Raw genomic sequence first — 57671 nt, 5'->3', positions numbered from 1 at the left:
TCTACAATTTGACGGAAGCCATCGAAATCGACGGAGATATACCGATCAATTTTTATTTGCAAAAATTTTTCCAACGACTCTTTCACCATCTTCGGACCACCAAAAGCCATCGCATGGTTCACTTTGTCATATCCTTTGCCTGGGAGCTCCATGTAGCTGTCACGCGGAATCGCCAAAAGATAGACGGATTGCTTCCCGGGATGAATCGCCGCAAGCATCATTGTATCTGAACGTGCACTTTCCCCGTCTCGGCTATCCACGCCGAGAAGCAGGGCGACGAAAGGCTTTAATGGCTCTGTTCCTGTCAAAAGATTACGAGGAGGAAGGGACGCAGCTGCCTGCTTTGCGCTTCCTTTGACTCCATCAATCGGAGCATACCACTGATTTGTCATTTGCTTGTATTGATAGGCACTATAGGCAACCAGCAACAACGCCCCGATCGCCAAACAGGATAAGGTATGAAACGCAATCTGTTTTCCATGTCGTTTGAAAAATAACCATATAAACATGACAAAGCCTCCCCCTTTGCTTCCATTTTTAACAGGGGAGACTTCGTTTAAACCTATGTGCGTTCGACAACCATCGCCATACCCATACCTCCGCCAACACAAAGGGCAGCCAAGCCTCGCTTCAGCTGTCGTCGCTTCATTTCATGCAGCAAGGTTACGACAATTCGGCAGCCGGTAGAACCGACAGGGTGACCCAGCGCGATACCGCTTCCGTTCACATTCGTTATTTCCCGCGGTAGCTCCAGCAATTTTTCCACAGCCAGGTATTGCGCGGCAAAGGCTTCGTTTACTTCGATCAGTTCGATATCCGCGAGCGTCAGACCGGCTTTTGCCAATGCACGCTTCACTGCTGGAACGGGTCCATATCCCATCAAATCAGGCTCTACCCCCGCTACCGCCCACGAGACAATTTTGCCGAGTGGTTCGATCCCGAGCTCTCTCGCTTTTCCTTCTTTCATCAAAACGGCTGCGGACGCTCCATCGTTGAGCCCGGAGGCATTGCCTGGCGTCACTGTACCATTGTCCCGGAAGCTGGGTCTAAGTTTCGCGAGACTTTCCAGAGTCACTCCCCTGCGAGGGAATTCGTCTTCCGTAACCATAATTTCTTCGGTCCGTTTTTTAATAGAAACTCCTATGATTTCCTCCGCAAACAAACCGCTGTCTATGGCGCGGATCGCGTTTTGCTGACTGCGCAAGGCAATTTCATCCGACTCCTCACGCGTGATCCCGTAACGATCGACCAGCCGTTCTGCCGTTTCGCCCATCAGGATTTGATGGTGGGGATCTGTCAACAACTCCCACATCGCATCGGTCATTTCCCCATGTGTCAATCGTTTGCCCCAGCGCGCATTTTTCAGGACATACGGGGCGTTGCTCATGCTCTCTACGCCGCCTGCCAAAACGATTTCACTGTCGCCTAAAAGAATTTGGGAAGCGCCGCTCACAATCGCTTGCATGCCGGACGCGCATTGACGTTGAATCGTGAAGCCCGTCACTTCTTTTCCCAATCCTGCGTCCAATGCTGCCACTCGCGCTATGTTTGGCTCGTCTGTGCGCTGAATGCAATTGCCTAAAATGACTTCATTGATCTGAGAAGCTTCCAGGCCAGATCGATCCATAACACCACGAATGACGGTTTCTGCCAGCTTGCGAGCGCTTACATCTCTCAGGACGCCACCAAACGTACCAATAGGCGTACGTCCGGCAGCAGCAATGACAACCTGCTCCATTTGTTTTCCCCTCCATTGAGTAACCTTTTTCTTTATTGTCTCACACGGAAGTTACAGGGCGGTTCTAAACGATGTTTTTCAATACAACGGTGACCCATTCGTCATGTTGGCTTTCTTTCTCCACCTGGAAGCCTGCCTGTTCAAATGTAGCAATGACAGCTTCCCGATTCCATTCGACAATTCCCGAGAGAATCAACGTTCCTCCTGGTGCCATTCGCTCCGTAATCATCGGAAGCATCGCGACATTTTCATCGCCACCGATATTGACCAGAATGACATCTGCTTGGTCAGGCAATTGAGACTTCACTGCGTCCTCGCTCGCATCCCCAATGACGACTTGTACAGCGTGGTCAGGAAGATGATTATTGGTCGCATTGACGAGAACCTGATACTCACTTTGTGGATTAATGTCCACTGCCCATACAGGATGCTTCGCTCCATTCAAGGCGCAGTACAAAGAGAGAATTCCTGAGCCAGCTCCTACATCAATGACTTGCTTACCCTCCAGATCCATTTCTTGCAAAAACAAAAGAATGTCCTGCGTCGTTCCATGATAGCCCGTTCCGAAGGCTGCACCTGGATCGATCCATAGGATATGCCGAGCCGACTCCAGCGCTGCGGGGTCGGTCCACGTTGGTGCCACCCACCAGTCGCCTATTTTGACTTCACGGAACTCCTCTTTCCACGAATCATTTTCCTCCGCTACGAGTTCTACTTCTTTTATAGTGACTTGTCCATTCCACCGCTGAATGTAGGTCTTCAGGCGGGATACATGCTCCTCTTCACGATCGTGCTGGGGTTCAAACAGATAACCAACAAGTGGACCTTCCGTATTTTCTGCGTAATCATATCCGTTTTCCGTTGTCAGTACTTCGATTTGCGGTTCGATCCAGCCAAGTGTGTAGGAGCTGGTCAATACCTCTGCCACAAACAAATCCTCAATCTCTGATTCCACTAGTAATGTGTATTTGAGCCACATGCTTTCCATGATGAAAAATGCTCCTTCCCTTTTGCTGTCATTCGCCCCTATTCTTGCGGACATCTATTCACTCATCTGTGGATGGCAAGGATGATAGAGAACATGGTATGATAGTAGAATGGACTATCACCACCACAGGGAGGCTTACCATGTTTGACGAATTTTTTTACCGTCGCCGCAAAAACAAGGGACTTTTCATCGTCATGATTGCCCTCATCGTTCTTGGCATCGGAATGTTCGGTATGGGTTTCCTCTATATGTTCTCGTAAGTCGGAACAACATCATTATACCCTACGAACCTCGCTACACCCACTGTATCTGTCCAAACAATTGGGGCGTGAAGTTTTCTACTGTGGTTGCTTTACTTCCCCTTGTTTACTCGATTATACTTGAGAATGTATTTTTCCTGTACGTTTGATATAGAAAGAAGGTTCACTCCATGTCGCGAATTCTCATCTCCGGGTACTACGGCTTTAATAATGCCGGAGACGATGTGGTCCTGTACGGCATCATCAGCTCTCTTAAGCGGGAACAACCAAATATCTCTCTCGCCGTCTTGTCCAATCAGCCTGATCGGACTGCGGAACTGTTCGGGATTGAAGCCTATAACCGCTGGAGCTTTGGAACCATCGTCCGCGAGCTTTCGCGAAGTGACATGCTGGTGATGGGCGGCGGTACACTGATGCAGGATGTAACCAGTCCGCGCAGTGTCCTCTACTATTTGGGCATCGTCACCATTGCCAAGCTTTTAGGTAAACCCGTGGTCTTTTACGCGCAAGGGTTTGGACCCATCCTCAAATCGCTCAGTCGCACGATGATTAAACGCGTGGTGAATCACGTCAACATTATCACGGTTCGCGACTACGAATCAGGAGAGGACTTCAAAGCCTGCGGCGTAAAAAAAGCCCCTATCTATATAACAGCTGACCCTGCTCTGACGATATCCCCAGACGATATTGCAGATCAACGGGGAAAAGAGCTGCTCCATGGTATGTTTGATGATCCTTCCAAGCCTTTGGTCGCCATCTCTGTCCGGGACTGGAAGCAGGAACAGCAATTCAAACAGAAGATAGCCCGGGCAGCAGATTGGTTTATCATGCGCGGATGGAATGTTCTCTTCCTCCCGATGCATGTCCCTAGTGATTTGGCACCGTCCCAGGAAATCATGGACCAGATGAGCCAACCAGGAGCACGTCTTCTCGATGCACCTGTGACTTTTCATGACATCATGTCGGTACTGAAGCAATGCAACTACGTCGTAGGAATGCGGCTTCACTCTCTCATTCTTGCTTGCATGCTGCGAATTCCTTTTATCGGTATCTCCTACGATCCGAAAATCGATCGATTCGTTGAACGCGCTGGAATGCCCAATGCTGGTCATATTACTCAACTCGATGAAACTACACTTTTGACCTTGCTCGCTGAAAAACTGGACAACCTCGATCACGAAATTGATGTAGTAACGAAGCATTCCCATCTGTTAGCGATCGAAGCATCCAAAAGCAGTGAACTTGTTTTGCAGGCGCTGCGTAAATAAGGCTGACCTGGAAAGGAGGACATCATGTCCTTTTCTTCACAAGTGTTACTTCGTTTAAATCGATTATTTCCTCTCCCCGTTCACCCTTTCAACCTGGCAAACAACGGGGAAATGAGCTATACCGAATGGCAATTTCAAAAAGGGGATCAAACCATTCAGTTTTTCCTCCCCTTCCATTCACAGGAGCAAATGTTCCGTGACAAAACAGTTTTGGACATCGGCTGTGGCGGCGGGGGCAAAACCTGCTATTACGCCACCTATGGACCGAAAAAAATGATCGGCATCGATATCGTCCCCCACTACGCGGAGGAAGGAAATGCATTCGCGAAGAAAAAGGGACTGGATCATCTCGTCTCCTTCATGACTGGTGATGCCGCAAGAATGGACTTCCCGGACAACACGTTCGATACGATCATCATGAATGATGCGATGGAGCACGTTGGCGAACCGGAAAAGACGCTGGAGGAATGCTTTCGGGTCTTGAAGCCTGGCGGGCATCTCTACATCAATTTTCCGCCGTATTATCATCCATACGGTGCTCATTTGTCAGATGCGATCGGCATTCCTTGGGTACATGCCCTCTTTTCGGAGCAGGCCTTGATTGACGCCTATAAAAAGCTAGTTAGCGACTTGCCAGACGGTTCTGACCGGATTGCATTTCGCTTCGACAAGCTCCCTGATGGCAGAGACACGATCTCGTACATCAATCGCATGACGATCAAACGGTTTCGAAAAATTCAACAAGGCGTGGTACAGCCTGCGGTTTACCAGCGAGAGATTCCGTTGCGCAATCAGTTGCAGGCCTTGGCGAAATTGCCTGCTACCCGTGAATTTTTCGTAAAAATGGTCGTATGTGTTTATCAAAAAGCGAAATAAGAAAGATCACATAAAACCCCTTCCTCCGTTTGTGGAGAAAGGGGTTTTTCGATTGGATTAATCGTTATTCGTATTGGACTTTAACGAGGAGGCCTGCTTCCTCCGTATGAATTGGATAAAGGCGCGCAGTTTGTTTCCACCTGGCAGCCAGTCTAGCTCCTTGTCTTCAATAAGTGGAATGAGGATGAGCAGTCCCAGGTAGATGATGAGCCCTACACCGACTCCAGCGACGGTCTCTATCGCTCCCAAAATGCGCACTGGCTCTCTTCCCCTGAACAGGAAATCAATTGCCTCTGTCGCTCCCCAAGCCAGAATGAGCATGAGGTTAGCCACCAGTAACGGATAAATGGTATCGAAGCGCCAGTTAATCGGAATCGATACGTAACGGTTGATGACTCGCATATTCAGTACGCAGACAAATGCAGTAGCAACCAGCCAAGACAGGGACAATCCATCCATACCGAACATCGAGGTAAACACGAGTGTTGCCAGTACTTTTACAATGACACCATAAAGCAGATGACGCGCAGGGATTTTTTCTTTGCCGATCCCTTGCAAAATGCCGTTTGTAGCAAGCAACAAGGAAAGCGGGATCGCTGTGATTCCTAAAATCGCCATTGCACGCGTGCCTTCCATATCACCATACAACGCCAAATTCGCCCCTTCAGCTACAGCTGTCAGTCCCAGCCCGGCAGGCAGACCGATTAGCCAAGCAAAGCGCAGTGAGAGCTTGGTCAAGGTCGTAATCCGTTCCTGATCCTTTTGTCTGATTGCTTCGGCAATGGCAGGGACGATCGAGAGAGCAATCGACGATCCGAACAAGCTCGCCATTTGCAGAAGTGGTCCTCCCCTGCTGTAAATGCCAAACCACGTATCCGCCGTCAAGCCGTCCACATTCCATATGTAGCGGAAGATGTTAATCGCCAGAAAGGAATCCGTCAGGCTGAAAATCGGGATAACTAAGGCGCTGATACAAATTGGCCAGGCAATTCGCCACATCGAGGCGAAGAAGGCACGATCATACCACCAAGTAAGGCGCCCCCACTCTGCCCCGCTAAACACGGAATTTTTCCGGTTGTGGAGCCACATGAGTAATGCTAGAAACCCGAGACTCAAAAACGTACTGATCATCGTACCGAAGTTGACTCCGGTAATCACAGTATCCGTATCTTCACCGAGTGACACGAGATACAGGGAAGCTACCAAAATAAATACGACACGCAAGGTCTGCTCCACAATTTGCGAGAGTCCGACAAACAACATTTTTTGATGGCCGTAGAAAAAGCCGCGAATAACCGCAATCAAAGGAACGAACAGCAGCGACATGGAAATCGCTCGAATCGGTTCAATCAAATGCGGATTCCCCATGAGCTTTGCGATAAGTGGGGAGCTGACGTACAGGAGCGCAAACAAGATAAGTCCGATGGCGCCCATCATAACCATGCTACGGGCCAAAATTTGTCCAATAGAGCCTTGTTTTCCTTCAGCTAATGCCTCTGCAATCACTCTCGACAATGCTACTGGCACACCTGCTGTCGCCAATATGAGAAAGGTCAGGTAGAGAGGATATACTTCCTGATAGAGTCCGAGACCTCTGTCGCCTACTATCTCTTGAAGCGGAATTCGGTAAAACATCCCGATAACTTTTGACAAAATCCCCGCTATGGCTAAGATCAACGCTCCCGCGAGAAAATGACTTTTTTTCAACATGGGTAACTCCTTTATTCGTCTCTTTGACTGGATACCCGTAAGGCAGCACCAATCGACATGAACCCACTCTCTATCCTACTATCATTTCCCTCTTCCAGCAAACAGGTATATCGATGGAATTTCGCAGGAATACTGGTGAAAAACAGATTGCATTGATTTTTTTTAATCGTCTGCCTGTGTGATCAGTGAGTAGGAGGGGAAATTATGCCCACAACCGGATTTTTGATCCGCCATGTACAGTGGCCGTTAATGGAGGCCTTGAAAGGAAATCGCATCCGTCCTTACATGAAAGAATTGCAAGCAACTCAGCGTCTATCTGCCGAAGCGCTTAACGTGCAGCAGCGAGAAAAGCTGGTGAAGCTACTCGATCATGCGATACAAAACGTACCAGCTTACACTGCCTTCGCCCCAGACTGGAGCAAAATGCGCGAGATGCCTGAACGTTTTTTGCAGCGTATTCCTGTTCTGACCAAAGCACACTTTCGGCAAAACGCTGATCAATATTTGAGCCAGGGCCTCCAAACATGCAGACTCGTTGGAAATCGTACGGGAGGCTCCACAGGTGAACCTACCCATTTTTATCTTGATCGTCAAACGGTCGAGCGGTATGAAGCTGCGCGCTGGTTGGGGCTATCCTGGTACGGCATTCGCATTGGAGACCCATGTGTGATGATCTGGGGCTCTCCTCTCGAATTAAACGCCCAGCAAGCTCGCCGCTACCGCTGGAAGGAACGCTGGTTGAAAAACCGCATGATGATTTCTGCCTATGAATTGGACGAAAGTCATTTGGAAGCAAACCTGCGCCTCATCCGGGAATTCCGTCCAGCCTATTTATACGGGTACGCCTCCGCGTTGCATACCCTCGCCATGATGATGCTACGACGGGGCATGACGCTCGGAATCCCGCTCAAAGCCGTGGTCTCTACAGCAGAAAGCCTGCACGAGCACCAGCGGCAAACAATTGCCCAGGCTTTTGATGCGCCTGTTGTGAATGAGTACGGCGCTCGTGACGGCGGAATTATCGCCTACCAATGCACGGCTGGGAGCATGCATGCCTTTTCCGGGAACTGTTATTTGGAGGTAGTCGATCCTCTTACGCATATTCCCGTCCACAAAGGGCACCCGGGAGCACTGCTCGTCACAGACTTGCACAATACCGTCATGCCTCGCCTGCGCTACCAATTAGGAGATGTCGTCGCGCTTTCCGATTCAACCTGCTCTTGCAATCTCTCTTTTCCACTTCTTGCTTCGATTGATGGCAGAGAAGACGACATGTTCCTATCGCTCAACGGACGGTACGTGCACGGACATTATTTTAATCACATCGTGCGGAATATGGACAGCTTCCGCACCTTTCAGATCGTCCAGCATGATCCGGAGCGACTGAGCCTGCGACTGGTGAAGGAGCCCGAACGTTTTTTGCCTGCTGATGAAGCCAAGCTTTTGGAAGGAATTCGCGCGGCATTAGGCCAGGTCAGCATCCACGTTTCTTACGTGGAAACCATTCCCCCCGCAAGCTCGGGTAAGACCCGCTATGCCATCAGGGAATTCCCGCTTACGAGCGCCCTCCCGCTGGAGTAGACCGCTTGCGTACTTTTTGCAGCAGTTCTGACACAAGTGGCTCGCGAACCAAAATGAGCACGACAAGATATAAAAGAGCTGCACCCATAATTCCTAGCGGCAAGTACAACCAGACAGGCAATACGGATAACCATGGATCGACGAACAAAATAGCACCAGCCATGACTGCGCAGCCCAGAATGGTTTTCCCCGTGGTCATGAGGAAATTCGCTCGTACAGGGCTGCCTACTGCCCTCCATAGCAAAATGAACAGCAGGAGCGCTTGACTGATAGCCGATACCGCATTGGCAAGAGCAATTCCGCCATGACCAAGCAGGGGAATGAGCAACCAGTTGGCAAGGGCATACACACCGATCCCAATCGCCCCGATCATAACGGGTGTCTTCGTGTTTTCCAGTGCATAAAAGGCGCGAGTCAGCAAGTCTCTCGACGCTAAAAAGAAAAGCCCCACGCCGTAAAACGGCAGTGCCCACGCTGTCAAAGCGACAGAATGCTCATCGAACGCACCACGCTCAAAAGCTAGTCGGATGATTGGCTCTGCGTATAGCGCAAGTCCAACCGTCACGGGCAGCAGCAAAATGAGAAGATAGGCAAGTCCCTTTTGCAGGATTTGCTTCATCTCCGTCATTTCCCCCCGCTTGACATGACTAGCCAACAGCGGGAATAACGGCAGCGTAAACGCCCCGACAAAAATAGCCAGAGGCAATTGCATGATCTGGTTCGCATTGGCGAGGGCGGAAACGACACCCGTTCCAAGCCCTTCCGCGAAGCCTCGCTCCAAAAAGGTAGTCGCCTGAGCTACCACCGCACCAATTAAAATCGGAATGACGCGCTCGCCCATGCCTTTGAGAGCTGCGTCCTCACGCCAAGCAAAGGAGAAGCGCTGCTGATAGCCGAATCCGCGCAAGGTAGGGAGAATCGGCAACAGTGCAGCCAAGTAACCGATTGTCGTAGCCATTGCCAATCCAATGGGACCATACATCGGAACGAGCACATACATGCTGACAATCACCAAAGCTCCATTGACTACCGTGCCAAGCGTCGGTGTAAAGAAATGTTGGTGAGCATTGCAAATACTCGACCAAAGCCCCGTTAACCCGATGAAAATAGCTGATGGCCACATCCATTGCAGCATGCTAGCCGTGAGCTCCAGCTTCTCACCCGTCAGTCCAAACATCGCAGCCAGCTGGTAAGAAAAGACAACCCCTAAAGCAGAGAGAGCAACGAATATACCCAAAATGATCGTGAGCATCTTCTGATACAAGTCAGTCGTCCGCTCTCCTTTTTCCATCATGCCCCGCATCGTCGGGATCAGCACTGCATTGACGGCTCCCGGTATGACCAAGAACAGCGTCAGCGGAATCGTTGCCGCGATATTAAACGCATCTGCCTCCATGCCAGTCCCGTACAAGCTGGATACATATACACTGCGAAAAAAGCCCAGAAGCCTTCCAACGAGAGTCAGCACGACAATCATGGAAGCAATTTTTAACAAACTCATGTCCACTTTTCTCCTATCCCTATTTGAAACCCTACGTTCCAGGCTTGATTCTAACCCCTCAAACTACCTAGTTATCATATCTTATTTCTACCGTTCCTACCAACCTCTTTCCCCCCGGCTTGCTACCGGGTTGTCAGATTCATTATAATAGGTAGGTTAATCCCTACCTGTAGGAGGACTACAATAAAAATGAGAGAAACCGTGTTGAAGTGGGGAAGCCAATCATCTACGTGGTTGTATTTGCTGTTGGCCTATCCCGTAATCGATTACGTCTTGCGACAGATTCTACCGATTCCAGTCATATCTTCTCTGTGGGATGAAGGACTGCTCATCGTTCTGATGCTGTTTACGTTCGTTGCGTTTTTACAGTCAAATCGGACGATGCCTGGAATCAAACATTGGCTTGGAGCCTTTTTCGTCCTCGGAATTGCCATCATGGTGACTGACATGGCGAACTGGGAAGCGACTGTGGAAGGATTCCGTTCCGTCTACCAGTACATCCTCGCCTTTTTCATGGGCTTCTATTTGCTGAAGTCGATGGAAGACCTGAACAAGTTCATGAAGGTACTTGTGCTGGTTGGTTTCGTAGCGGCACTGTATGGTGTCTTGCAAGTCATCGTAGGCGTCAAAACACCTGAATCATGGGTGCAGGAAGGAGAAGCAGTTACCACGCGTGCATTCTCCTTCGTAACGAGCCCGAACGTATTGGGCAGCTATATGGCGTTGGTTACACCGATTGCCGCTGGTCTGTTCATGACTGCTACTACTCTCAAGCAAAAATTGATTTGGGCCATTGTAGCACTGACCACCGTGCTTGCTTTGCTCTTAACCGGGTCCCGCGGTGCCTGGTTCGCTCTTGCCTTTGCCGTGTTCGTTTGCTTCTACATCTGGAACAAACGAGTAGCAGGATATCTGGTGATCGCAGGGATTATCGGGGTTGTAGCCCTGTTCTTCGTTCCTGATTCAGTTCCGCTTGTCGGAAAAGTAAAAGATCGCATTTTCACGCTGTTTACACCTGAATACTTCGAATCTAGCAGTGAGGGTGGACGCATCGGGCGCTGGGGAAAAGCATACGACAATATGCGTATCGAGCCATTGTTCGGTGTCGGACTCGGTCATCACGGCGGAGCAGTTGCAGCTCGCCATTTCGGTACCATTTATTCAGACAGCTACTTCTTTAAAAGTTTGGCGGAATACGGTCTGATCGGGATCATCCTGTTGATCGGAACCGTGATCACGATGTTCAAATACGGAGCTGGGCTCATACGCAACATCCAAGGCTCGCCACACTTTTTTGCGATACTCGGACTGCTGGGCGGATTAATTGCGGTAGCTACGCATAACCTCGTTGAAAACATTTTCGAGGTGCCGTTCATGGCCCTCTATTTCTGGCTGTTTGGCGGCTTCCTCTGCGCATTATTCGTCGACCAGACACAAAACAAAAGGTGGTGAGCACATGCGCCGGAATCCTATTCTCGAAACGATAAGCTGGGCGCTGTACGCCATTGCCCTGTTTCTGATTTATCATTTGCTCGTGAAACCCGCGTTCCTTGATTTAACGTGGATTGCTGTACTCATTTTCCTGCCACTGCTAGCTTTTTGCTACTTTGTGGTGCATCCGTCGGAGCGACGTCAAGTGCTTGTGTTTACCATCGGCTTCTTGCTCCTGGATCGGGCACTGACACGCGTCGATGTGAAAACGACTGCTGCTCTGTTGATCGGTGGTGCAATCGCAGTCATCGTGATTGCGCTTCTCGTGAAATGGTATGGACGCCTCAACTGGCGTGCAGTCGGCTCGTTGGTTCTGATCGCCCTCTTGGCGAATGTGACGTTCAACAGAGATACGCTGACTGCACTTAGCCACTTTACCGTGACATACGAATCTGACCGTTTGTACAACGGCGATTGGGTGGATTACTTCCCGATCGCGCTGCATGACGTCAATGGCGATGGCAGCATGGAGATCATCACGTACGGCAATGCCGAGGAGCTTCCACTGCCGGAAAAAATTGAAAAGCCAGAGACGGAAGAAGAGAAAAAAGCAATGGCAGAGAAGCTGCGCCATTTGCAGGCGGAACCTGTTTCTCTTTACGTCCTGACCTGGAAAGATGGTCAAATGGTGCGGATGCCGAATGATCAGATTCCGGCAGAAACCATGAAGATCATCCAGGAAAAATTGCCGACCGATTATCCGGGCTTCCCGTATTACACGATGAAAGACGGTCAATTGGTACCGAATGTCCAACGCCAACCATATGCGGAGGGCATGATGCAAATCGGAACGGCACCCTATCGTGCGTTTATGCTTGATATGGAGAACATCGCAAACCAACTGGCAGATAACGCAGGCAGTATGGACGTACGACAAACATTGGGTTCCAAGTACACGGATCTACACATCAAGGATGGTATGCTGACAGGCAACTACGACGGCAAGCCTTTTGGCGGCACGACAAAAGCAACCAAGCTGATGACCACCATGATGCTGCCAGATGGCCGCGAAGGAATCGTTGTCATGGGCGAGCACCTGAGTGTACTGTCTGTAGAGCCAGATGGCACACTGACAGAATCGTACACACTGACACGCAAACAGGCCGAATTGGCAACTGGCGAGTTCATTCCTGCCGATATCGACAACGACAAGGTCGATGAGCTGCTCGTGGCAGGCAAACCTTCGTACATCTTGAAACCAAAAGCAGACGGTACGTGGGAAATTTTGTGGGCAAGCGGTGACCACGATAAGAGCTTCCGCTTCTCCAACTTTGCTACGATTGGTAACAACGCCAAGCCTGAGATCGTAGCCAAAGCAAAAAGCTGGGTAAGTACCACAGATACTCGCTATTTGTCTGGCTATGACTACACGCCAGAGGGCTTGAAACAAAACTGGCGCATATACATGCCGCTGATCAATGTGCAAATCGGCGACATCGATGGAGACAAAGAAAACGAAATCGTGGCCAACATGTACAATACGCATCGTATTCTCGTGTTTAAGCAGCACAACATTCCGGTACTCGGACTCACAATCGCGCTATTCGTGGGACTCTTGGGATACGGGGTCGTAAGGAGGTTTCGCCATGCGTAAAGCGACGAAAGCATGGGCATTGCTCGCTGCCATCTGCACAGCCTCCCTGCTCGGTGGCTGCACGTATGAATCAGGGACGAAGGCTTTTGCCACTACCAATTTTGACCAGAAGCCGGATCAAACGACAACGGTCCAAACCGAGTCAGGAGCCGAGTGGTTGAAAACAGCCCTGGAAAAGGGCAAAACGAATGAAGAGGCACAGACTTACTGGTATAAAGGTTATGTGAAAAACACAATCCTGTCTCGTACCACGACGAGTATGTTCAATGGAGCTGTCATCAACGGGAAAGGCTACAATGTGGATGCACGTATCGCGGCCCAGCCGTATTCGTACTATCGAATTAACGACAAACGCTATATCAAGGCGAATGAGCAGTTCGTGACCGCTCCAGAGGAGCCACTTGCCTTCGACGTATTGAAGGGCTTCGAGGACTGGCTGCCTTTCATGGACAAGGCTGTCCAATTGCCTGAGGAGAAAGCTATCGGTGTAGTCAGCGTTCCGTTCCAATTGAAAATGACAGGAGCAGAATGGCTGAAAAATAGCCAAAGCCCACTGTTTGAACCATTGAAAAAGCAATTGGGAGAACGCCCTGATCTGGATTACATCTTGAAGGAATCCACGATCAAGACAACGTTTTGGTTCGGCAAGGAAGACCGTCTGATCCACCAGTACGAGACCTGGATCATTCTCCCACTGCCTGAAGCCGGAACGATGGACCAGCAAGTGATGTTCAACCTGTTTAAATACGGTGATACTGGTGGCATTCACATTAAGGAACCGGAAGAAATAGAGAAATATTTGCTGTACTAAAAAAGCCTGCTACCTTAGCTTGGCAGCAGACAAATCGGTACGAATCAGGACCTGGCGAACATCGTCAGGTCCTTTTATTTTGAAACAAAAGAAGTATGCCTGCCACACGAAGAAAACCCCGCAGCCTTCATTGGCTCCGGGGCGATGCCGTACTATTTTTTCACCAGTTCATCCATCAATTGCGCCAATTGCTTCGCCTGTTCACGGCGCTCATACGGTTTCACACGCTCTGCAAAATCTGCTCCGCGTTCCTCGCTACCCGTTTGACCTTGCGCTTTCCACTCCTGGTACAGCTTCAGGTATGCTTGCTTGATCTCGTCTTTTTGCTCTGGATCGGCTACTTGTCCGAGACGGAAATCTTCAATAATCTCTGTCGCTTCGCCTCTTTTGTTCAGAGCTAGGATCGGGTTGCCAATCCCCATGTATTCGTAGAGCTTGCCCGGAATATACGCTCCGGCGTCAGCGGACACATCCCCGATCAGCAAGAGGGCATTGGCGCCTTTCATCAGTCCGAGCGCTTCTTTATGCGGCAGGTTCCCCAACACACGAACGATGTCACCCAGCCCCAATGCTTCCACACAATCGCGATTTTCGGAATACCCCGGATAATCGAACACCCCGGCAAAGCTGAGCAAGAGATCATTTCGGTCTACTGCTTTTTCATCGATGAGTTCCCGGATGGCTTGCAGGAGGAGGCGTGGATTGCGCTTTTGATACAAAATACCTGCGTACACCGCATGAAACTTTTCCGGAACAGCATGACTCGGAGCCAACCCTTGAAAATCAGCCTGATCAAACCCATTGTAGATCAGCTCCATTCGCTTGATACGGTTCTGGTGCTTCTCGCGAAAATTATAGGCGAAGGTCGCAGTAACGGTCGTGATCGCATCCGCTTGGGACATCACCGCCTCCTCCATTCGCTCTTCCATGCGCTCTCGCCATTCGATGCCAGAGGTGTGCATATTTTGCGTCCATGGATCACGGAAATCCGCTACCCATTTGCAGCCAAACTCACGGGAAAGCTTTTTCGCAATCAAGTGATTCGTCACCGGTCCCGATGTGGAAAAAATCACGTCGATCTTTTCACGGCGCATTATTTCCCGCCCCAGCTTGAGCGCATTCGGCATCCACAGGATTTGGTCGTCTGGAATCAACAAGTATGGCTTCACTTTTTTCAGCACATGAACGACCTGCTTTTTTACCTTCGCCTTAAATGACGGCTGTAATGGTGCGGACGCTGTATTGGTACTTGCTGATGCGGCTTGTCCCCCTCGATTCGGCAGCAGCTGCCACTCCTTCGCACGGTGAATAGTGACATCACTCGGCAGTTGTGCCAAAAGGGATGGATCAAGCGTCGCATGATAAGCAGGATCTACTGTCAGCACATGGACATTCCAGCCAAACTCCCCCAAATATTTGGCCATTTTCAACGGTCTTGGCACGCCGCCTCCACCAATTGGAGGAAATATGTAGCATATGATCAACACGTTGTGCGTATTCATTTACGTAACCGTCCTTCTCCATTTCAATTTTCCATCATCAACGATACCATAAGTGCTGTCTTATTGCGAATCTAGCAGGCATCTGCTATAGTGAAAATGGCTTTGTTTATAAATGATCGTCCATTTTTCGGTACACCGCCTCTATTCGGTCGTGCCTCCATGTACATACCTCAGCTGAGGTTTTTTAATTACGATTCGGGTGAATTCAGATGAGCAAATTACGAGTCCTCCACGTGATTGGCGGGGGGGAATTTGGCGGTGCTGAACAACATATTCTCAATTTGGTCACTACTTTTCCAGTCGACGAAGTGGAAGTCGCGGTCGTATGCTTCTATGATTCTCTCTTCGCGAGTAAGTTGCGGGAATCAGGCATCCAGGTCATTACACTGAATCAGTTCGGACGTTTTGACTTACGATTGCTGCAGGCTCTGCGGACTGCCTTTTCCACATTCCAACCAGCGATTATTCATACGCATGGGATTAAAGCCAATTTCTTTTCCCGACTGGCAGCTCTCGGTATGAAGGTTCCTTTGCTGACCACCGTTCACAGCTCACTTCGTTATGATTATACAAGCTCTTTGGCCTATGCCATTGTCAGCATAATGGAAATGAGCACGAGACATTGGAACCGTCATTATATCGCGATCAGTGGTGCGATTGCCGATATTTTGCGGGGGCAGGGTGTTCGCTCGTCTGACATTAGCGTGATTTATAACGGAATGGACATGAAGCCTTATCGGCAAAACCATTTACGGGAAAATGACCGCAATCGACTACGTGCGGAATGGAACATACCAGAGGACGCCTTTTTGTTCGGGACAGCCGCTCGCTTTGTTCCCGTAAAAGGTCTCCCGATTCTGCTCGATGCTTTTCATACGCTTGTGGCGGACAAGAAAGAGACTCCTTACCTCGTGTTGATCGGGGACGGCTCTGAACGTGCTGCGCTCGAAGCCAAGGTAAAAGAATTGGGGCTGGAATCACGTGTTCGCTTTGCTGGATTTCGGCAAGATATTCCAGCGTGCTTGCATGCCTTAGATGGCTTTGTCCACTCTTCCTTGTACGAAGGGCTAGGCTATACGATTATCGAGGCGATGGCTTCGGAGGTTCCTGTCGTAGCAAGCAGTGTCGGCGGTGTGAAAGAGTTTGTTTTCGATGGCGAAACGGGGCTGATCGTTGAACCGGGAAATCCCGCATTGTTGGCGCAGGCAATGGAACGGCTTTGGACTTCACCACAATTGCGTGAGATCATGGTGCAAAACGCGCTGAGCAAAGTAGAATCCACTTTTACCATTCAACTCATGACCGAACAAATTGTTGCTCTTTATCGTACGTTACTGAAATGACGAAAGGCACGGTGAAACGCGAACAGCGGGCATCGTGCTTTTTTCATATGATTTGTTTGAAGAATCTGTTTTTATGGTTGCCTACTCATGATCAATCTGGTTACATATGAATTGGAACTATTTTGTATACCAAGCTGCACCAGACAGAAAGGGTGAAAATGAGATGAAACTATTTCTTTCGGTAGACATGGAAGGCATTTCAGGCATTGTGGATACGAGCTATATTAACCCGGCTTCGGGGGTTAACTATCAGCGTGGCCGCCAGTTTATGACAGATGATGCCAATGCAGTTATTGAAGCTGCACTTGAGTCTGGCGTAACGGATATTGTGGTAGCAGACAGCCACAACACCATGAACAACATTCTCTGGGAAAAGCTCCATCCGAAAGCGAGACTGTTGGCAGGTTCTCCACGCGATTCATCCATGATGCAGGGAATCGATGAGAGCTTTGATGCAGCGATGTTTATCGGCTATCATACCCGCCAAGGAATTCCTGGCGTGCTCAGTCATACGATGTCCGGGGTGGTTCACAATATGTATATCAACGGACAAGTAGTGGGTGAGTTCGGCTTTAACGCCGCGATTGCGGGCATGCACAACGTTCCTGTTGTCATGGTGTCTGGTGATAATCTCATTGCCGTCGAAGCACAGGAACTAATTCCGGGCATCCAAACAGCGATCGTGAAGGAAGCGGTATCCCGCACAGCTGCGATCTGTCTCTCGCGTGAAGAAGCGACCGCTGAACTGAAGCGCAAGACGGCCAATGCCTTGCGCAACCGGAACAACATCCAGCCATTCCGTACAGCTGTACCTGTAGAGCTGGCAATGGAATTCTCGCATGCAGGACAAGCCGAGATGGCCGCAATTGTCCCGGGCACGCGCTACGAAACAGCAACAAACACAGTTTATTACAATGCAGCCAATCCGCAAGATATGTACAAAACAATGCGCGCCATGCTGAACCTGGCGTCGGGTGCTGAATTTTTTTAATAAGAGAAGGGAGGAACGGAAGGGCTTGAAATCAGCTCTTCCGTTCTCCATTTTGACGGGAGATTTTTCAAGCGCGCCCATTCTTCCGTTTCCGCGCTACACGTGACCGAAATCCTCTTTTTCCCTTTCTTGCTTTTGCCTTCGCTTTCACCTTTTGCCTGTTGTTCATTCCTCGATTGGACGCCCGAGAGCCTGGCCCGCCTCCAACAGCGTGCTGTTGCTTCGTGTTGGAGCTTTCAATCGCAGCATTTGTGCCACCTGTACTGTATGTGCCACCCCCACCTGCTACTTGTGTGGCGGAAGCATTTGCAAGGCGTCTTGCCAGCTTGACTACCTGGTCGTTTATCACCACAATAGCTTCTTTTCCGTTTTTCTTTTTGCCCTTATGGTGACCACGATACTCCGATTGCTTGCCGGCCATTCCCCGATTTCGCGCAATTCCACCAGCTCCCACGCTCTGTTGTTGCAGTGTGTTGGCTGAATCGATGGCTGCATCATTACCGGCAGCACTACTTCGTCCTGCTCCGCTGGCAATTTGAGTCGTGTTTGGGGCGTTCGTAAACTGCGTATTCAGTACAACAACCACCCTACTGGTTTCGTGCAAAAACGTCTTCACGACCATTCGCTTTTTACCCTTTTGGTAAATGACAGTCAGCTTATCTTTCCGACGAGACATGTGCAGTTCATTCCTTTACATGAGACTACTACATGTAAATGCGAAAGACGGACAAAGCGTGTTGGACAAATGGTGTGGAGTTGCAAAAAATGCACTTTTGTTCGCATTCCGAAGCGGACAGTCCCTCCCTCAGTATGGCGTAGGCTGAAGCGTAGACTGGAAATTCACTTCTTTCCCCCACTGCCACTACTCCTCTTAACCAAATAAAAAAGCAGACCCATCATCTGAGTCTGCTTGTCGTTTCAGCTTTTATAATTTCCGAACGTTCGTCGCTTGAGGACCGCGTTGACCGTTTTCTACGTCAAACTCAACCTCTTGCCCTTCGTCCAAGGATTTGTACCCTTCGCCCTGAATTGCGGAGAAATGGACGAATACGTCATCTCCACCATCACGCTCGATAAAACCGAAACCTTTTTCACTGTTGAACCACTTTACTCTTCCACGTTCCATTTTTGCCTCCTAGCATGTAACCCTTACATGACATTTGAAATATTGTCTTACCTCGGTTACTATTGCCATTTACGAGGCTTATTATACGTGACCGAATTTTTTTCTCCTACTTCGCAGCCTCTGTTGCTTCTTTGGCTTTGCTCTGGTCCACAATAAACTGTCCCTTCCAGTTGCCCTTTGTTTTGCCGATCCGGTTCACATCGATATTTAAGGTGAGTGGTTGTGGTAGCTTGGATTCACGCGAGGTGAAGGCAAGAACGCCCTCTGGCTTGTTATGATCGGCTATTCCCACCTCTAGTTCCTTACCGGATTCATCTGTTAAGTAGAAAGGCATAGTATCCTCTTTGGTCCCGAAAAAGTTTAGGACACTTGGACCTTCCAAGCCTTTATCCTGGTACATGGGATTGCCATTTGCTTCGCCTACCACATCTAAACCTGTCGTATCGAATTCGAAAGGCACCAGTTCTCCATTTTGTTGTTCAATGCGATAGTGCAGCAGAACCTTGCTATCTTCCGCATACACTTCCGTAAAATGAATCGTAATCCCCTGATCGGTAATTTTTTGATCGATCGGAATGGACAACCCTTCTGCCGCTGCTCGCTTAACCTCTTCACCCACCAAACCGTTCAAGTCTTTTGGATTGTCTGCAAAATAAGAGGTTCCATTTAAAGCCGCATATACTCCAGTCGGCAGTATAATAGCAGCAATTAATCCCATCATAACTAATTTTTTCTTCATCGTTACAGTCTCCTTTTTTTCGTGATAGCGATGAAAGGACTGCCTTACGCGCTGATCGAGTTCATCAGGGATCGTGGTCTCGTCTATTTGTTTGGTGAGAGACTGTTTTATGATTTTTTCGATAGACATGTTTGGAGTTCCTCCTCATTCCATTCAACGTCAATCCACTCGCGGATTCGCTTTAATGCCAGATGATTTCTCGATTTTGCTGTCCCCACAGGTATTTGCAGCAGTTCGGCAATCTGGTCGTACGTATAATCGTAGTAATACCGATAAATGACGACGATCCGCAGCTTGAACGGCAGCATTTGGATTGCTTGCTGCATCTCTGTGGCAGACTCCATCGCAAGCATTGGCTCATCCGGCGTTTCGACATGTTTCTCTTCTTCCAAGCTCTGTTTTCGTTCTAACAGACGGAATCTTCTCCAAATCTGTCTTCGCCAGTTTTTCACCTGTCTAATGACAATCCCATTCACCCAGAAAAGAAACGGACGCTTGCGATCATAAGCAGGCAGTGATCTCCATAGCTGATAGTAAATTTCGCTTACAATATCATGAACATCTTCTTTATTCGTGACCATGGCTGCTACGGTACCGTAAATTTTTGTCCGCGTCATGCTGTAGATCACCTCAAAAGCTTCTTGATCTCCATCACGCAAACGGTCCAGCCACAGTTCTAACATTTGATCATTCATCGGAGGGCCCCCTGAAATTGTATACACCTTGTATTGGCTCTCTCGTTCAATATGGTTCACTACTTTATGAAAAAAACCTCTCCAAACGCTTTTACGTGCGTTTAGAGAGGTTTTGGCATTCAAATCAGTGGAACTTGTTCAAGAATTAAATGCGCACCACAGTCGCCTTGCTAACAAGGTCACGCGGGATGCGGTTCTTCGTGTCGAAGAGGATCGGCGCGTCAGCCATCTTTTCGGCAACATGAGCCCAATTCGCCTCAGCAAATTCCTTTTGTACAGCAGTGAGGAACAACGCATCTGCTCCATTCACTGCTTTGTCCAAACTGTCAACCTTGTGATCATACACAGTCGGAACAGCCGGATCGTAGGATCGAACGTCTACTCCTTTTGCCATGAGCAGCTTAATCAGGTCATGAACAGGGCTTACGCGGTCGTCATTGGAAAAGTCTTTCATCGCCATTCCCAATACAGCTACGCGGCTTCCTGCCAATGTCTTGCCATTATTTTTCAAGGCTTGCTCGAGCATTCCGATCAACACATCAGGGACTGCATCATTCGTGTTGCGAGCCAATTGCAGAATCGGCAGGTTTACTTCCAATTCACGTGCCTTAGGCTGCAAGTAGTACAATGCATTCGGCAAGCAGAAGCCGCCTACACCCGGTCCTGGCGATAACAGGTTTACACGCGTGTGCGTATTGGCAACCTTGATCAACTCGAACGTATCGATGCCAAATGCCTCGGAGAAACGAGCAAATTCCTGTACCATCGCAATGTTCACATCACGCTGGATGTTCTCGATGACTTTTGCTGTCTCGACTACACGGATATCCGTGATCGTGATGTCCGTCTCGCTGATGAAGGACAGCAACTCTTTTCCTTTTTCGGCGCTTTGCTCGTTGATGCCTCCCAAAACGAGCGGCATGTGGATGAACTCTTCAAAAGCACGGCCTTCTGCAATTCGCTCCGAGCAATATGTCAGGTAGAAATCGACACCCGCAACAAGACCGCTTGTTTCCTCCAAAATCGGCAGAATCACGTCTTCTGTCGTTCCTGGTACGACAGTACTGCGGATCATGATGGTATCGCCTTTTTTCAGTACACGACCAAGCGATTGCGCACAGCTTTTCAGCGGTCCGAGATCAGGATCACCGTTATGAACAGGCAATCCGACTGTTACAATATAGTTATGGACTTCCGCTGCCGCTTCCTCGTAGGAGGACGTTGCACGGAAGCGTTTTGCTTCAATCTGCTCTTTGAGGATCTCTGGCAACGTTTTCCCCTGATAGGACTCCAGGTGATGGGAATGTGCCGCATTGATCTCATCGACGACATGCGGTAAGACGTCAATACCGATGACGTTTGCTCCTTTCATGGCATAGGTAAGCGCCAACGGCAAGCCTACAAACCCCAATCCCACAACAGCTACGCGTACAGGTTGAGTCATTGCGTATCTCCTCTTTCACATTCTCCAAGTAAGGTCCGTATGACTGTAGAAGTCACGCGGCCAACTTGCGTTATATTTTTAGGACAGGTAGTAAACACCTGCAGCGATAAAAAGCACACACAATCCGATGAGGACCTTGTACAACGTTTCCAAGGCTGTTCCTCCCCCATACAATCTTGGCTTGTCCTCTTTTTCGTAAAAAGGACGTTGATTGGGCAGAATAGTTTGGTACTCTTTCGCCAAATCAAATTATACTCTCGTTTGAAATATCGTTCAACCCGTCTAACGAGGCAAGGATGCCCCTATGATATACGAAAAACCGATGGACAGGACCATCGCGATAAATCCAATGGCCCTGTTATCTTTTGCAATTTCCTGATCAACATTAAACGTAGGGGTCATGAATTCAAATATGAAGTAAGCAGACAACAACAAGAAAAATCCGAAGGTCGCCCAAATCAGCGCTTCGCCCAAAGACAAATGCGCCTGAATGGAATAACGGAAAACGTTCGCGATCCCAAAAATTTTCCCGCCCGTTGCCATTGCTACTGCCATGTTCCCACGCTTCAATTCTTCCCAAACACGATAACGCGTCACCAGTTCAAAAATGGCTAAGAATAAAACCATCGCCAGTCCAGACACAGTAAAATAAGCTGCAGTTGCAAAATATGGATTGTGTAGAAGGCTTTCCATATGTCCCTCCCGACCTCTTATTTTAATTCGGCAATGGTAGCACCTACGCCGCCTTCTCCTTGACCACCTAAGCGGAAGGATTTTACATTACGATGGTTTCTCAAATACTCGTGCACGCCTTTGCGCAGTACCCCTGTCCCGTGTCCGTGAATAATGGAAACCGAGTGCAAGCCTGCCAACAGCGCATCATCTAAAAACTGATCGATTTCCCGAATGCTGTCCTCAACGTTGTAGCCGCGCAAGTCGAGATCCATCTTGATATTGTCACTGCGACGCTTCACAGAGGTATACGGAGCCGCTTGCGGTTTTTGCTGGATCGAGTTTTGTACATGCATATCATCGCGCTTCACTTTCATTTTCATGATTCCGATCTGCACAAGGAATTCTTCATTGTTTACCTTTTCCAGCACGGTTCCTTTTTGTCCGAAGCTCGTCACCATTACTTCGTCGCCCACCTTGATCTGTGTGGCACGAACTGCTTTTGCCGGCTTCTTCACCTTTTCCTTCTCCAGCTCAAGAACGGCATTGCCCAAGCGCTTCTTCGCATCGATGAGACGATGCTCCTTGATTTCCATGCCTTCTGCCATCATTTCGCGCAGCTCGCGAATGATCGTTTCCGCTTCTTCTTTTGCGAGTTGGACGGCAATTCGCGCTTCGTCCTCTGCCCGCTCCATTCGTTTGTTCTTCTCTTCCGCAAATTGCGCGCGCTCTTCTTCCAGCTGTCTACGCAGCACTTCTGCTTCCTCGCGTGCCGCTTTTGCCGCCAACCTGTCTGCTTCCGCCGACTTGCGGTTACGCTCCAGCGAAGCGATCATGCTCTCGACCTGATTGTCTTCCTCACTGATCGAGCCGCGCGCTACATCAATGATGTGTTCCGGCAATCCCAGACGTCTTGCGATAGCAAACGCGTTGGATCGGCCCGGCACCCCGATGAGCAAGCGATAAGTAGGACGCAGCGTCTGTACGTCAAATTCTACGCTGGCGTTGATGACCTCGGGTCTATCGTAGGCATACGCCTTCAATTCACTGTAGTGAGTCGTTGCAACCAATCTCGCACCGGAATCAATCACATGGTCAATGATGGACATGGCCAAAGCAGCACCCTCTGTCGGGTCTGTTCCTGCGCCTAGCTCGTCAAACAACACCAAGCTCTTGTCGTCCATTTTCGCCAAGATTTGAATAATATTGGTCATATGGCTCGAGAATGTAGACAGGCTCTGCTCGATGGATTGCTCATCCCCGATATCGGCAAAAACGGAGGAGAAAACAGTCATCTCGCTCTCTTCCTCTGCCGGAATATGCAAGCCCGCCATCGTCATCAAGGACAGCAGTCCGATTGTTTTGAGGGAAACGGTTTTCCCCCCTGTATTCGGACCTGTCACAACAATCGCCTGATACTCTCCGCCTAGCTCCACATCTACAGGAACGACAACTTCTCGTGGAATAAGTGGATGACGCGCTTTTCGCATGTTTACGTAGCCGCGATCATTGATGCGTGGACAAATCGCCTTCATGCTCCAGGCAAGCTGAGCCTTGGCAAACATAAAATCGAGCTCTGTCAGTGCTTCTGTATTCTCGACCAAAGCCTCTACCGCAAAGGATACTTGCTCCGTCAACACGTACAGAATGCGCTCTACTTCACGTTCCTCTCGCAAGCGAAGCTCGCGAAGCTTGTTGTTCATCTCGACGATCACTTCCGGCTCGATAAAGAGCGTCGCCCCAGATGCCGACTGATCATGAACAATTCCACCAAATACAGAACGATACTCTTGCTTTACCGGAATGACGAAACGATCCCCACGAATTGTAACGATGTTTTCCATCAGCATTTTTTGGTAAGTAGACGAGCGTGTCATTTGATCGAGTTTTTCGCGAATGCGCGACTCGAGTTGTCTAATTTCCTGACGTACCTGTCGCAGTTCAAGACTCGCGCTGTCCAAAATATCGCCGTTTTCATCAATACAGCGGCGAATTTCGGTTTCCAACTCGCGCAGGCCCTCAATACGCTCTGCCTGCTGTTGTAATAATGGCAGTTCGTGATCTTCACACATATCGAGCAAAAACGTTTTGAGTCTGCGTCCGGCCATAACGGTGCTGGCGATATCTAGCAATTCCATTGGGGCGAGCATGGCATTCAATCTGGCGCGCTGTACGGGGCCGCGGATATCGCGAATGCCACCGAGAGGCACGCTGCCCTTTAGGCGTAACACAGTTGCAGCTTGTTCAGTCCCTTGCTGAGCGGTTATGACTTCATCCAAGCGTAAAAAAGGAACCAGCTCTGATGCTTTTTCTTTTCCATATGTGCAAGATGCCTTGTCAATCAACAGGGCGACTATTTTATCGTATTCTAACGTCTTTAAAACCCGTTGTTCCACTGTGCTCCTCCTTCTTTATCCAGCGGCGACCGTTGTACCGTGCGGGCGGGAGCGACGGTCTATACCGGCAATCATTACGATCTCCCCATTATAGCATGGCAGCGAAGCTTAGAAAACTTGGGCTCGGATTGCACCGGAAAGGGACCACGGGCGAAGGATAAATTTACACGTCTTCGCTTGGCATAGTTCCACTCTTTGCGTGAGAGAATGAAAGGTGAAACAACCCTAAAGGAGGAGTACACATGACGATCATGCGCCATATCGTCCGCTTTATCGTCGCTGCCGTAGTCCTGATGTTTGTCGGCTTTCTGGTCCCCGGCTTTTCGGTTAGCAGTTTTTGGACAGCTCTGCTCGCGGCCGTTGTCATTGCACTAATTGGCTGGGCCGTAGAAGCCATTTTCGGAGATCGAATTTCGCCGTACAATCGTGGTATTATCGGCTTCTTGGTCAGTGCCGTCGTGATTTATCTCACTCAGTTCATCGTCTCTGGCTTCCGCGTAACGATTCTTGGCGCGCTTCTGGCTTCCTTGGTGATCGGGATCATCGACTTGTTTATCCCGATCAAAACCCATATGGATTTGCGCAATGGAGATGCCAGGAACAAGCAGGAGACATAGGCAGAATACGCCAAAGAGCCATCCCTTTAAAAACGGGGTGGCTCTTCTCATTTTACCCAAAACGTAAAAAGAGAGGCACTTAAGCCCCTCTTTTCCTTAATCTATCGGTTTAGCCTTTGCCTCTTCCTGAATGATTTTCAGCAGTTCTTCGTACTCCTGACGCAAGCGGAAGTATTCATCCGCAATATTGACTGCAGAAAGTACGGCAATTTTGGCAGTATCCAGTCGATGGTTGCCGTTTGCGATTTCGTTCATCTTGTCATCAACGAAACCGGCCACCATGCGTATGTGATTGACACTTGCCTTGCCACTGAGCCGGTATTGTTGGCCAAAGATGTCCACCGTCAAACGATTTTTCCCATCACCTTGCACGAGAGGTACCTCCCTACTGCGACCTTTGCTCTACATTATCCTTTTTTAGGTTACTGAAAATGTCAGAGTTCGTCAAGCTGTGTTACATGCGCAGTTCAGCACCAGTTTTGTTTTTCAAGGCGTCAATGACAGCAGTAGTCACTTGTTGAATCTCTTCGTCCTGCAAGGTACGCTCGGCGTGACGGAATACCAGGGCAAATGCCATGCTCTTCTTATCTTGAGCAATACGTTCACCCATGTATACATCGAATAGGGTTACGGACTCAAGCAGTTCGCCTGCCGCTTCACGAATCGTTGCTTCCAATACACCAGCAGCTACACTGCGATCGACAACGAGAGCCAAGTCACGCGTTACCGCCGGGGATTTTGGCAGCTGATTGTAATGGCCTACCTCGGCAGCTACATCAATCAAAGCAGCTACATCAAACTGGAATACGTACGTTTCGGACAGATCATAAGCTTTTTCTGTGCCCGGATGAACTTGCCCCAGATAACCCAGACGTTTTTCCCCTACCCATACTTCTGCGGTACGTCCTGGGTGCATACCTGCGATGTCCTGGACAGCTTTGTACTCGGCAGCTTGGATACCCAAACGAGCGAAAAGTGATTCCGCAATCCCTTTTGTTTGGAAGAAATCAACAGGCTGTTTGGCGCCCATCCAGTTTTGTGCGAGCAGTTGTCCAGTCAACGCACCTGCTACATACAGACGCTCTTCTGGAAGCTGTGTGAGCGTTTCTTCTTTTGTCAAGAACACACGGCCCAATTCGAAAATCGCAACATCGTGGTTTTGACGGTTTTTATTGTATGCCACTGTTTCCAAGAGGCTTGGAATCAAGCTCGTGCGCAGAACGCTATGATCTTCACTCATTGGCATCATGAGCGCAATAGGGTTTACTTTTTCCTGATGCAGACCCGCTACTGCCTCGACACGATCTGGATGAACCAGTGCATAGGAAATCGCTTCATTCATACCGGTACCAATCAAATGATGACGGATCGTACGACGCAATTGCTGTTCTTTTGTCAACTGTCCTTGTGTGGTCGAACCAGAAGGCAAGCTGGTCGGAATGTTGTCGTAGCCGTACAGACGTGCAACCTCTTCCACCAAATCCTCTGGCAGCGTAATGTCGCCACGTCTCGTTGGAACGGTTACCGTCCATTTGTCGCCCGCTACTTCATACGGGAATTGCAGACGCTCGAAAATCGGCGATACATCAGAAGCCGATATGTCGGTTCCGAGATGCTGATTAATTTTTGCAAGTGTAACCGAAACGACAGCAGGCGCAGCTTTGCTTACAACAGCAGAGCTGATTCCTTTGGATACTGTTGCGCCGGACAATTGCTGAATCAGCGCAGCAGCGCGCTCTCCCGCTTCCTGCACACGCGCTTGGTCAACGCCTTTTTCCCAACGTACGCAGCCTTCTGTACGCATGCCGAGCATACGAGCTGTGCGGCGCACTGTTTTTGGTGTGAACCAAGCTGCTTCGAGAATGATTTCACTCGTCTCATCAGTGATTTCGGAGTTAGCTCCGCCCATGACCCCTGCGATCGCCAAGCCTTTGGTCTGGTCGGCAATCAGCAAGGTTTGCTCATCCAGCGTGCGCTCTTGATCATCCAATGTCACGAGCTTTTCGCCCTCGTTTGCCAGTCGAACGACAATAGAGCGATCAGCTACCTGTGTCGCATCGAAAGCATGCAGTGGCTGACCGTACTCGAGCAGGACATAGTTGGTCACGTCTACCACGTTGTTGATCGGACGAACTCCCGCTGCCATCAGGCGATTTTTCATCCATTGCGGAGATGTCGCGATTTTGGCGTTGGTGAAGTGACGACCGTGGTATTGATGACTTTCATTCGTCGCTTCGATCTTAACCTGGACCGGGTTGTCGCCACCGTTTTCGGTCAGCTCGATTTGTGGGAATACCACTTCTTTACCCAAAATAGCGGCTACCTCGTAAGCAACCCCCAGCATGCTCAAGCAATCCGAACGGTTCGGCGTCAATCCCAATTCCAGCACATAGTCATCCAAGCCGAGGTACGAAACGGCATCCATACCGATTTCCGCATCCGCTGGCAGAACCATAATGCCCTCTTGCTGATCTTTTGCCAGAAGCTTGTCATTTAAACCCAATTCTTTTGCAGAGCAGATCATCCCTTGGGATTCTACACCGCGCAGCTTGGAACGCTTGATGTTTAGACCTCCAGGGAGCTTCGCACCGATCAGGGCGACGAGAACTTTTTGTCCCTTGTCTACGTTCGCTGCTCCACAAACGATTTGCAGGTCTTCTCCTTGTCCTGCATCAACGACGCATACGTTGAGACGGTCAGCATCCGGATGCTTGCTGCGTTCTTTTACATAACCGATCACAACACCAGATACACCTGCGTTGCGCGATTCAACTGCGTCTACTTCAATCCCGCTGCGAGTCAGCTTTTCAGCCAGCTCCTGGGGCGTCGTTCCACTCAGATCGACGTATTCGGATAACCATTGGTATGATACCTTCATCTTTGCCTCTCCTCTCTAGCCTCGATTGAACTGACGCAGGAAACGAACGTCGTTGGTATAAAAATGGCGGATGTCCTCTACCGCGTATTTGAGCATCGCAATTCGTTCTACACCCATACCGAATGCAAAGCCGCTGACTTCCTCAGGGTTGTAACCGGCCATTTCCAGTACGCGCGGATGTACCATACCAGCACCCAAAATCTCGATCCAGCCTGTTTGCTTACATACACGGCAACCGTGACCACCGCAGTTGAAACATTGCAGGTCTACTTCTACGGAAGGCTCCGTGAACGGGAAGAAGCTTGGGCGCAGACGAATTTGCTGGTTTTCTCCAAACATTTGACGGGCAAAAGTCAAGAGGGTACCTTTCAAGTCACTCATCCCGATTTTTTTATCAATCACGAGACCCTCGATCTGCGTGAATTGGTGGGAGTGTGTCGCATCGTCATCATCGCGGCGATACACTTTACCCGGACAGATCATTTTGAGTGGAGTCTTGCCTTCTTTTTTCAACATCGTACGTGCTTGCACAGGAGATGTCTGCGTACGGAGCAGTAGCTCTTCCGTGACGTAGAACGTATCTTGCATATCGCGTGCCGGGTGATCTTTTGGCAGGTTCAGCATTTCGAAGTTGAAGTGGTCCATTTCTACCTCAGGACCTTCTGCCACCTCAAAGCCCAGACCGATGAAGATGTCTTCGATCTCTTCAATGATCCGAGAAAGCGGGTGCATGGTGCCTGCTGGTACTGGACGTCCTGGCAGTGTCACATCGATCGTTTGTGAAGAAAGCTTGGCATTCAGAGCCGCTTCTTCAAATGCTTTTTGTTTGCCAGAGAACGCCGCCTCCAGCGCTTCCCTTACTTCGTTCACCAGCTGACCGACAACTGGACGCTCTTCTGGGGACAAGCCGCCCATGCCGCGCAGCAGTTCTGTCAACTCACCCTTTTTCCCCAGGTATTTGACGCGCAAATCCTGAAGTTGTGCGGCTTCTGTCACTTGGCTGATTTGGCCCAGTGCGGACTCTTTCATTTCTTGCAACCGAGTTTGCACTTCGAATCGCTCCTTTATTTCTGTTTTGGAAAAAGAAAAACCCGCCCCTCAAAAAGGGACGAGTTACTTTTTTCTCGCGGTACCACCCTTGTTAGACAATTCGCTTCCGCCCTGTGACAAATCCATGACAATATCACTAGTGGAAAGAGACATTTGTCTCACTTCAGATCATTGGTAACGGGTATGACCCGGCTGCTCCTACTGCGCGAAAAGCGGTTCAGAGTGCGGCTTTGGAGTGAATTCGGCAGCTATCATGTTTAAGATGCTCGCAGTCTGTGACATCTTCTCCCTGAAAAACAGATAGGTCCTGCGTACTAGTCTCCGTCATCGCTTTACGGTATAATTATGACGTAAGGAAAATTATAGCGCAACAAGAGAGAACTTTCAATTCCACAAATGTTACATATCCAGAGAGTGTTTTCATGTGTATGTTACCCATTCGAAAGGGGATTTTGACATGATTGATAATGTTTCCGCCCTTTACGATAAGACAAGTATCTGCCGCCATTGCCAAGCGACCTTTTCGACCAAAAGAATCAGAAGCGGCACGTTGACAATGCTCCATCGCGACAGCGATTTTTATACCACTTTTAAAGAGCAATCTTTAAATCCCATTATATATACCGTCAATGTCTGCCCTGAATGCGGCTTTGCTTTTACGGATCAATTCCGGGACAAGCTCGTCCCCTGGCAAAAGCAGATTGTGGATGAACAAATCTCCTCGAAATGGAAGCCAAAAGATTTTGGCAAAGTTCGCCATGTACCAGAAGCCATTGTCAGCTACAAGCTTGCCATTTACGCAGCTGAAATAACGGATCAGCCCCATTCTGTAAAAGCCGGTCTGTATTTGCGCCTTGCATGGCTTTATCGATTCGAGAAAAATGTCGCGGAAGAAATGCGCTTTATCGATATGGCCGTGGAAGAATATGAACAATCGTATATTCATTCTGACTATACACGCGGTGACAAGGAAATGACCGAAGTCCGCTTGCTGTACTTGATTGGTGAGCTCTATCGCAGGCTCGAAAAGTATGATTTAGCCATCAAGTATTTCGGCAAAGCACTCGCCTTTCGCAACCACACGATTGAGAGCGGCATTATCCGGATGGCGCAAGATCAATGGCAACTCGCGCGTGAAGAGTATAAAGAGAAAAAGAACGAGCAAAAGATCGGCTAGACATGCCGATCTTTTCTTTTGCGCTGTGCCTCATAGACAAATATTCCTGCCGCGACTGCCGCATTCAGTGACTCTGCTCCGCCGTAAAGCGGAATGTGGACGAATTGATCGGCTTTGGCAAACATCTCTTTGGAGACGCCTCTTCCTTCATTGCCGATGACCATTGCCGTCAGACCAGCATAATCAGCCTCGTCATAGGCAACACTGTTTTGCTCCAAAGAAGAAATGAGAACTCTCCCTCCCTTTGCCTTCCATTCATCAGCCGTCTCAACTAACGATTGCGTAAAGACCGGGATGCGGAACAGTGCCCCCATTGTGGCCCGTACCACTTTTCCATTGTAAATATCGACACTGCCACTTCCAAGTACGACACCATCTACTGCTGCCGCTTCTGCTGTGCGCAAAATCGTACCGAGGTTGCCAGGGTCTTGTATTTCGTCCAAAAAGAGGAGTATCAAGCTTCCTTGTTCCTCTCTCTTCTTATCTACCCATTTTGCCCAATCTGCTGCTGTTTTTTTCACTTCGGCCACAATTCCTTGCGGTGACTTCGTTTCGGAGAGCTTCGCCAACACTGCCTCTGATGCAGCAATGACCTGGACAGCTTCCGGATGATTAGCCAGAGCACGTTGGCAGGCTGGGTCCATGTCACGCTGCTGATCGTAAATGACCGTGACTACCTCCGCCCCGCTTTTTAACGCCTCTTCTACCAGATGTGCCCCTTCCACGAGAAAACGCTGCTGCTCTTCCCGTCCTTTTCGTGACAGCAACTGGTGCAATCGCTTTACCAGTGGGTTTTGTACCGAAGTAATGATTTCATTTGTCATAAACCTATGCCCGCTCCTCAAATTCGCGTAAGTCTTTGTTGTTCCCGATCACCACAAGCACGTCGCCGTATTGGATGACTTCATCCGGGCTAGGAGCGATGTTGAATTTATCTCCGCTTTTGATGGCAATAACGTTGACCTCGTATTTTTTCCGAATATCCAGTTGCCGCAAGTTTTGACCGACCAGCTTGGACGACACGACTACCTCCGCCACGCTGTAGTCCTCTGCCAGCTCGATAAAGTCAAGTACATTCGAAGAGATCAGATTATGGGCGACCCGAACTCCCATGTCACGCTCAGGGAATACGACACGGTCAGCTCCCACTTTGTACAATACTTGTCCATGACGCTCATTCTGTGCTTTTGCCACGATCTTTTTGACACCCAAGTCTTTCAGCGTCAATACCGTCAGGATACTCGCCTGAATATCGACCCCAATGGCCACAACGACTACGTCAAAATTGCGGATTCCGATTTCCTTCAAGGCGCGTTCATCCGTAGAATCCGCTGCTACCGCGTGCGTTACGTATTGAATATTTTCGTTAATACGCTCCTCGTTCTCATCTATACCCATCACTTCATAATCCATCTCGTACAGCGTTCTCGCCACGCTAGAACCAAAACGTCCCATCCCGATAATGGCAAATTGCTTGGACATGTTAATCTTCCCCTTTACGGAACTTACCAATAACAAGCATTATAGCACAACCAAAACATCCCCCACAAAACGGTCATGAACGTTTTGTACGAAAAGCATGGTATGCACAAATCAGCGTTTACAAATACTATTTCTTGAATTCATTCTCAAAAGAGAGGTGCAAGCACGGTCATGAACATTGCCTCACTCAATTTACGTCAAGCGATCATGTACAAAATGCAAGGCTCAGATCCAAACGCAGTGGAAGAGACCATCAGTGATGCCATTGCCAGCGGTCAGGAGAAGACACTGCCGGGGTTAGGTGTTTTGTTTGAAGTTCTGTGGCAAAACAGCGATGCTTCCTCACGCCAATCCATGATTACGACTATCGCGGAACACTTGCCTGAACAAGCCGAAAAGCCGATCTAACCATTTCTTCTTTCGAACAAACATGCTTCAAAGGGAGGGGCTATTACGTCCCTCCCTTTTCATTGTTCACTTCTCGACCTTTGTTGAACTGATTGCCCATGAATTGGGTGATTGCCAGCAAGATAGGGATGATGATGGTGATCAAATATCCTATGTTGGTCAAATACTGTGTAAAAGAAAACAGCTCCACTATATTTTGCGGCACTAATGTCAGGAAAAAAAGGGGCACCATGATCACAATCGCGGTGATTTGCTGAAAACGAATGCCTTTGTGAAACAAGCGCCGCAATGAAAAAATCGTCGCGTACAGCATATTCCCGATCGTTGTAAATACAGAAGCAACCCAAATCGCGAGAAAGGCGGACTCAAAACGCTCCAAAAACCAGCCGGTTTTCTGCGTTACCTTGACCAGTTCAAGCGTAGGCCACACCAGCCTCTGCAATTCTTCATAGCCAAATACAGTAATGCCTGCGACAACTGTGATCACATAAATGACAAGAGCAAAACTCATACCTGTCATGCTGGCTACCCCTAGCCTTGCCCCGGGAATAGCGAAGGCAAAATAAACCATTAACAACTCATATCCGGTATAAAGCGTATACGTATTCAGACCCGTTTTCATGACATTTGTCCATGACTCGAATCGGAATGGCAATAAATTGTACCAATCTGCGTTCATGAAGGAGACGAGCGGAATCAAGAGAGACGGCAACAGGAGGAAAGGAATCAACAGCTCATTTACCCTTGCCACCACTTCAATCTCATGACAACAAAGAAACACGACCAACAACAGCAGCGTGATGATTATTACTTCCAGTGGCGTTTGCGGTAATACGGAGGTCACGACGACTTCCCCGAACAATCTGGCTGTGATTCCCGCATTGAGGAACTGATAGAGAATGAAGAGAAATATACACAGGGTACCGATGGCAACCCCAAATATCTTCGGCATAAATTCGACAAAGGTAAGACCGGGAAACTGGTTGCCTAAATAAACGATAGCCGCTACAGCCATGGACGCTATGAAACCACCTACAATGGGTCCCACCCACCCCATTTGATGAAGAAGTTCGGTTGCTGTTCTCGGGATGACGAGGATACCCACCCCGATCATCGAACTGACCATAATGCTTGTCAGTTGCCAGGTACCAAAATTACGTTTCTGATTCTCCACAGTGATCGCTCTCCTATTGCATTTCCATACCAAGACGGCGCAGCTTGATTGTGTATGTAACGCGAATCGGAAAATCCCTGAAATCTTTCTTCCAGTTGTGAGTTTTCCAGTAGTCTTGGTAATGCTTCGCACGCAGTGTAAGGCCCAGTTTCAAAATGTCGCTATTGTACTGCTTTTGTAATTGCTGCAATAGTTTTTTTGCGCGATTTTCCATTTCTTTTTGAATAAGCGTTTGCATTTGTAAGATGAATTGCTCCGCAGGAATGTTCAGGTCTTCTGTGAGTTCGACAATATCTCCTTGAAGCTCGCAATGATAGGTAGCGGAAGAGGATTTGTGAATGATCACCTTTTTTTTTGCGAAATGCGGACGAAAACTCACATATCCGTTCTTGGTTTTCGGCAACGGAATGACAATGTCTCCACCTGGTTTTTCATTACGTAGCTGAAGCAATATCCATGACTGTATGTGATCCAATATCCCCACCATCTTGTGTCCGCGAAAAACAGCAACCCCTTTCCAGCTCACCTCGTTCTTTCTGGCCTCTACATAATTCAAAAACGGCTCCATGGTTAGATTAGAGGTCTGATTGAAATAGTCGCCCAACGTTTGGTCTGGAATTCTTCCTAATTTCATCCCATTTTCGATCAGCCCCATCATATAGACGACTGGAATCGGCTCGATTCTCGGTTTGATTTCCAGCAAGGTAGAAGCTTTACCCTTCACGACGATCGGCCACAGAAGTCGCCGTATTTGCGGTTCGCGACGAAAACTGTCCATGATGTCTTGGATTCCCTTTCTGGCGACCTCCTCACTTACGGCAAGAATACGCGTATGTCCAAGAAACAATCGCTGGTTCATCCGCATTTGCAAGTTATTGGAAGCATCTGTCACCGTTCTTCCTGTCACGCTCATGATTTTCACGGCATCCGCATTATTTCCTCCGCCCTTCCCGCCACTCCCAGCGATTTTCATAGGAATTGGAATTTGGACGGTCATTTTGTACAGATTTTCATTTTTTTCATCCTGATCTATCGCAATGGCCAACACCGATGCGCGTTCTTCCAATTCACGTCTATCCCAGCACCCTGTCAGCAGGATGGTAAAAATGATCAACAAAGCGAAGTATCTAAGAGATTTACCCATCGATATTCCGCCCCTCTCGTCGGGTCACCATGTCACGAATGAGGATTGCTCCCCAGTAAACAGCAGGGATCAGCAAATTAATGACCAGGCTAGACAATCCCAGCAACGACGCCACCCTAAATACTTCCATGATGTTTTGTGGAATGAGGGCAAAGAAGAATAAAGGGATGAGAAGGACTGTAGCCACGATTCTTTGAAATCTGATTCCCTTACGAAACAACTGTCTCAATGAATAAACAACAACGTAATACGCATTGGCTACCGTAGTAAAAACAGCCGATACCCACACTGCCAAAAAAGCGGATTCCAATCGTTCCAAGATCAATCCTGGCACCTGCGTCGTCTTGACCAATTCTAGTGTCGGCCACGTCACCCTCTGTAGCTCTTCGTAACCAAACACTGAAATACCAGCAACCACAATTAACATATAGAGTGATGCTGCAATTAATAAACTGTAAAGTCCCGCCAATTCCCTGTTCGTGTTTTGTTGCGCATAGGCGAAAAAGACGAACATAATTTCAAAACCAGAATAGGAATAAATTCCTTCGTACACTCCTGCTACCATTGAACGGATTGACACATGATTAATCGGCAGGAGATTCCCAATTTCCGCCTTTTGGAACGACGCAATCGCGATAAAAAGAAGTGGAAAGATAATAAAAGGAAACAGCAGCTCGTTCACTCGTGCTACTACTTCCACCTCATGCATGCACAAAAATAGTATCAATAAAAACATTGACATGAGTATAACTTCCAACGGAGTCTGTAAAAGAACGGAAGTCACAACCACTTCACCAAATACACGCGAAACGACGGCCGTGGAGAAATACAGGTATACCAGATAGATACAAATCCAGGGGAGGCTGAAAACTTTGCCCACCCAAGGCCGTTTGGCAGATCCCCACACCTTATGACTATATTCAATAAAGGTTTCACCTGGATAGCGCTTGCTCAATTTGACAATTAACCATAAGGAGACATAAGCACCTGCTGAGCCAATCAGAGGAGCGATCCAGCCTGCCTCAAATAATTTCGAACTGGTTGTGCGAGGAAGGGTCAAAACGCCGACACCGATTAAGGTACTTGTCATGAGACAAATTTGCTGCCACATCGATAGATTATGATGCCAGCTGTGCCCCTCCCTCCTGTTCATTTCTGGTTCTCCTCCTCTCTGATCCGGATTTTATCTTGAACATGAAACATCATCGGTCTTGTCTTCATCATGTGATGGGGTGCCCGTAAGAACAAGTCCTTCATTCCATTCAGGTTGAGCGGACTAAGCGGGCTCATATAGGGTACTCCAAACGATTTCAGTGAAGACAAATGAATGAGGATGACAATCAAAAACAGCATAATACCGTATAGACCAAACATTCCTGCCAGAATCATAACCGGAAAGCGTAGCATCCGAATGGCAATCGCCGCACTGTAACTCGGAGATGCGAACGAGCCGATGGTCGTCACAGCCACGATAATCACCATGACAGGACTGACAAGCCCGGCCGTTACCGCTGCTTCTCCGACCACGAGTGCTCCAACAATCCCGATCGTAGGACCGATTGGCCCCGGCAGCCTCACACTCGCTTCCCTCAATATCTCAATGGCCAACTCCATAAACAGAGCTTCGACTAAAGAAGGGAATGGAACGGTAGATCGCCCTGCCGCCATCGCAATGACCAGTCGAGAAGGGATCATCTCTGGATGAAATGAACTAAAAGCGATATATAGAGAAGGTAGCAACAAAGCGATGCTGATACTGATAATCCGAATGAAACGAATTAAGGTCGCGATATAAAATCGCTCGTAATAATCCTCTGGACTCTGATAAAACTGTGAAAACACAGCCGGAGCAATCAATCCGAACGGAGTACCATCTACCAGAATGCCTACTTTCCCTTCCAAAAGATTGGCCACTACTTTGTCAGGGCGCTCCGTATTTTGAATTTGCGGGAAGGGGGACCATCTCCGATCCTGGATCATTTGTTCGATGTACCCGCTCTCCAGCACAGAATCCACACGAACATTACTCTCTATTCGCGCAATCACTTCCTCCACCATCGGGGGATACGCAAGACCCTCGATGTACATGATGTAAACGTCAGTCTGTGTTCGTTCACCGACCACCATATGACGCACTCTGAGATTGGGGTCCTTCAAACGAAAACGGATCAGGGCTGAATTCACGCACAATGTCTCACAAAAACCATCGCGTGGCCCTCGTACGACTGATTCCGTCTGAGGCTCTTCTACCGAACGCCTGTCCCAACCTCTCGTATTATTCAAGTAAGCATTTTGACACCCATCAATGATCAGTACCGCGCATCCAGACAAAATATTTCGGACGATCTGCCTCAGTTTGTCTGTCAAATCCAGCTCATTTGTCGCCGGATCATTATAGGTGATATCAGGAGTCGTCATATAGCGAATAATAAAATCACTGATGACATTGCGATCCACCATGCCATCTATAAAAACGATAGCGGCTTGAGCCTTCGTCTTCGTTTGAAATCGACGAACGACAAGATCGTCACACTTTCCAAACTGCGCTTGAATCAATTGGATGTTTTCTTCCAAATTTGTTGTGAGCGCAACATCGGACACGCTTTCCATGCTCTTGTCGGAGTGCTGCTCCAACGCTTTTGACTGGAGGGCTTCTTTTCTTTTTTTCCATGCTTGAAAAAACTGGCTCAAGCTGCTCACCCTTATCCATGGAATGTAGACTGTCTACAGGTACGGATAGTGTGCCCAATAATGGAAAGAAAATCCCGTAAAAGGCGTATTACAAAAGAAAAACAGGTCCAACCTAAGTCGGACCTGTTACGCAACCACCTCGCGCTTGTTTTCAAATTTTTCGTAGCTCTTCTCTAACATGATCGTTTTTAAGATCTGGACACTTTCCCAAACCTCTGTATAAGTCGTATAGAAAGCAACGGGGGCTAACCGGATGATGTTTGGGGCACGGAAGTCAGGAATTATGCCCGCTTCCTTCAATGCCTTGCATATACGTATGGCCTCGTCGTGCTCAAGGCTGACATGCCCACCCCGACGATCATCCTGCTGTGGGTTCGCAATCGTAAAACCCATGTCGGCTAGCTCCACCTCGATCAAATCCATCATGAACCGCGTTAAGCTGAGCGACTTGGCACGAAGCTTTTCCACGGACACCTCCTGGAACATTTCCAAAGAACCAAGCAGCGGGGCGAGACTCAGCATATGTGGGGTACCGATCTGGTACGCGCCCGCACTTTCACATGCATCCAGCGTATGGTCCATGTCAAATTGCTTATCCTTTTTCGAGCTGAACCATCCCGCCAATCCAGGAGTTCTGCCAAAATGCTTGCGGTTGACATATAGGCTACCCACGCTTCCAGGCCCTGCATTTACATATTTGTAGTTGCACCAGTAGGCAAAGTCCACTTCCCATTTGCTGAAGGAATGCGGGATCGCTCCTACAGAATGACATCCGTCAAACCCAATCAGAATGCCTCTCTCATGCGCGGCTGCTGTCAAGCGTTCAATATCGAGCAACTGGCCGCTGCGATACAGGACAGTAGGGAGGACAACCAGTGCGACTTCATCCGTCATCGCATCGATAATATCCTCTTCTTCGATCAGACGACCATCTCTTGACGCTACCCGAACCAAATGCTCTTCCGGGTCCAGCCCATGGAGCTTCATTTGACTCTGGAGTGCGTATATATCGGTAGGAAAATCCAGTTCAGTGGCAACGACCTTCGTCCTCTTCCCGACCGGATGATAGAAGGTAGCTGCCAGCTGATGCAGGTTGATCGTCGTAGAGCCCGTGACGATCACTTCCTCGGGGCTTGCCCCTACAAGTGCTGCGCTCATCTCTGCCAATTTCTCCGAAAAGAAAAACCACGGATGAATACCCGTTGTCCAGCCTTCCACCCCCAGCTCCTTCCAAGACTGCATCATATCCATGACGCTCTTTTCCGCTCTTTTTGACATGAGGCCAAGTGAGTTACCATCCAAATACAGACTCGAAAGCAGATAAAACTCTTCGCGATAGCTCGCGAGTTCGTCCTGTGCATCCAGTTGCTGTGCGTACGTTTTCGTCAAGGGGCTTGATTGAGACATAGCTACCTCCTCAGCTTGTTCTATCGTTACCCTTATTATAGGCTGAATTTTCAAACAAGAGAATCACATTTTCAAAAAGAAAATCCCGTGCCCCTACGACACGAGATTCTTATCCAAATATAGTTGTATTACCCAAATGACTAGGAAGATTTGCGCGATGCAAAAGAGCGGGAGCAGGATGCGAAAAGAGGTATGCTTCGTCTTATGCCGTTGAATGAGCATACCCTCCAGCGCACCAATCCCTCCTCCTAAAAATGCGACCAACAAAAGGCTCAGTTCCGGAACCCGAAAACCTTTTTCTTTAGCCAGACGCTTGTCTGCCTGCATCAGGTAATAAGCATAGCCATTCAGCAGTAAAGCTCCTCCAGCCAGCACCCAGACATTTGAATTGAAGTATCCTGCCATGAGGAGGGCCCAGCTAATCACGAGCACCAACACGAAATTGCGGCGGTGGGCAGCTAATTGTTCATGGTACATTTGTTATTCTCCTTTTGCCCGATATGCCCGATTTCCCATAAACTGCTTGCGTACAAAGAATACCACAGCCAATACAACCACGATCACCAGCAAAGCGTAGAAACCGTATTTACGGATGACTTCGATAATAGCTTCCACGTTATTACCGAATACATGGCCGAGAAAGTAAAAGGCGATGGTCCAAACCAACCCGATCGGATATGACAGCATCGCATATCGCCGGAACGTCATACCGCCCAGGCCGACCAAATAAGGTACGACATGGCGGACAACCGGAAATAGGTAGCTGATGCAGAGGGCAGTAGTTCCATACTTCTCCAGCAAGCCCGTTGATCGATTCACCGCGTTCCTCATTTTCTCGGTTTTGCACAGCCATTGCAATATCGGTTTCCCAAAGTACTTTCCAAGTAAAAAGCCAATCGTCAATCCGGAGGCAACCCCTAAATATCCCGCCAAAAAAGAATACCAAGGGTTTAACACGCCAATGGAGGCAAGAAATCCTCCTGTAGCGACAACCAGCTCATCGGGAATCGGCAAACCTACAATCCCAAGCCAAAGCATGAAAAAAATCGCTACGTAGCCGTATTGCTCTATGATGGACATTAGCAGGTCGACTTCCATGAGGCAAAATCCCCTATCCTTGCCACAGTGCGGTCATTTCTTGACATACTAGCAGCTATGGCATCGCACGATATCTGACTCTATGTATTACGTTATGAACCTCAAAAATGGTACTTGTTTATTTTGCAATAGATGTACGTATTTTATCAAGCACAGATACAACAAGCGAAAGCGACTCTATCCTGATAGATGCTTGAGCGCTTCACGCCTGGACAAACTCGCAAGTGGAGTCGCTTCTACAAATTCACGTACGGCTTTGGGATTTGTTTTCGCATACTCTCTCAACGCCCAGCCAATTGCCTTCTGAATAAAAAAGTCTTTGGAATCCGAGCTTCTTTCCACCAAGGAAAAGAGCAACCGCTGATCTGTCTTGTCCTTGTACGAGAGTTGAAATAAAATCGCTGTACGTTGCAGCCACATGTTGGTTCCATTCATCCAAGCTGTCGTATTCGATACAATCAGTTCGGGATGCAAGGCGAACAATTTGCCTGTTGTATGGGAAGCCAAATAATCTACGGTATCCCACCACGATTTTGTCGTAATGAGTTCGACAACGAACGGGAGATGGTCAGGGGTGAGACGCTTTTTGGACTTCTCGAGTACGTCAAGCGCTACATACTGGTACTCTCGCGCTGGCAAATCCCACAAGGAACGAACGACCTGCTCCCAATTTTCGGGTACGCCATAATCACGAAAGATTTGTTTGGTCAGTTCTTTGCGCTGTGGTGATTTGATCCCCAGAAAAGAAAAATGATTTTTCATGTACTGCGCCATGGGGTCAGCCACAGTCGAATCACCATGTGCACGCAACCGTTCCTCGACAGCCTCCGTATACGCGCTTGCATTCATCTGCGTCTCCTCCTCCCATCCCATCTGCTCATCCGGTCATTTAGCCTGCTACTTGGACATCCTGCTTGACGACAGCAAAAGCATTTTGCTCTTCATCTTTGTACGGATAATACACGACGAGTATAAAATCTCCCTCGACAAGCTCACCGGTCTCCATCCATTTTTCAATGTCAAAGGTCACCTTGGCAGTCAGCGTGTGTTTGAAATAATCTTTTTCCAATGCTGCATGTGCCGCAAAATCATCGCGGAGTCGCTCACGCTGCTCAGTTAGCACAGCAAACGTCTGTTGCATCTCTTCCTTGTCCATGACATCCTCCCACCACAGCTTGCGGGGACGATGCTTCTGGTTGCGCAGGAAATCGAATTTCATCATGCTAAGTACATGACCCATACCTTCCACTTGCTGGAATTGCAAAAACTTCTGCAAACGCACGAACAAATCCTCTAATTGATGACCAATACGGCTCCAGCCTTGACTTTCCCAATAATCGCCAAATGCCTGGAAAAAGTCGAAAGCCGTTTCGAATTGATTTGCCAACAACCATTCCACTGTATAATCCATCCGGTGCGCATTCCAGTACTTTTCCAGAATGTCTTCTACACGCTTGATTTTTTGCATGTCATCAAAGGAAAGGACGTTGTTCCCCAAAATTTCGTAAGGAGCCTCATCCATAAAAATATAGCCATGATTAGCCGCACGCGCACGAACACCTGTCCCGCGCAGCATTTTCAAAAAGCCAAGCTGAAGCTCCTCCGGGCGCAGACCAAACACGTCGTTGAAGGTTTTGCGGAAGGACGCATAATCTTCCTCAGGCAAACCAGCGATCAAATCCAAGTGCTGATCGATTTTTTTCGAATCCTTGATCTGTGTCACTGTACGCGCAAGGCGATCGAAGCGCTGAATCCGCTGAACAAGGCGGTTGGTCTCATCATTCGTGGACTGAACCCCAATCTCGAAGCGGAAAATGCCTGGAGGTGCGTTCTCTGTCAAGAAGTCGAGTACGTCCGCGCGCAAAATGTCTGCCGTGATCTCGAATTGAAAGATCGTTCCATTGTGGTTATCGATCAAAAACTGAAAGATTTCCAAGGCATATTTCTTATTGATGTTAAACGTTCGATCCACGAACTTGATCGTTTTGACGCCGTGATTGATCAAACGCATGAGATCTTCTTTTACTCGTTCGAGACTGAAATAGCGTACGCCGTCTTCAATCGAAGACAAACAGTATTGACATTTAAACGGACAGCCACGAGATGCCTCAAAATAGACGACGCGGTTGTTCAGCTCGTCCAGATGATCCGCGTAAGGGGAAGGAATGCTGTCCATCTCTTCAACTTGCGCACGCGGCATGGAAAAACGTACGTACTCCTCTTCGCGATAAGCGATTCCGGCAACATCTCGCAGGCGTGGAGGCTGCTTGGTTTGCAATGATTCCTGATACACCTGCAAAAGCTCCAAGAAGGTCTGCTCTCCTTCACCAATGCAGATGACATCGATTTCAGGATGCTTCTTCATCCATTCGTCCGCGTCATAGGTCACTTCTGGTCCGCCAAGGATAATCGGAACATCCGGGCAAATCTTTTTCAGCGTGCGCATGACACTGAGCGTCTCGCGAATGTTCCAGATATAACAGGAAAATGCAACGACATCGGGCTTGCGCTTGTGTATATCTGCTACTATATTTAACGTCACATCGTTGATGGTATACTCCACCAGCTCAATCGAAGGAAATGCTTCCTGAGCATAGCTTCGCAAATAACGCAAAGCGAGTGAGGAGTGAATAAACTTGGCGTTTAAGGTCGATAGTAAAATCTTCATGGATGGGTCTACTCTCCTTGCAAAAATTCGGCACCAAAAAACCATCTGCAATCGATGGTTCAGGTCTGACCGATCTTTTTCCTTTCGTAACAGTACCATACGAGGCTAGTAACGGCAAATCGTTAACGGTTTAATTCGCGCACCACATGCCCCAGCTCCGGCACGATCAGCCGATTCATCGCCAGTCGCACCGCACCTGTCGAGCCTGGTGTGGAAAAAATCATTTTCCCTTTCCGCGTCCCTGCAATCGCACGACTGAGCATCGCAGCCGAACCGATGTCTTCGGTAAAGCTCAACATCCGAAACAGCTCGCCAAATCCCGGCATTTCCTTATCGAGTAAGCCAGAGACAGCCTCAAAGGTGTTATCCCGGGGCGAAATGCCAGTACCGCCATTGAGAAGAATAACTTGAACGTCGTCATGTGCAATTCCCGCTTCGATCGCAGCAATGACCTGTACAGGCTCGTCCTTTACTATTTGATAGAGCGCTACGCTGTGACCGGCTTCAGTCAGAAGCTGATTCATCAATTGTCCGCTTTTATCTGTATCCTCTGTCCGGGTATCGGAAACGGTAATGACCATGCATATGACTTGCTTGGGCGATAGCGCCTTGTGTTCCTGCGTACTCATCCGTATTTTCCTCATTTCTTCAATATATATCTTTTCTCATGATACCATGTTCGGGTTTCCAGTACCCTCGTCGTTCCTGAAACAATTTCTTCACTCCCTATACCCGAGATGCTTCGCTTTCCTATATAATGCTGATGACTGCTATTTTTTCGACAGACAAGGAGGCGTGCGCGAATGCCAGAGCGACCGTATTTTTCTTTTCATTTCCACAAACAATCGCACACACCGATCTATGTACAACTCGCTGAACAATTGAAAACAGCGATTTTGCGTGGTGCCTTTCTTGTAGATGGACAACAATTGATATCGCTGCGAGATATGAAAACAATTAGTGGCTGCTCGTTGGAGACAGTCAAAAAAGCATACGATCATCTTGCGTTGGAAGGCTGGCTGGAAGCTGTGCACGGCAAAGGTTATTACTTGACGCAGCTTGCTAAAGAAGCGCGTTTGGAAAATCGCCTCCCGCTCACAGATATTCCGATCGCTTCCCTGGCTGATTCCTCTCCTCGTCCAAGCGAAGAGCTGGTGAAGCGATTGCGTGGTGCTTTTTATGAAAGTCTGACTGTATTGGATGAACCGTCCGCCCAAAAGAAAATCAGACGTACACAAGCTGCCAAGGTTTTTGCTGATCACCTCAGCCGCCGGGGGCTTCCTCACTCACCTGAGCGCCTCCTGCTTTTTAATAGAAGCACGAGCGGCTTCGCCTTTCTTGCGCAGCGTGTCATGAGTGCACGTGATGTCGTCTATGTGGAGGAGTACAGCTATCCCGTATTTCTTCGACTATTGAGCCAGTGCGGAATTACCGTTCGCCCGATTCGCATGGATGAAGAAGGCGTTTGTATTCAAGCTCTCACGGAAGAGCAGGAGCATTACCCGGCGAATTGGCTTTTGATTAACCCGCATTATCAATTTCCTACCGGTATCAGCTATTCGTTGAAACGAAAGGAAGATTTGCTCGAATGGGCGCAGAGCCACAACGTACGTCTTGTGGAAAACGACCATTATGGCGACCTCTGGTTTGAAGAACCGAGTGTTCCTTTGTACCAGATGGCTGCGCAGGAAAAAAGCCCAGTGGAGGTCTACTATCTGCATTCGTTGTCCAAAACGTTGGCTCGCGATCTACAATTGGGCGTACTGATGCTTCCTTCTGATTTATCGGATGACGAGTTGGAGCGCTATAGTCAGCTTGTTTCCATGACAGGAGCAGAGCCATCCTTGCTCGTCGTGGAATCCGCTGTTCGACTCCTCGATGATCCGTGGTTTTATGAAGAGTTTCTGACGGATCGTCGTGCTCTGTTCCAGACCCGCTTCCTGCGACTGTGGCAGGAAAAACGCCAGGCACTCCCTGATCATGCACGAATGTACCCTATTTCAGGGGGCTTAAATACGTGGATCAAATGGGGCACGCCAACCGCAAGAGCAACTGAACAAGAAGAGAGAGTCGTCGCTATTCTGCGTGAGGAAGGTCTCGAGCTGACTGGCGGTCATGCTTTTCGCGTAGCCGATGAGCCTGCCGATATTCTGCGCTGCCCGGCTGTCCGTTTCCCACTCGCTCCACTGGAAGAACGAGAGTTGAAACATTGGCTTCACCGATTGGGTGCTGCTCTTCTTCGGTAAGTTTTCCAAGGGAAATGCCATACTAAGAGATGGATTTCCCCTCTTTTCCTTTTCACTAGACTCGAAAAAAAGCCGAGGTATAACCTGCTATGATTAAAAAAGTCGTAGAAAAGCTTCACCTTGATCCACCCAAAACGCTGGTTCTTGGGTTTGCCTTGATTATCTTCTTGGGAGCGCTGCTTTTGACACTCCCGGTCGCTACAGTTGATGGAGTTGGTCTGCATTGGCTTGACGCTCTGTTTACAGCCACCTCTGCTACATGTGTAACAGGCTTGGTTGTCGTCGATACTGGAACGACTTTCACTACTTTTGGTCAACTCGTCATTTTGTCGCTCATCCAAATTGGCGGTCTTGGATTTATGACGTTCGCTACCTTTTTCGCACTGATTATGCGTAAAAGAATCTCATTGCGTGAACGGCTCATCCTGCAAGAATCGCTGAATCAGATGTCGATAGAAGGTGTCGTACGATTAGCCAAAATGATTCTGGTTTTTACTGCCCTTACTGAGTTTATAGGTGGAGTGCTTCTCTCTATTCGTTTTGCCTTTGACTTTCCTTTGAAAAAAGCGATCTACTTCGGCTTTTTCCATGCGATTTCTAACTTTAACAATGCTGGTTTTGACCTGATGGGCGAGTTCGCCAGCTTGACAGCCTATGTGGAGGACCCGCTCGTCAATCTCGTCGTCTGTCTGATGATCATACTTGGCGGTATTGGTTTCATCGTTGTCAGCGAGATATACGATTATCGTCATAACCGCCGCTTGTCACTACATACGAAAGTCGTACTGACAACAACCGGTCTTTTGATTACGGCAGGGACAGTGCTTATTTTTATTTTGGAGTACAACAATCCCAAAACGTTGCAGCCCCTATCCATGATGGGCAAAGTGCTCGGCTCCTTCTATCAATCGGTTACACCCCGTACGGCAGGTTCCAACACATTGAATATCGGGGATATGTATCAGTCGTCGCTTTTCCTCCTTATTATCCTAATGTTCATCGGTGCTTCTCCTGGCTCGACGGGAGGCGGTATCAAGACGACGACCTTTGCCACACTGATTGGCGCTGTTATTGCCCAAATTAAAGGAAAAGAAGATGTCATCTTCTTCCGGCAACGCATCCTGCCACACATGGTCTACAAATCGCTGACACTGACCATGATTGCCCTGTTCATTGTGCTTGTCATGACGATGGTCCTCTCGATTACTGAGACAGGAGCACGCTTTGAGATGATCCTATTCGAGGTTACTTCCGCTTTTGCTACGACCGGACTCTCTATGGGACTGACCCCTCATCTGACTCCGATCGGGAAAACGCTAATCATATTAACGATGTTTGCTGGTCGGCTCGGCCCCCTCACGATTGCCTTTGCCCTCGCACAACGCAAACAGAAGGAGTACTTCCGCTATCCAAAAGGGAGGATCACCATCGGATAAGCCGTATAAAAATGGAGAAAACCCTGCCAAAGCACCGAAAGGATTTTGGCAGGGTTTCGTTTTGTGTATGATTTATTGTTTTTGCCACTGTTTGGACAGCTCGTCGCGTACCAGTTGGCCCATCTCGATTGTACCAATCGCTTTGCTTCTGTCTGCCGCGATATCGCCAGTGCGATTCCCTGCTTCCAGCACGGACCAAACTGCGTTTTCCACAGCTGCTGCCGCTTCATCCATTCCGAGAGAAAGACGAAGCATCATCGCTACGGACAGAATGGTTGCCAGCGGATTGGCAATGCCTTTTCCAGCAATGTCAGGGGCAGAGCCATGAACCGGTTCATACAAGCCAAAGCTGCCTGCTGCCAGACTCGCCGAGGACAGCATCCCAATCGAACCAGTCAGCATCGCTGCCTGATCGCTCAAGATGTCGCCAAACATGTTTTCCGTCACGATGACGTCAAACTGTTTTGGATCACGCACGAGCTGCATCGCGCAAGAGTCTACCAACTGGTGAGACAGCTCTACATCTGGATAGTCAGCCGCTACTCGCTCGGCTACCTTGCGCCAGAGGCGGGAGCTTTCGAGGACGTTTGCCTTATCTACAGATACGAGACGCTTTTGGCGTTTGCGCGCAATGTCGAAGCCTACTCGAATGATTCGCTCGACTTCCGCTTCATGATAGATGCACTGATCTTCTGCGACTTCTCCGTTCGGACCGTCATAACGTTTTTTCTCACCGAAATAAATCCCACCGGTCAGTTCACGTACAACGATCAAGTCAACGCCAGAAACAACTTCTGGCTTGAGGGTGGACGCTTCCACCAGAGAGCTGTGCATGGTAGCTGGGCGAATATTTGCAAACAAACCGAGTGCTTTGCGAATGCCCAGCAGCCCTGTTTCCGGACGAAGATGCCCAGGATTCTGGTCCCACTTCGGTCCGCCAACGGCTCCCAAGAGCACAGCATCCGCTTGCTTTGCCAGCGTTACCGTTTCTTCTGGCAACGGTGTTCCATCTGTATCGATTGCGATACCACCGATCCGGCCTTCTTCACATGTAAAAGTGACACCTTCAAGTTCCCCTACGAGTGTAAGGACTTTGACCGCTTCCTGCATGATTTCTGGTCCAATACCGTCTCCAGGAAGAACGGCGATGCGATAATTTTTCTTCATCGTTTATCCCGCTTTTCTATACGTAATGGTTTCCGAACGCTGCTGGTTCCTATGATCCTATCCACATTTGACCCTATCTTTATATCGTTGCACTGACAGGCGTAGGCTCGCCTCGGCGCTCCATGATCTTGTTGACTGCCCGTATATAGGCAATGGCGCTTGCTTCCAGCACATCCGTACTCACACCGCGTCCTGTTACGATCAGATCGTCCTGTTGAAGTCGTACGAACACTTCACCCAACGCATCTTGCCCGTGGGTAACAGAAAGGATCTTGTAATCGACAAGGGTGACTTCTTCTCCGGTAGCGCGGTCAATCGCTTTGTAGATAGAATCAACCGATCCATTTCCACATGCAGCTTCTTCGCATACCGATCCGTCGGCACGAACCAGCCGGACACTCGCTGTCGGAACGGAAATGTTGCCGTATGCGAGCTGCACGGATTCCAGCTGGAACGCTTCAGGTCCGCGAACCATCTTGGAGTCGACTAATGCGAGGATGTCGTCATCCGTGATTTCTTTCTTCTTGTCGCACAATACTTTGAATGCTGCAAACGCTGCGTTTACCTCTTCTTGCTCCAAGTGATAACCCAGATCAACCAGCTTTTCTTTGAAGGCATGGCGGCCAGAATGCTTGCCGAGAACCAGTTTGTTTGACTTGAAGCCGACCGATTCCGGACGGATAATTTCGTACGTAGTGACCTCTTTTAACACACCATCCTGGTGAATACCGGATTCGTGCGCAAAAGCATTTGCACCCACGACTGCTTTATTTCCTGGCACGATCATCCCCGTCAAACGGCTTACCAGCTGGCTGGTCCGTGCGATTTCCTTCAAATTCAGCTTGGTCGTTGCCTGGTAGTAATCCTTGCGCGTCTCCAACGCAAGCGCCACTTCTTCCAGAGCAGCATTTCCAGCGCGCTCTCCGATTCCATTGATGGTGCCCTCCACTTGCGTAGCTCCACCCTCGACAGCAGCGAGACTGTTGGCGACTGCCATCCCGAGGTCATCGTGGCAATGACAGCTCAGGCGAATCAGATCAGTAGAAGGCACACGTTTTTTCAGCTCGCGGAAAATGTTTCCGTATTGATACGGCGTCATGTAGCCAACCGTGTCTGGAATATTTACCGTAGTAGCCCCTGCCTTGATGACTGCCTCTACAACCTCTGCCAAAAAGTCAATCTCGGTACGCGCCGCATCCTCTGCGGAAAACTGAACTTCCGAAAAATATTTTTTCGCATAGGTGACCGCTTCCACCGCCCGAGCAAGGACTTCTTCCTTGCTCATGTTCAGCTTGAACTGACGGTGAATCGGAGATGTTGCGAGAAAGACGTGGAGGGAAGCGTTTTGTGCGTTGCGAAGCGCTTCGTATGCCTTATCCATGTCGTCTTTTACGGCACGAGCCAGACTGACGACGGTTGCATTCTTCACCCGTTTTGCAACTTCGGCCACAGACTTTTGGTCACCTGGGGAGGCAGCAGCGAAGCCCGCCTCAATTTTGTTTACGCCCAGCTTCTCGAGTTGAAGGGCGATCTCCACCTTTTCGTTCGTGCTAATATTGACGCCCGGAGACTGCTCCCCATCGCGCAGTGTCGTATCAAAAATCTCAATGGTCCGCATGAACTTTTCACCTCCACATTTTTCCCTACATTATATATGCGTTTTTTACACACCTATTTATTGACCGATTTTCACTTCTTCTTTTTTCGTATCTTTGTTGATCCAAGACATCATGCTGCGCAGTTGCTCCCCTACTACCTCGATGCCATGCTCGGACTCCAGACGGCGACGGGAAGTGAAGCCAGGACGGTTTGCTTGGTTTTCCAAGATCCAATTGCGAGCGAATGTACCGTCTTGGATTTCAGCCAGTACTTTTTTCATTTCTTTGCGCGTTTCGTCTGTGATGATGCGACGACCTGTGCTGTAGTCACCGTACTCAGCAGTGTCACTGATGGAGTAGCGCATACGAGCCAAGCCACCCTCGTACATCAGATCAACGATCAGCTTCAGTTCATGCAAGCACTCGAAGTAGGCAATCTCAGGAGCATAACCTGCTTCCACCAATGTATCGAAGCCTGCTTTTACCAGCTCGCTTGCGCCACCGCACAATACTGCTTGCTCACCGAACAGGTCTGTTTCTGTCTCTTCACGGAAAGAGGTTTCGATTACGCCAGCTTTTGTGCAACCGATACCGCTGGAGTAGGCGAGTGCGAGATCTTTCGCGTTGCCAGTTGCATCTTGGTACACGGCGATCAAACCAGGTACACCGAAGCCTTCTTGGTATACGCGACGAACCAGGTGGCCCGGGCTTTTTGGAGCTGCCATGATTACGTCTACATCAGCTGGTGGCACGATTTGCGCGTAGTGGATGTTGAATCCGTGAGAGAAGCACAGTGCAGCGCCGGATTTCAGGTTTGGAGCGATCTCGTCGCGATATACTTGTGCTTGGCGCTCATCTGGCATCAGGATTTGAACCACGTCAGCGCGTTTGGTTGCTTCTGCTACAGTCAAAACTTCAAAACCGTCTTTCGCTGCCACATCCCAAGACTTCCCTGGACGAAGACCCACCACTACTTTATAACCGCTGTCGCGCAGGTTTTGTGCTTGTGCATGACCTTGGCTACCGTAACCGATGATTGCGATTGTTTTCCCACGCAGTACCTCTTGTTTTACGTCCGCTTCATAATACATTTTTACCATTTGTGTAGCCTCCCTAAAAAAGTTTAGTTTGAGTTTTTATTCTGAAATTTGGCAATTTAAACCGTTGCTGCGGCTGTTGCTGGAACAATACTGCGCGCCATCGCTACTGAACCTGTTCTTGTCAGTTCAATAACGCCGTAGCTTTGTAATAGTACGAGCAGCGCATCAATCTTTTCGGTGTCACCCGTTACTTGCACGATCAGTGAGCTGGGGCCCACATCGACGATCGCGGCACGGAACGGCTCGACAATTCCATTTAACTCTGCCAACTGGCTGGGCGATGCCGTCACCTTAATCAGCGCCAGTTCCCGTGATACAAAAGGGTTCTCACTGAGATTCGTCACCGAGATGACATCGATCAGCTTGTGCAATTGCTTCATGAGCTGATTGATTTGGCGGTCATCTCCCCCGGTTGTAATGATCATCCGGGAAAGCCCCTGTTCTTCCGTGCCCCCCACCGTAATGCTGTCGATGTTGAAGCCGCGTTGGCCGAACAGTGTCGCCACTCTGGTCAAAACGCCTGGTTGGTCGTTGACGAGTACGGAAATGGTATGTTGCTGCATCCTAATCGTCCCCCAATTCCATCTGATCTAGTGTGTTGCCTGATGCAACCATCGGATATACGTTTTCTTCCTGCGCAACTCGGAAGTCCACCACGACTGGTCCATCATGCGCAAGCGCCTCTGCCCAAACTGCTTCTGCTTCCTCTGGCGTGCTTGCTCGCAAGCCTTTTACGCCATATGCTTCCGCCAGTTTGACAAAATCCGGGCTGCATGTCAGATCGATTTGGCTGTAGCGATTATCGTAGAAGAGCTCCTGCCATTGACGTACCATACCCAAGCACTGGTTGTTCACAATCGCTACTTTAACCGGAATGTTGTACTGGGAGACGATTGCCAGCTCCTGGTTGGTCATCTGGAATCCACCATCCCCTACGACGGAGATTACCGTGCGATCCGGGTGAGCGATCTGTGCGCCAATTGCTGCCGGGAAGCCAAAGCCCATCGTGCCGAGACCACCGGAAGAGATAAAGGAGCGCGGGTGCTTGAACTTATAGTATTGAGCTGTCCACATCTGGTGTTGTCCAACGTCTGTTGTGACAATCGCTTCCCCATCTGTGGAGTTGTACAAGAGTTCAATGACTGCTTGTGGCTTCAATACGTCGCCATCTTTTTTGTACTTGTACGGATATTGTTCTTTCCACTCTTTTAACTGGCTGATCCACGCTTCCGAATCACAAGCTTTTGCGAGTGGAATTGCTTTTGCCAGCGTGCTCTTCACGTCGCCCGCTACTGTGACGGCTGTGTCTACGTTTTTCCCCAGCTCTGCTGGATCGATGTCGACGTGTACGATACGGGCTTTTGGTGCGAACTCCTTCGTGCGTCCCATCGTGATCCGGTCATCAAAGCGTGCTCCCAGACCAATGACACAATCCGCATTCAAGAGCGCTTGGTTGGCTGTGTAATTTCCGTGCATCCCTGGCATTGCCAGCGACAGCTCGTGTGTTCCAGGGAAACCGCCCAATCCCATGAAGGTGTTGATCACCGGAATGCGTGTTTTTTCAGCAAAGTCGCGCAATTCTTTCTCTGCTTGAGCTGCAATGATTCCCCCGCCCGCCAAAATGACTGGACGCTTCGCTTCGCCAACGGCTTTGACAAACTCTTGTACTTCTTCGTCACTCGGTACGAGTGATGCTCGGTAGCCGCGAATCTCCACTTTATCCGGGTAGGTAAATGGTGCCTTCGCATTGGCGACGTCTTTTGGAATGTCGATCAATACGGGGCCCGGACGACCGGTTGTCGCGATGTGAAAAGCTTCCTTCACTATCCGCGGGAGATCGCGAATGTCGCGGACAAAGTAGCTGTGCTTTGTAATCGGGATAGTAATTCCTGTAATGTTCGCCTCTTGGAACGCGTCGGTACCAATCAGAGACTGTGCCACGTTACCCGTGATGCAGACCAGCGGAACCGAGTCCATCTGAGCGGTTGCAATCCCCGTTACGAGGTTCGTTGCTCCTGGACCAGAAGTGGCGATACATACGCCCGGTTTGCCAGTCGCTCGGGCATATCCGTCAGCAGCGTGGATAGCACCTTGCTCGTGGCGGGTCAAAATGTGCTTGAAGTAGCTCCCGTACAGGGAGTCATAAATAGGGAGCACCGCACCACCCGGATAGCCGAAAATGTATTCGACTTCCTCCAGGATCAGACAGCGCAGCAGTGTTTCTGCTCCTGTCACTTCTTCCCCGAACTGAATCGGTGGAATGCCGTTCTTTTTCTGCAATTCGGCCATTTCAACACTCATTGATCTCTCCTCCTCCCAATTCCAACAGGTATTGAAAATAACTATAGACACATAGAAAAACCCTTTCGCCCCGACACGGTTTTATTTCCATGTCTTTTGGGGCGAAAGGGTTCGCGGTACCACCCAACTTTATCGGCGCCTCACGGTCAGCCGATCTCAGCCAGTCACAGCAAATGTGGACTGTAACACGTTAACGGGTGTTAAGCGGTTTGGCCTACTACTTGTAAAACAAGTTTCAGCTAAACGGCTCGGAGGTGAGCAATGCGACGTACCCAATACCCATTTCTCAGCATCAGGGCTCTCTGTAAAAGGGGAAACGTGCACCATCCTCGTCATAGCCTGCTATTTAAACAATATTTTCAATATTGTTGTTGTCAGAATAAAGTGTTACGTCTGATTATAGCTAGGCACCTAGGGGGTGTCAACGAAAACAAAAAGATTTTACTGGACTTTCGTCCGAACGAATGCTCAGTTGGAAATGGCTTTACAGCGCGGTTTTTGCTTGAAAGCGGATACATTTTTTCACCAGAAACTAGAAAACTTGTCCAGTTATTTCACAACGGAAAAAGGACAGCATTGCCGTCCCTCTCCTGTTTTTTGGGTTCCACTTTATTGCGGGGATTTCAATCCTTCTATCAAAATCGTTGCGACTTCCGGACGTGTAAATTCCGGAGGTGGCGTGATCCCGTTTCTCAACATTTCCCTCACTTTTGTTCCCGATAAGGTCATATGCGAGTCTCTGTCATGCGGGCACGTCTTGGTTGTCCCCATCCCTTGGCATGCCTTGCAGTAAAAGCTGTGTTCAAAAAAGAGCAGTTGGATACCGAGCTCGCCTGGCGCAAACTCGGAAAAGATGTGCTGCGCATCATACGTGCCGTAATAATCGCCTACCCCTGCGTGATCTCGGCCGACGATAAAATGCGTACAACCATAATTTTTTCGCACCAAGGCGTGGAAGACCGCCTCACGCGGACCCGCATATCGCATAGCAGCCGGAAAAGCACCTAGCAATACACGGTTGTGTGGATAGTAATTTTCCAAAAGGGCGAGATAGCTTTTCATTCGCACTTGTGCAGGAACATCGTCTGATTTCGTTTCCCCCATCAATGGGTTGAGAAAAAGGCCATCGACAATCTCCAATGCTGCCTTTTGAATATATTCATGTGCCCGGTGAACAGGATTGCGCGTTTGAAAACCAACCACCGTCTTCCAGCCATTTTCTCGAAATCTTTTTCTGGTTTCTGCCGGGGTCAAATAAAAATCAGAGAAGCGCTCAGGCTGTGGCTTTTGCAGGATTTCTACAGGCCCACCCACGTATAGATTTGGCTTTTCAAACAGCTTTTTCACACCGGGGTGAGCGAGATCTACCGTGCGAAAAACGAGTTCTGCCTCCCGCATTTTATCTGGCACAAAGCAGCTTTTCACCCGCAAAATCGCATAATCCACTCCATCTTCCCCACGTAACAGAATACTGTCGCCAGGCACAAGATCGTCGTGCTCATCTGCATCGACAGCCAATGTCACCGGCAACGGCCAAACCGCTCCATTGGTCAGACGCATCGTTTCCACGACAGTGTGGTAATCCGCCTCTTCCATGAATCCAGTCAACGGTGAAAATGCTCCGATGGCAAGACATTCGATGTCCGACAGGGTCCATTTGTCCACGATAACGGCTTTTTTGATCCCGTGCCGCAAGATCGTTTGCTTCACATCTTTCCCTCCTGCGCTGTTCATTTGTGCAGACCACATTCGGTCTTTTCAAAGCCAGCCCACCGTCCCGACCGAGAATCTTGGCCAGGCAGGACAGCGCGCGTGCATACTCGGCAGCCAATGCTTGGATAGTTTCGGTCGTGCAATGGATTGTAAGGGACATCATTTGCATGGATATATTCCCACACCTGGGCCTCCGTCCAATCTGCTAGCGGATTGAATTTAACCAGGTTAAATTTTTCATCCCACTCCACTTTTTTGGTATTCGCTCGGGTAGGTGATTGCTCGCGGCGAATGCCTGTAATCCACGCCTGATAGTTGGACAGGACGCGCTTTAACGGCTCCACCTTCCGAATCTCGCAACAAAGATTCGGTTCTCTTTCCCACAGTTTTTCTCCGTGTTTTTCTGCCTGCTCGGCTAACGACAACTGCGGCTGTACTTGAATAAATGTTGTGCCGTATCTGGCTTGCAGTGTGTCACGCGTATCATACGTTTCAGCAAAATGAATGTTGGTATCGAGGTAAAATACAGGAATCGTGGGGGCCAATTTGTGCAGCATGTCGATTAAAACGACATCTTCAGCACCAAAGCTGGCAGCTAGGATCAGACCGGCTGCATAGTTTTCCACGGCGTTCACTAGCACATCCTGCGGTGCTTGAACTTCCAGTCGGCTTGCCCATTCCTGTAATTCCTCATCCGCCATTTTCTGGCGATTGTTCATCAGCGAAGCTCCTCTCTTGCTAGGATTCACCCACCATCATATGCCTAGTGACTGGAAGTGGCGCATCGTCCACCTATATCCAACTCGCCCAAACCAAACATCATGACCGTTTGGTTGAGACGCTTTTCACAGAAAAAAAGCCGCCAGACAGGGTCTGACAGCTTTCTGCTGCTTTATTTTTCCTCTTTTTCGTTTACCGTGGGAGCGAAAGTAAAAGAGGCACCGATTTGTTGCGTGTTTTTTGCCTCCATTTTTTGAACCGTTGGTACGGCGTATGAACCTGGGGTTATCAGAGAAGGAGTTACGGTGTAAGAATCATCCTTTTCTTTTGCAAACGCTCCTGGCACGAGCAATGCTGAACAAACAACTGCTGTTACACCCATCATCATCCATTTTGGTTTTCTCATCTATGTCTCTCTCCCTATCCAATGTTTTCCTGTAACGCTTTTTATTGTATGGCAATGGGGAGTCTGCTCGACACGGACGAAAGATTGTTTTTTTTTTCAGACTTGAGACGGAATCGTTTTTTGCAAAAGAAAAAAGCATCCTGTACGGATGCTTGAATCCCGTTAGTTTTCTTCTTTTTCGTTTACATTTGGAGCGAAAATGAATGCACTTCCTGTTTTTTGCGTGCCGGTCACGTCATCTGTTTTCTGAACTACTGGAGCCGTCGTGTACGGAGCAGGGGCGAAGAAAGAATTCGTCACGGAATGTGCGTCATCTTTCTCTTTGGCAAACGCCCCTGGCACGACCATCGCCGAACAAACAACTGCTGTAATTCCCATCATCATCCACTTTTGTTTTCTCATTTTGATTTCTCTCCCTATCCAATGTTTTCCTCTTATGGCTTTATTGTAAGGGATCAGCCAGGCTGTCTAACACAGACGGGAGGTTGTTTTCTTCTCAGACCTTGGGCGGATTCCGCTTTAGGACCATAGCCCAGTTCTGTAAGCAACGACTCGAATACGTTCGATCGTTTTTCTTACACATCGATCGTTGTTCTTGTATGCTTATACAGTTCTTCAATCGTCTGCCCTTTTGCTCGGGCAAGTACCTCCATACGCACACTCAATTGCTTTTTCGCAAACTGCTGCAAATCAGCGACCTTCACTCCGAATGCACTCACCCCTTGTGGGTCATCCATCCAGTCGTACAGATGACTTGCCATCGGAGCCAGCTCATCCATCTTTTTGGCAATGACATCATAAATATGGGGATGCTCACAGATTAACCGCTGCAACAAGAATGTTCCGTAGCTGATGTGCCGCGATTCGTCTGTCTTCAAATAGCCAATTCCTTGCATTAAACCAGGCATGAGCCCCGTTTTACTGAGTGCTTCATAAAACGCATAGTAGCCTGTCTCTGCGAGCACGCCTTCCACAAACATGTTGTAGACAGTAGATGCTTCTGCGATGGCTTCGGGGGATTTATCCGTCAATAGACGATTGAGTGCATTTGGCAAGATCTCATGGAAAATTCGCTTGTACACATCATCGTGAAAATGATGCAAGTCTCCTGACTCGCCGATGTTGTCGAGAACCAACCGGAAAAACTCCGTATGCTTGGCCTCTTCAAAGAGGAAGGTCGTCAAATACATTTCTTCCTCCAAGCGCCCTTCCTCGGCAATGACCATGATCAAAGGCAAAAGATCGAGGGTGACTGCCTCTTCCCCCCCCAGAAAACCAGCAATCCTTCCCAAGGTTTCTTCCTTCTGCTCCGGATTCATCTTCGCGTAATCTTCGCGGTCTTGCGTAAAATCAATGTCCTGCGGGTTCCAAATGCCGTATCTCTTCGCTTTTTGATACAACTGGTACGGCAGTAGCTCCTGATTCAATCCTTTTTGGCTGGTCGAAACAAAACCATTCCTCATCCCCATCCAACCTTTCTTTTTTCTCATGCACCTTCTATTTCGAACGAATGAAAGAAGTCATAAAAATGTCAATTTATACCATTCCCATCCTTTACGTTCCGATCGGCGGTTTGATAAAATGAAGGCGCTGTAGGTTGATTATAGGTCAGGCTGAACGGTCGTTCATATCCCCAAAAATCAGGGGGTGTCCATCACTCAAATGGAGGTGGCAATCACTCCATGGTCAGTCCAGAGCTGAACATGTACATCAATCGGATCGAAGAAACGGCATATTACGAGGAGAAACTGGTGCTTGCTGTACGCGGCTTCGTGGAGCTCTTTCCTTTCATGGGAGCCATTCTGTGCAATTACTCGACGCTCAGTCAAATGGGTGAGGGACTATGGTCGATCCTTGACCAAGAGTTATGCTCCATTCGAAATATACGGGTGGACATGCGCAATATGCCCCTTATCCAGCAGGCGATCCGTGAACAGAGAGCTATCCTGCTAGATTCTGAGGCGATTCGTCAGTTCCCGCCCCATTTAGTGTACGGTGCCCCTTATGCGCTCATTCTCCCTATTAGCTATGGGCCTAACGTACTCGGATATGCTGGTATTTCCTGGCATCAGGATGGCTGTTCTGGCATCAATCATCAGTTGCTACAATCTTTGAGCGCATACTGTTCAATGCTGGGCAAAGTATTGACAACCGACTCCCTTCGCCCTAAAACCGTCAAGCTCTCACGCCGAGAAGTCGAAGTCATGCAGCGGATGTCATGGGGCGAAAGCGTTAAAGAGATGGCGAACTGGATGGGAATTAGTGAATTTACCGTGCAGGATTACATCAAGTCCGCCTTAAAAAAGCTCGGTGTGCAAAATCGCGCACAAGGCGTGGCAGACGCTATTCGTCAGCGAATCATTTGTTGAATAGAAATAGAAAAAAACAACCGAATGTGAGCTCGGTTGTTTCAGGCTGTCGAGAAAGTCGACAGCCATTTTTATTTCACTTAATTTTAAAGCGA

The 57671-nt window shown here is 48.9% G+C and carries 52 protein-coding genes (1 of these 52 running past the window's edge); 14 read left to right on the top strand and 38 right to left on the bottom strand.

The features are described 5' to 3' along the window. The 3 genes from KB186_RS20215 to KB186_RS20205 form a co-directional block, all read right to left on the bottom strand. Positions 1–509: the 5' portion of an LCP family protein gene (locus KB186_RS20215; protein WP_232774253.1), read on the bottom strand. 481 nt of this gene lie to the left of the window's left edge; the window shows 509 of its 990 coding nt (coding positions 1–509); the start codon lies at positions 507–509; its stop codon lies off the left edge, out of view. A gap of 53 nt (positions 510–562) precedes the next feature. After that, positions 563–1738 carry an acetyl-CoA C-acetyltransferase gene (locus tag KB186_RS20210; RefSeq protein WP_173608620.1) on the bottom strand — a complete coding sequence of 392 codons (1176 nt, stop codon included), beginning with the start codon at positions 1736–1738 and terminating at the stop codon, positions 563–565. Between the two features lie 64 nt (positions 1739–1802). After that, on the bottom strand, positions 1803–2726 hold the full coding sequence (locus KB186_RS20205; RefSeq protein WP_173608621.1) for a 50S ribosomal protein L11 methyltransferase: 924 nt from the start codon (positions 2724–2726) through the stop codon (positions 1803–1805). A gap of 430 nt (positions 2727–3156) precedes the next feature. On the opposite strand from KB186_RS20205, the gene csaB reads away from it, so the two are divergent. After that, positions 3157–4254, top strand: coding sequence for a polysaccharide pyruvyl transferase CsaB (gene csaB, locus KB186_RS20200; RefSeq protein ID WP_048031963.1), 1098 nt, complete (start codon positions 3157–3159; stop codon positions 4252–4254). A gap of 24 nt (positions 4255–4278) precedes the next feature. Continuing rightward, positions 4279–5130 (top strand): class I SAM-dependent methyltransferase, encoded by an 852-nt coding sequence (locus KB186_RS20195; protein ID WP_173608622.1) that lies wholly within the window; start codon positions 4279–4281, stop codon positions 5128–5130. A gap of 57 nt (positions 5131–5187) precedes the next feature. Here KB186_RS20195 and KB186_RS20190 read toward each other — a convergent pair whose 3' ends face one another. Beyond that, a complete protein-coding gene (locus tag KB186_RS20190; RefSeq protein ID WP_173608623.1) occupies positions 5188–6840 on the bottom strand; it encodes a putative polysaccharide biosynthesis protein in 1653 nt (550 codons plus the stop codon). Between the two features lie 204 nt (positions 6841–7044). Between KB186_RS20190 and KB186_RS20185 the strand changes: the two genes are divergently transcribed. Next, positions 7045–8421, top strand: a complete 1377-nt coding sequence (locus KB186_RS20185; protein WP_232774252.1) for a phenylacetate--CoA ligase family protein — start codon at positions 7045–7047, stop codon at positions 8419–8421. Here the strand turns inward: KB186_RS20185 and murJ are convergent. Continuing rightward, complete coding sequence (murJ, locus tag KB186_RS20180; protein ID WP_232774251.1) at positions 8396–9922, bottom strand: murein biosynthesis integral membrane protein MurJ; 1527 nt, start codon at positions 9920–9922, stop codon at positions 8396–8398. The two genes, KB186_RS20185 and murJ, sit on opposite strands and share 26 nt — an antisense overlap. Positions 9923–10111: 189 nt before the next feature. On the opposite strand from murJ, the gene KB186_RS20175 reads away from it, so the two are divergent. From KB186_RS20175 to KB186_RS20165, 3 genes are read left to right on the top strand one after another with little or no spacing between them, the layout of a single operon-like run. After that, the gene (locus tag KB186_RS20175) at positions 10112–11374 is read left to right on the top strand and encodes an O-antigen ligase family protein (protein WP_221867740.1); all 1263 of its coding nucleotides are present in this window, start codon (positions 10112–10114) and stop codon (positions 11372–11374) included. Positions 11375–11378: 4 nt separating this feature from the next. Then, positions 11379–13007, top strand: coding sequence for a hypothetical protein (locus KB186_RS20170; RefSeq protein WP_173608627.1), 1629 nt, complete (start codon positions 11379–11381; stop codon positions 13005–13007). Continuing rightward, entirely contained in the window at positions 13000–13818 is an 819-nt protein-coding gene (locus tag KB186_RS20165; RefSeq protein ID WP_221867739.1) for a hypothetical protein, read from the top strand. Before KB186_RS20170 ends, KB186_RS20165 begins: the two co-directional genes overlap by 8 nt. 152 nt (positions 13819–13970) lie before the next feature. Here the strand turns inward: KB186_RS20165 and KB186_RS20160 are convergent, their stop codons facing one another. Beyond that, positions 13971–15320, bottom strand: coding sequence for a glycosyltransferase family 4 protein (locus tag KB186_RS20160; protein ID WP_173608629.1), 1350 nt, complete (start codon positions 15318–15320; stop codon positions 13971–13973). A 209-nt stretch (positions 15321–15529) separates the two neighbouring features. Here KB186_RS20160 and KB186_RS20155 point away from each other — a divergent pair, with 209 nt between their 5' ends. Continuing rightward, complete coding sequence (locus tag KB186_RS20155) at positions 15530–16663, top strand: glycosyltransferase (protein WP_173608630.1); 1134 nt, start codon at positions 15530–15532, stop codon at positions 16661–16663. Between the two features lie 163 nt (positions 16664–16826). Then, positions 16827–17654 carry a M55 family metallopeptidase gene (locus tag KB186_RS20150; protein ID WP_173608631.1) on the top strand — a complete coding sequence of 276 codons (828 nt, stop codon included), beginning with the start codon at positions 16827–16829 and terminating at the stop codon, positions 17652–17654. 67 nt (positions 17655–17721) lie between these two features. On the opposite strand, the gene KB186_RS20145 is transcribed toward KB186_RS20150, so the two are convergent. The 7 genes from KB186_RS20145 to KB186_RS20115 all read right to left on the bottom strand — a co-directional run bounded on the left by KB186_RS20145 (position 17722) and on the right by KB186_RS20115 (position 24726). Continuing rightward, the gene (locus tag KB186_RS20145; protein WP_221867738.1) at positions 17722–18330 is read right to left on the bottom strand and encodes a hypothetical protein; all 609 of its coding nucleotides are present in this window, start codon (positions 18328–18330) and stop codon (positions 17722–17724) included. A 249-nt stretch (positions 18331–18579) separates the two neighbouring features. Beyond that, positions 18580–18780 (bottom strand): cold-shock protein, encoded by a 201-nt coding sequence (locus KB186_RS20140; RefSeq protein ID WP_012685372.1) that lies wholly within the window; start codon positions 18778–18780, stop codon positions 18580–18582. Positions 18781–18886: 106 nt separating this feature from the next. Continuing rightward, the gene (locus KB186_RS20135) at positions 18887–19648 is read right to left on the bottom strand and encodes a DUF4179 domain-containing protein (protein WP_173608633.1); all 762 of its coding nucleotides are present in this window, start codon (positions 19646–19648) and stop codon (positions 18887–18889) included. Continuing rightward, complete coding sequence (locus tag KB186_RS20130; RefSeq protein ID WP_173608634.1) at positions 19627–20214, bottom strand: sigma-70 family RNA polymerase sigma factor; 588 nt, start codon at positions 20212–20214, stop codon at positions 19627–19629. The genes KB186_RS20135 and KB186_RS20130 overlap by 22 nt, the downstream gene beginning before the upstream one ends. Before the next feature lie 145 nt (positions 20215–20359). After that, a complete protein-coding gene (locus KB186_RS20125; protein WP_221867737.1) occupies positions 20360–21658 on the bottom strand; it encodes a nucleotide sugar dehydrogenase in 1299 nt (432 codons plus the stop codon). A 282-nt stretch (positions 21659–21940) separates the two neighbouring features. After that, positions 21941–22351, bottom strand: a complete 411-nt coding sequence (locus KB186_RS20120) for a DUF350 domain-containing protein (protein ID WP_173608636.1) — start codon at positions 22349–22351, stop codon at positions 21941–21943. A gap of 17 nt (positions 22352–22368) precedes the next feature. Next, entirely contained in the window at positions 22369–24726 is a 2358-nt protein-coding gene (locus tag KB186_RS20115; RefSeq protein WP_173608637.1) for an endonuclease MutS2, read from the bottom strand. A 242-nt stretch (positions 24727–24968) separates the two neighbouring features. On the opposite strand from KB186_RS20115, the gene KB186_RS20110 reads away from it, so the two are divergent. Beyond that, a complete protein-coding gene (locus KB186_RS20110; RefSeq protein WP_047070996.1) occupies positions 24969–25343 on the top strand; it encodes a phage holin family protein in 375 nt (124 codons plus the stop codon). Positions 25344–25439: 96 nt separating this feature from the next. Here KB186_RS20110 and zapA read toward each other — a convergent pair whose 3' ends face one another. The 3 genes from zapA to pheS form a co-directional block, all read right to left on the bottom strand. Continuing rightward, a complete protein-coding gene (gene zapA, locus KB186_RS20105; RefSeq protein WP_007728510.1) occupies positions 25440–25715 on the bottom strand; it encodes a cell division protein ZapA in 276 nt (91 codons plus the stop codon). Positions 25716–25797: 82 nt separating this feature from the next. After that, positions 25798–28221 (bottom strand): phenylalanine--tRNA ligase subunit beta, encoded by a 2424-nt coding sequence (gene pheT / locus KB186_RS20100; protein WP_232774250.1) that lies wholly within the window; start codon positions 28219–28221, stop codon positions 25798–25800. A 15-nt stretch (positions 28222–28236) separates the two neighbouring features. Next, on the bottom strand, positions 28237–29271 hold the full coding sequence (gene pheS / locus KB186_RS20095) for a phenylalanine--tRNA ligase subunit alpha (RefSeq protein WP_017251057.1): 1035 nt from the start codon (positions 29269–29271) through the stop codon (positions 28237–28239). A 457-nt stretch (positions 29272–29728) separates the two neighbouring features. Between pheS and KB186_RS20090 the strand changes: the two genes are divergently transcribed. Next, positions 29729–30448, top strand: coding sequence for a DUF2225 domain-containing protein (locus KB186_RS20090; protein WP_232774249.1), 720 nt, complete (start codon positions 29729–29731; stop codon positions 30446–30448). On the opposite strand, the gene KB186_RS20085 is transcribed toward KB186_RS20090, so the two are convergent. Then, positions 30445–31272, bottom strand: a complete 828-nt coding sequence (locus tag KB186_RS20085) for a TrmH family RNA methyltransferase (RefSeq protein ID WP_232774248.1) — start codon at positions 31270–31272, stop codon at positions 30445–30447. The genes KB186_RS20090 and KB186_RS20085 overlap by 4 nt on opposite strands. Positions 31273–31276: 4 nt before the next feature. Continuing rightward, positions 31277–31930: a potassium channel family protein gene (locus KB186_RS20080; RefSeq protein WP_007728524.1), complete on the bottom strand. Its 654-nt coding sequence runs from the start codon at positions 31928–31930 to the stop codon at positions 31277–31279. Positions 31931–32101: 171 nt separating this feature from the next. Between KB186_RS20080 and sspI the strand changes: the two genes are divergently transcribed. Beyond that, positions 32102–32338, top strand: coding sequence for a small acid-soluble spore protein SspI (sspI, locus tag KB186_RS20075; RefSeq protein ID WP_047070986.1), 237 nt, complete (start codon positions 32102–32104; stop codon positions 32336–32338). 43 nt (positions 32339–32381) lie between these two features. Here the strand turns inward: sspI and KB186_RS20070 are convergent, their stop codons facing one another. From KB186_RS20070 to KB186_RS20025, 10 genes are all read right to left on the bottom strand, one after another. Continuing rightward, the gene (locus KB186_RS20070) at positions 32382–33512 is read right to left on the bottom strand and encodes a GerAB/ArcD/ProY family transporter (protein WP_232774247.1); all 1131 of its coding nucleotides are present in this window, start codon (positions 33510–33512) and stop codon (positions 32382–32384) included. A gap of 13 nt (positions 33513–33525) precedes the next feature. Next, on the bottom strand, positions 33526–34656 hold the full coding sequence (locus tag KB186_RS20065) for a Ger(x)C family spore germination protein (RefSeq protein ID WP_173608643.1): 1131 nt from the start codon (positions 34654–34656) through the stop codon (positions 33526–33528). Then, the gene (locus KB186_RS20060; protein ID WP_221867735.1) at positions 34649–35809 is read right to left on the bottom strand and encodes a GerAB/ArcD/ProY family transporter; all 1161 of its coding nucleotides are present in this window, start codon (positions 35807–35809) and stop codon (positions 34649–34651) included. Before KB186_RS20060 ends, KB186_RS20065 begins: the two co-directional genes overlap by 8 nt. Then, positions 35806–37347, bottom strand: a complete 1542-nt coding sequence (locus KB186_RS20055) for a spore germination protein (protein ID WP_232774246.1) — start codon at positions 37345–37347, stop codon at positions 35806–35808. The genes KB186_RS20060 and KB186_RS20055 overlap by 4 nt, the downstream gene beginning before the upstream one ends. Positions 37348–37473: 126 nt before the next feature. Continuing rightward, on the bottom strand, positions 37474–38754 hold the full coding sequence (gene kynU / locus KB186_RS20050) for a kynureninase (protein ID WP_173608646.1): 1281 nt from the start codon (positions 38752–38754) through the stop codon (positions 37474–37476). A gap of 93 nt (positions 38755–38847) precedes the next feature. Further along, complete coding sequence (locus KB186_RS20045; protein WP_173608647.1) at positions 38848–39231, bottom strand: DUF1294 domain-containing protein; 384 nt, start codon at positions 39229–39231, stop codon at positions 38848–38850. A 3-nt stretch (positions 39232–39234) separates the two neighbouring features. After that, complete coding sequence (locus KB186_RS20040; RefSeq protein WP_088906555.1) at positions 39235–39852, bottom strand: DedA family protein; 618 nt, start codon at positions 39850–39852, stop codon at positions 39235–39237. Positions 39853–40029: 177 nt separating this feature from the next. Further along, positions 40030–40701 (bottom strand): DNA alkylation repair protein, encoded by a 672-nt coding sequence (locus KB186_RS20035; RefSeq protein WP_232774245.1) that lies wholly within the window; start codon positions 40699–40701, stop codon positions 40030–40032. 40 nt (positions 40702–40741) lie between these two features. After that, a complete protein-coding gene (locus KB186_RS20030; RefSeq protein WP_232774244.1) occupies positions 40742–42520 on the bottom strand; it encodes a B12-binding domain-containing radical SAM protein in 1779 nt (592 codons plus the stop codon). Between the two features lie 122 nt (positions 42521–42642). Further along, a complete protein-coding gene (locus tag KB186_RS20025; RefSeq protein WP_232774243.1) occupies positions 42643–43149 on the bottom strand; it encodes a MogA/MoaB family molybdenum cofactor biosynthesis protein in 507 nt (168 codons plus the stop codon). A gap of 174 nt (positions 43150–43323) precedes the next feature. Between KB186_RS20025 and KB186_RS20020 the strand changes: the two genes are divergently transcribed. Both KB186_RS20020 and KB186_RS20015 read left to right on the top strand, forming a co-directional pair. Continuing rightward, entirely contained in the window at positions 43324–44766 is a 1443-nt protein-coding gene (locus KB186_RS20020; protein ID WP_232774242.1) for an aminotransferase-like domain-containing protein, read from the top strand. Between the two features lie 89 nt (positions 44767–44855). Beyond that, positions 44856–46202, top strand: coding sequence for a TrkH family potassium uptake protein (locus KB186_RS20015; RefSeq protein WP_221867729.1), 1347 nt, complete (start codon positions 44856–44858; stop codon positions 46200–46202). Positions 46203–46274: 72 nt separating this feature from the next. Here the strand turns inward: KB186_RS20015 and leuB are convergent, their stop codons facing one another. The 10 genes from leuB to KB186_RS19965 all read right to left on the bottom strand — a co-directional run bounded on the left by leuB (position 46275) and on the right by KB186_RS19965 (position 56697). Beyond that, positions 46275–47369, bottom strand: coding sequence for a 3-isopropylmalate dehydrogenase (gene leuB, locus KB186_RS20010; RefSeq protein ID WP_232774241.1), 1095 nt, complete (start codon positions 47367–47369; stop codon positions 46275–46277). A gap of 79 nt (positions 47370–47448) precedes the next feature. After that, positions 47449–48987 carry a 2-isopropylmalate synthase gene (locus KB186_RS20005; protein WP_232774240.1) on the bottom strand — a complete coding sequence of 513 codons (1539 nt, stop codon included), beginning with the start codon at positions 48985–48987 and terminating at the stop codon, positions 47449–47451. Between the two features lie 57 nt (positions 48988–49044). Next, on the bottom strand, positions 49045–50067 hold the full coding sequence (gene ilvC, locus KB186_RS20000; protein ID WP_088906547.1) for a ketol-acid reductoisomerase: 1023 nt from the start codon (positions 50065–50067) through the stop codon (positions 49045–49047). Positions 50068–50123: 56 nt separating this feature from the next. Next, positions 50124–50630 carry an acetolactate synthase small subunit gene (ilvN, locus tag KB186_RS19995; RefSeq protein WP_047070968.1) on the bottom strand — a complete coding sequence of 169 codons (507 nt, stop codon included), beginning with the start codon at positions 50628–50630 and terminating at the stop codon, positions 50124–50126. Position 50631: 1 nt separating this feature from the next. Beyond that, positions 50632–52368, bottom strand: coding sequence for a biosynthetic-type acetolactate synthase large subunit (gene ilvB / locus KB186_RS19990; RefSeq protein ID WP_232774239.1), 1737 nt, complete (start codon positions 52366–52368; stop codon positions 50632–50634). Positions 52369–52977: 609 nt separating this feature from the next. Continuing rightward, on the bottom strand, positions 52978–54117 hold the full coding sequence (gene sat / locus KB186_RS19985) for a sulfate adenylyltransferase (RefSeq protein WP_232774238.1): 1140 nt from the start codon (positions 54115–54117) through the stop codon (positions 52978–52980). After that, a complete protein-coding gene (locus tag KB186_RS19980; protein WP_221867726.1) occupies positions 54099–54800 on the bottom strand; it encodes a phosphoadenylyl-sulfate reductase in 702 nt (233 codons plus the stop codon). Before KB186_RS19980 ends, sat begins: the two co-directional genes overlap by 19 nt. Positions 54801–54973: 173 nt before the next feature. Then, the gene (locus KB186_RS19975) at positions 54974–55207 is read right to left on the bottom strand and encodes a hypothetical protein (protein ID WP_173608657.1); all 234 of its coding nucleotides are present in this window, start codon (positions 55205–55207) and stop codon (positions 54974–54976) included. Positions 55208–55369: 162 nt separating this feature from the next. Beyond that, positions 55370–55609: a hypothetical protein gene (locus KB186_RS19970; RefSeq protein WP_173608658.1), complete on the bottom strand. Its 240-nt coding sequence runs from the start codon at positions 55607–55609 to the stop codon at positions 55370–55372. Between the two features lie 173 nt (positions 55610–55782). Next, positions 55783–56697 carry a R2-like ligand-binding oxidase gene (locus tag KB186_RS19965; RefSeq protein ID WP_255438307.1) on the bottom strand — a complete coding sequence of 305 codons (915 nt, stop codon included), beginning with the start codon at positions 56695–56697 and terminating at the stop codon, positions 55783–55785. 192 nt (positions 56698–56889) lie between these two features. Here KB186_RS19965 and KB186_RS19960 point away from each other — a divergent pair, with 192 nt between their 5' ends. After that, positions 56890–57576, top strand: a complete 687-nt coding sequence (locus KB186_RS19960; RefSeq protein ID WP_232774237.1) for a helix-turn-helix transcriptional regulator — start codon at positions 56890–56892, stop codon at positions 57574–57576. Positions 57577–57671 lie beyond the last annotated feature (95 nt).

The sequence above is a fragment of the Brevibacillus sp. AF8 genome, assembly GCF_021270385.1.
Taxonomy (GTDB): Bacteria; Bacillota; Bacilli; order Brevibacillales; family Brevibacillaceae; genus Brevibacillus.
The sequence above is the reverse complement of the archived record's forward strand: the minus strand, read 5'-3'. Positions and strand labels throughout refer to the sequence as shown.

Excerpts from the sequence above, each read along its gene's own strand:
- KB186_RS19980 (WP_221867726.1), bottom strand. The coding sequence starts at position 54,800 with ATGAACAATCGCCAGAAAATGGCGGATGAGGAATTACAGGAATGGGCA.
- KB186_RS20035 (WP_232774245.1), bottom strand. The coding sequence starts at position 40,701 with ATGAATGCAAGCGCGTATACGGAGGCTGTCGAGGAACGGTTGCGTGCA.
- sspI (WP_047070986.1), top strand. The coding sequence starts at position 32,102 with ATGAACATTGCCTCACTCAATTTACGTCAAGCGATCATGTACAAAATG.
- KB186_RS20145 (WP_221867738.1), bottom strand. The coding sequence starts at position 18,330 with ATGTCTCGTCGGAAAGATAAGCTGACTGTCATTTACCAAAAGGGTAAA.
- KB186_RS19970 (WP_173608658.1), bottom strand. The coding sequence starts at position 55,609 with ATGAGAAAACAAAAGTGGATGATGATGGGAATTACAGCAGTTGTTTGT.
- KB186_RS20160 (WP_173608629.1), bottom strand. The coding sequence starts at position 15,320 with ATGAATACGCACAACGTGTTGATCATATGCTACATATTTCCTCCAATT.
- KB186_RS20210 (WP_173608620.1), bottom strand. The coding sequence starts at position 1,738 with ATGGAGCAGGTTGTCATTGCTGCTGCCGGACGTACGCCTATTGGTACG.
- KB186_RS20185 (WP_232774252.1), top strand. The coding sequence starts at position 7,045 with ATGCCCACAACCGGATTTTTGATCCGCCATGTACAGTGGCCGTTAATG.
- KB186_RS20030 (WP_232774244.1), bottom strand. The coding sequence starts at position 42,520 with ATGAAGATTTTACTATCGACCTTAAACGCCAAGTTTATTCACTCCTCA.
- KB186_RS20045 (WP_173608647.1), bottom strand. The coding sequence starts at position 39,231 with ATGTACCATGAACAATTAGCTGCCCACCGCCGCAATTTCGTGTTGGTG.
- KB186_RS20120 (WP_173608636.1), bottom strand. The coding sequence starts at position 22,351 with ATGGAAAGCCTTCTACACAATCCATATTTTGCAACTGCAGCTTATTTT.
- KB186_RS20175 (WP_221867740.1), top strand. The coding sequence starts at position 10,112 with ATGAGAGAAACCGTGTTGAAGTGGGGAAGCCAATCATCTACGTGGTTG.
- KB186_RS20190 (WP_173608623.1), bottom strand. The coding sequence starts at position 6,840 with ATGTTGAAAAAAAGTCATTTTCTCGCGGGAGCGTTGATCTTAGCCATA.
- murJ (WP_232774251.1), bottom strand. The coding sequence starts at position 9,922 with ATGAGTTTGTTAAAAATTGCTTCCATGATTGTCGTGCTGACTCTCGTT.
- KB186_RS20135 (WP_173608633.1), bottom strand. The coding sequence starts at position 19,648 with ATGTCTATCGAAAAAATCATAAAACAGTCTCTCACCAAACAAATAGAC.
- KB186_RS19975 (WP_173608657.1), bottom strand. The coding sequence starts at position 55,207 with ATGAGAAAACCAAAATGGATGATGATGGGTGTAACAGCAGTTGTTTGT.
- KB186_RS19960 (WP_232774237.1), top strand. The coding sequence starts at position 56,890 with ATGGTCAGTCCAGAGCTGAACATGTACATCAATCGGATCGAAGAAACG.
- KB186_RS20125 (WP_221867737.1), bottom strand. The coding sequence starts at position 21,658 with ATGACTCAACCTGTACGCGTAGCTGTTGTGGGATTGGGGTTTGTAGGC.
- KB186_RS20130 (WP_173608634.1), bottom strand. The coding sequence starts at position 20,214 with ATGAATGATCAAATGTTAGAACTGTGGCTGGACCGTTTGCGTGATGGA.
- ilvC (WP_088906547.1), bottom strand. The coding sequence starts at position 50,067 with ATGGTAAAAATGTATTATGAAGCGGACGTAAAACAAGAGGTACTGCGT.
- KB186_RS20205 (WP_173608621.1), bottom strand. The coding sequence starts at position 2,726 with ATGGAAAGCATGTGGCTCAAATACACATTACTAGTGGAATCAGAGATT.
- KB186_RS20060 (WP_221867735.1), bottom strand. The coding sequence starts at position 35,809 with ATGAACAGGAGGGAGGGGCACAGCTGGCATCATAATCTATCGATGTGG.
- KB186_RS20015 (WP_221867729.1), top strand. The coding sequence starts at position 44,856 with ATGATTAAAAAAGTCGTAGAAAAGCTTCACCTTGATCCACCCAAAACG.
- ilvN (WP_047070968.1), bottom strand. The coding sequence starts at position 50,630 with ATGCAGCAACATACCATTTCCGTACTCGTCAACGACCAACCAGGCGTT.
- ilvB (WP_232774239.1), bottom strand. The coding sequence starts at position 52,368 with ATGAGTGTTGAAATGGCCGAATTGCAGAAAAAGAACGGCATTCCACCG.
- KB186_RS20085 (WP_232774248.1), bottom strand. The coding sequence starts at position 31,272 with ATGACAAATGAAATCATTACTTCGGTACAAAACCCACTGGTAAAGCGA.
- KB186_RS20040 (WP_088906555.1), bottom strand. The coding sequence starts at position 39,852 with ATGGAAGTCGACCTGCTAATGTCCATCATAGAGCAATACGGCTACGTA.
- KB186_RS20155 (WP_173608630.1), top strand. The coding sequence starts at position 15,530 with ATGAGCAAATTACGAGTCCTCCACGTGATTGGCGGGGGGGAATTTGGC.
- KB186_RS20110 (WP_047070996.1), top strand. The coding sequence starts at position 24,969 with ATGACGATCATGCGCCATATCGTCCGCTTTATCGTCGCTGCCGTAGTC.
- sat (WP_232774238.1), bottom strand. The coding sequence starts at position 54,117 with ATGTGGTCTGCACAAATGAACAGCGCAGGAGGGAAAGATGTGAAGCAA.
- KB186_RS20065 (WP_173608643.1), bottom strand. The coding sequence starts at position 34,656 with ATGGGTAAATCTCTTAGATACTTCGCTTTGTTGATCATTTTTACCATC.
- csaB (WP_048031963.1), top strand. The coding sequence starts at position 3,157 with ATGTCGCGAATTCTCATCTCCGGGTACTACGGCTTTAATAATGCCGGA.
- KB186_RS20165 (WP_221867739.1), top strand. The coding sequence starts at position 13,000 with ATGCGTAAAGCGACGAAAGCATGGGCATTGCTCGCTGCCATCTGCACA.
- KB186_RS19965 (WP_255438307.1), bottom strand. The coding sequence starts at position 56,697 with ATGAGAAAAAAGAAAGGTTGGATGGGGATGAGGAATGGTTTTGTTTCG.
- KB186_RS20170 (WP_173608627.1), top strand. The coding sequence starts at position 11,379 with ATGCGCCGGAATCCTATTCTCGAAACGATAAGCTGGGCGCTGTACGCC.
- KB186_RS20080 (WP_007728524.1), bottom strand. The coding sequence starts at position 31,930 with ATGTCCAAGCAATTTGCCATTATCGGGATGGGACGTTTTGGTTCTAGC.
- KB186_RS20025 (WP_232774243.1), bottom strand. The coding sequence starts at position 43,149 with ATGAGTACGCAGGAACACAAGGCGCTATCGCCCAAGCAAGTCATATGC.
- KB186_RS20005 (WP_232774240.1), bottom strand. The coding sequence starts at position 48,987 with ATGCGGACCATTGAGATTTTTGATACGACACTGCGCGATGGGGAGCAG.
- pheT (WP_232774250.1), bottom strand. The coding sequence starts at position 28,221 with ATGAAGGTATCATACCAATGGTTATCCGAATACGTCGATCTGAGTGGA.
- KB186_RS20020 (WP_232774242.1), top strand. The coding sequence starts at position 43,324 with ATGCCAGAGCGACCGTATTTTTCTTTTCATTTCCACAAACAATCGCAC.
- KB186_RS20195 (WP_173608622.1), top strand. The coding sequence starts at position 4,279 with ATGTCCTTTTCTTCACAAGTGTTACTTCGTTTAAATCGATTATTTCCT.
- KB186_RS20090 (WP_232774249.1), top strand. The coding sequence starts at position 29,729 with ATGATTGATAATGTTTCCGCCCTTTACGATAAGACAAGTATCTGCCGC.
- leuB (WP_232774241.1), bottom strand. The coding sequence starts at position 47,369 with ATGAAGAAAAATTATCGCATCGCCGTTCTTCCTGGAGACGGTATTGGA.
- KB186_RS20140 (WP_012685372.1), bottom strand. The coding sequence starts at position 18,780 with ATGGAACGTGGAAGAGTAAAGTGGTTCAACAGTGAAAAAGGTTTCGGT.
- kynU (WP_173608646.1), bottom strand. The coding sequence starts at position 38,754 with ATGTCTCAATCAAGCCCCTTGACGAAAACGTACGCACAGCAACTGGAT.
- KB186_RS20150 (WP_173608631.1), top strand. The coding sequence starts at position 16,827 with ATGAAACTATTTCTTTCGGTAGACATGGAAGGCATTTCAGGCATTGTG.